Here is a 54905-nt window from a genome sequence, read left to right as displayed (position 1 = left end):
GGTGCGCCCGCCATAGATCATCCGGCTCAGCAGGTCGCGCCCGATATTGTCGGTGCCCAGCAGGTATTCGCTGCTCGACGGCTCCCACACATCACCAACGACTTCGGCCATGCCATAGGGGGCCAGCAGCGGCGCAAAGATGGCCGCGATGAAATACATTGCCGTCAGGACCAGGCCGATGGCAGCGGAAATTGGAATGTTCTTCATTTCGGATGCCTCAGTCTGGGGTTGGCCAGAATGGCAACGATATCGGCGACCATGTTCAGCCCGATATAGATCGCGGCAAAGATGACCCCGCAGGCCAGCACCACCGGCACGTCACGCTTGGTCACGTGATCGACCAGATACTGCCCCATGCCGGGATAGACGAACACCACCTCGACCACCACGACGCCCACCACCAGATAGGCAAGGTTCAGCATCACCACGTTGACGATCGGCGCGATCGCGTTGGGAAAGGCGTGGCGATAGATGATCTTGAAGTTGTTCAGTCCCTTCAGCTCGGCAGTCTCGATATAGGCCGATTGCATCACGTTCAGGATGGCGGCGCGGGTCATCCGCATCATATGCGCCAGCACCACCATGGTCAGCACGATCACCGGCAGGGCGATGGCGTTCAGCTTCTGCCCCAGGCTCATGCTGTCATTGATCATCGCCAGCGGCGAGAACATGCCCAGCTTCACCGCGATGAAATAGACCAGAACGTAACCGATCAGGAATTCGGGGATGGAAATGGTGGTCAGCGTCACCGCCGAAATCACCTTGTCGGGCCAGCGGTTGCGATAGCGCACGGCCAGCAGGCCCAGGAAGATCGCCAGCGGCACCGACACGATGGCGGCCCAGAAGGCGAGGAATAGCGTATTGCCCAGACGACCGCCGACCGATTCAGCGATGTCGAGCTTGTTGGTCAGCGACTTGCCCAGATCGCCTTGCAGAATGCCGCCCAGCCATTCGAAGTAGCGCGTCAGCGCAGGACGGTCGAGGCCCATTTCCTCGCGCAGGTTCGCCAGGGACTCGGGGGTTGCGGACTGTCCCAGGACGGCTTGCGCGGCGTCTCCGGGAAGGGCTTCGGTCAGGCCGAATATCAGGGCCGAAGCGCCAAAGAGGAGCATGAGTCCCAGCGCAAGGCGCTGGGACACAAGTTTCACGACGGGGTGCATGTTTGCGTGTCCCGGTGGCTCACGAGAACCACAGTTTGCGGGTCACCTGACCGTTCATCAGCTCGCCGTTCGGGTCGGTTTCCCAGCCCGACAGGGTGTTGCTGACCGCGTCGACGAAATCGTTGAACATCGGGCAGATCAGGCCGCCCTCATCCCGCAGCAGCATGCCCATCTTCGAGTAGATTTCCTTGCGCTTGGCCGGGTCCAGCTCGGAGCGGGCGGCCATCAGCATGGCGTCGAAATCGGCGTTCTTGAACTTGGTGTCGTTCCAGTCGGCGGTCGACAGATAGGCGGTCGCATACATCTGGTCCTGCACCGGACGGCCACCCCAATACGAGGCGCAGAAGGGCTGCACGTTCCAGACTTCGGACCAGTAGCCGTCATTGGGCTCGCGCTTGATTTCCAGCGGGATGCCGGCCTGGGCCGCCGTCTGCTGGAACAGCGCCGCCGCGTCCACGGCACCCGGGAAGGCGCCATCGGCGGTACGCAGGATGATGGGCGAGCCATCGTGACCCGACTTCTTGTAGTGCTCGGCCGCTTTTTCCAAGTCGAACTCGCGCTGCGGGATCGAGCTGTCGAACAGCGGATAGGCCGCGTTGATCGGCATGTCGTTGCCGACCGAACCATAGCCACGCAGGATTTTCTCGACCATCTCCTCGCGGTTGATGGCGTATTTCAGTGCCAGGCGCAGGTCCTTGTTGTCGAACGGCGCCTTGTCCACATGCATGATGAACACATAGTGGCCCCGGCCCGGGGTCGATTGCACGGTCAGGTTGGGCGCGCGGCTCAAGAGGCCCGCCACCTTGGGTTCGACGCGGTTGATCATGTGCACCTGGCCCGACTGCAACGCAGCGGTCCGGGCGGTGGCATCGTTGATCACCAGCACTTCGACCCCGTCGAAATGCGCATCATCGCCCCAGTAGTTGGCGAATTTCTTGTAGGCATGGCGCACGCCGGGCTCGTTCACCTCGACCTGATAGGGGCCGGTGCCGATGCCCGCGCCCGGATCGTCCATGCCGCCATCGGGCTGGATGATCAGGTGATAGTCGGCCATCAGATAGGGCAGGTCGGCGTTGGCATCGGTCAGGGTGACCGAGAAGTATTCGCCATCGGCCTTCATCGACTCGATGCCCTTCATGATGCCAAGGGCACCCGATTTCGAATCCTCGTTGGAGTGGCGCTGCATGGTCTTCAGCACGTCTTCCGAGGTCATGGTCTTGCCATTGTGGAATTCGACGCCCTGACGCAGCTTGAAGGTCCAGGTCTTGGCGTCGGCGCTGGCCTCGACGCTTTCGGCCAGACGATGCTCGATCGAGCCGTCTGCGGCCACTTCGACCAGCGTATCGCCGAACTGGCGGCCGTTGTGATAGGGCACCTGGCTGGCATAGGTCGCCGGGTCGAGCGAGTTGGTCGATTCACCGCCGACCGAGCCGATCTTGACCACGCCACCCTTTTTCGGGCCGGCGGCCTGGGCCGCCTGTGCAAAGATCGAGCTGGCCACGGCGGCCGACACGCCCAGTGCGGCGGCCTTGCCCATGAACTCGCGGCGGGTCATCTTGCCGGCGGTGACCCGTCCGGCCATATGTTCGAGTTGTTCGTTCATCTAAATCTCCCCTGTTGAGTGGTCGCGCGTTTTTACAGCGCGGTTTTTGTTGACTGACGAATCAAGGTTTGCGTATTTCGCCCCTTCGGGCAAGCGGGAATGTCTGGCGGTGGTCTCTCCGACGGTCAGAGCATGTGGCGCGGGATGCGGCTGGTCTTGACGTTTTCGTGTATCTTTATGTCGTTTTCATAGGCCTCAACCGAGGCTTTGAGGTGGAAAAACCCTGCGTCGGCCCACATTTCGCACCGTGTTTCGGTGCGCAAAGAAAGATCGCCGCGCCCGGTTTCCGCCGTCCAGTGGCAGCAGCCCCGTGCCGAAAGCGGATCGTCGGGGTGAATCACCCAGTCCTCGCGCGCGATGGTGCCAGAGCGCGCGCCATGCTCCATGTCCTCGACCAACCCGGCGTCGTCGATAATGCTCAGCCGAACATGGCCGGTGGCCTTGTCGATCTCGGTGCGTCGAATGTTCGACTCCTCGCGGAGGGTGCGGATCTTCCAGGGCAGGTCTGCATCTTCGGGCGGAAAGACCCATTCGTCCGTCTCGCTTGCCGGCCGCTGTGGCAGGTCGATGGCAGCCTCGTGCAGAGTCAGGCAGGTGCGCTCTGGCGAGGGCCAGATCATCGGCCAGTATGACGACGAGATTGCCACCCGGAGCCGGTGCCCGGCGGGAACGCGATATCCGATATGATCCAGGTCGAAGGCGATGTCATAGATCCGCCCTGGCTCCAGCGCCTGCGGTGCCGCATGGCTGTCGCGATGGGTCAGGTTCAGCACGCCCCAGGTGATCCGGGCCGAGGTGCCATCGGGCAGCACATGGTTCAGCCGCACCGCGATCTGCGCCTGCGGTTTGTCCGCGCTCAGCCGCAGCCGGAGGCGCGGGGCGCCGACGATATCCATGCGCTGGGGCAGGGGGGCGCTGTCGAAGGTCACCGACAGCGCATCGTCCAGCCGCTGGTCGCCCGGCAATTCCGGCCCGGCCCAGAACGACCCGTATTCGCCGCAATCCATGCCCGCGTGCAAGGGGGTGCTGACCTGCGCGGTCAGCGGTCCTTTGGGTCCCAGCCCGTCATCGCTCATATGCAGGGTTTCCATCGGGAGGTGGCGGGTCGAGCCCGTCTGTTCCGCGATCCAACGTCCGGGACGGAACAGGCTCTTGGTTTCGGGCGCGATGCCGTCCATCACATAGGCGCGATAATCGGGCTCATCCTCGACGCCGTTCTCTATGCCCTTCAGCCAGCGATCCCACCAGCGCAGCGCCTCTTGCAAGAACCCGATCCGGGGTCCGGGAATGGCGAAATGTGGGTATTTGTGAATCCATGGCCCGTTGATGCCCTTGACCACCGTTTGCAGGTTGTCGACCAGATGAGGCACCGTGTTCATGTAACTGTCGCCCCAGCCGCTGATGGCCAGCGTGGGCGTTTTGACCGCGCCGAAATCCTCGCAGATCGAGCCATGTTGCCAATACTCGTCGCGTGTCTGGTGCCGCAACCAGGTCTCGGGCAGGAAGGGTTGCGCCCGCAGACGCTCCAGCCACATCTCACGCCAGGCATCGCCCACCAGCGCCGGATCGGGCGGGCGGGACGAGAAACACCACATCGTGGCCCCCCAACCCAGATTTTCGTTGAGCAGGCACCCGCCCTTGAAATGGATATCGTCCGCATAGCGGTCGACGGTGGAACAGAGCGTGATGATCGCCTTGAGGGGCGCGGGCTGCATGGCGGCAACCTGGAGCGAGTTGAACCCGCCCCAGCTGATCCCCATCATCCCAACGGCGCCGCTGCACCAGGGTTGCTTGGCCAGCCAGTGGATCACCTCGACGGCATCGTCCAGTTCCTGTTGGGTGTATTCATCCTCCATCAGCCCTTGGCTGTCGCCGTTACCGCGAATGTCGACGCGTATGCAGGCATAGCCGCGCTTGGCCATCCACGGATGGGTCAGCGCGTCGCGGGCGCAGGTGCCATCGCGCTTGCGATAGGGCAGGTATTCCAGGATCGCGGGCACCGGATCGTCACCCGCATCGACCGGGCGCCAGACCCGGGCCGACAGACGGGTACCGTCGGACAGGGTGATGCCCATATCGGCCAGTTCTTCGATCTCGCGCAGGGTGTTCTTTTGCGTCATGCGCAACTCTCTCAGGCGGTCGCCCGAAGGCGGGGTTGGATTGCGACGTTTCAGGTGCGAAGCGCGACCAGAAGGTCCATTACGTTTGTGCCGGTGGGTCCGGTGACCAACAGCGCCCCGACCCGTTCCAGCCAGTTGCCGCTATCGGCTGCGGTGAGCGCCTCGGCAGCGCCCTTGCCCCAGGTCTGGCCGGTGACGATGGCGCCCGCCGCATCGGTGGGACCATCGGTGCCATCCGTGCCGCCGACCACAACCACCAGTCCGGGGTCACCCGCGATCTCTCGGGCCAGGGCCAGTGCCAGCGCCTGATTGCGACCACCCCGACCCGGATTCGGCGGCAGGACCACGGTCGGCTCTCCGCCCAGCACCAGCACACCCCGGGGCATCGCCCGCAGCCGTGCCCCGATCCGCATCGCCAGCGCCGCCAGATCGTCATGCAGGGACTCTTCGTCGCCCAGAACTTGCAACCCCAGCACGCGCGCATGATCGCAGGCCGCCGCCCGTGCTACCGAATTCGAGGCGACGATGCGTGTGCTGGCGGCAAAACCGTACGCATCAGGCAGCGCCCCGATGCCCGAGCCGATCACCATCATGTCGTCGCCCGGCACATCCGAGATCGCCAGCACATCGGCGCGCTTGCCCTTGAAACCGGCCAGCAGTCCGCCGCCCTTGATCCGGGAAATCTGCCGCCTGCGGGCGTTCATCGCGGTGATGTCCAGCCCTTCGGCCAGTATCGCGCGGTTGAGCGCCGCCAGATCGTCCAGCGTCTTACCCGCCACCAGGTCCTCGGCCAGCGAGGAGGCGCCGCCCGAGACCAGCAACAGCAGGTGACTGCCCTCGGTCATCGCCCCGACCGCCTGCCGCAGGGCGCGGCCCGCCATCAGGCTGCGGGCGTCGGGCACCGGATGCGCGGCCTCGATCAACTGGACAGAGGCGGGCAGCTCGGCGCCATGGCCGTCCTTGGTGACCACCAGACAGGGCAACGGTCCGAAGTGGTCGAGCGCCGCGCGCGCCATGCTGGCGGCGGCCTTGCCCACCGCAAGGATCCGGTCGGGGCGGGGCAGGTCGCCCAGCGCGGCGCGGGTGGCGGCATAGCCGCCAACCGCATCGACCCCGGCCTGCCATATCGCCAATGCCTGCTCGCAGGCCCGTGTCATATGTCCATCCAGATGGTGACCGGCCCGTCATTCAGCAGTTCGACCTTCATGTCGGCGCCGAACCGGCCGGTTTCGACCGGCACTCCCTGCGCCGCCAGTTGCGCGGCAAAGTATTCGTAAAGCCGCTCGCCCTCGGCAGGAGGGGCGGCGCTGGAGAAACCCGGACGGTTGCCGCTGCGGGTATCGGCGGCCAGGGTGAACTGGCTGACTACCAGCGCCCCACCGCCGATATCCAGGACCGAGCGATTCATCTTGCCCGCCGCATCCTTGAAGATGCGGAGCTTGGCGATCTTGGCGGCCAACTGGTCGGCTTGCGCCTCGCCATCGCCCGCCATGGCGCAGATCAGCACCAGCAGGCCGGGCCCGGTCTGCCCGACCACCGCACCGTCGACAGTGACCGAGGCATGAGAGACTCTCTGGATCAGGGCACGCATCGCGACACCTTATCCGCGCCAGTCGACGATTTCGTCGACTGCGGCGCGTTCGGTGCGAAAGCTGTTGGCCGGATGTTCGGTATCGGCATAGCCAAAGGAGATGGCGCAGAGGATCAGCCGATCCTCGGGGATGTCGAAGTAGCGGTGCAGGAACGGCGCATACGAGGCCACGGCGGCTTGCGGGATGGTCGCCACCCCCAGCGCTTGCGCGGCAAGGGTAAAGGCCGCGACAAAACCGCCACAATCCATCGCGCCATAGCCACCCAGCTCGGCCGGGCTGGAGATGATGGCGCAATGGGGTGCGTCAAACAGCGAGAAGTTCTTCATCATCTGTTCCGCCGACCCGGCCCGATCCCCTTTTTCGACGCCCACCGCCTCATAAAGCGCCCAGCCACAGGTGCGGCGGCGATCCTGATAGACGCCTGAATAACCGGAGGGAAAGGCAAGGTCGGGTCCGGGTGTGCCGGTCATGGCCTCGTTCATCAGCGCGGCGCGAAAGGCATCGGTCTCGGCCCCGCTGGTCAGCGTCACCTGCCAGGGCTGCGCATTGCACCAGCTGGGTACACGGCAGGCGGCAGCGACGATCCGCTCGATTTCGGCGCGCGGCACCGGATCGGCGCGAAAGGCACGGCAGGAGTGGCGCGCGCTGAGCAGCGCTTCAAGCTCGGTCAGGGTCATCGGACAGGTCTCCTCTTGCCGGCACAATGGCCGGGAGCATTGGCGGACGCAAGCTGATCGGCGGGCAATTTGCGCCGGATCAAGGAGGCGCGACGGCGGCTGTGTCAGAATCAGCTCAAACCATCAAAGGAGGACCGACAATGGTTGAAAAATCAGATCACGCTGGCCTCTGGCCGTCGCTTTACGATCCGTTCCGCAATTTCGGTGCGCGGCTGGCGGATTGGCTCAGCCCCGCGACAGAGGCCTCGGGCAATGACAATGCCTATGACATCGCCATGGAGCTGCCGGGCGTGTCCGAGGACGATATCGAACTGTCTGTGGAGAACGGGGTCGTGACCATCCGGGGCGAGAAGCGCACCCATGAAGAGAAGAAGGGCGACACCTGGTATTTCTCGGAGCGGCAATACGGCGCTTTCCGCCGCTCGTTCCGCCTTCCCGAGGATGCCGAAGGTGGCAAGGCCGAGGCAACGATGAAGGACGGGGTGCTGCATGTCCGCGTGCCCAAACGGGCCAAGGAGGCCCCGGCCGTGGCGCAGAAGATCGCGATCTCACGCGGTTGACCCTGTGGGTCCGGTCCACGCGGTGCGCGCGGGCCGGACCTTGCGGTGCCGAAGATTTTTCGACGAAAAATCTTCGGCCTCCTGCGGGAATGTTTTCGGCAAGTGGAATGAGGGGCGTTACTGGTTGAGAGCCATCACGTAGCCGACCGCCACCGCGATCAGAAGACCGAGCGTCACGGCAATGACGATCTTGATCGCCGACCAGGGGCGTTCGCCCTGAACACGCCCGGTGCGCCCGTTGACCACGAACCGATAGGTGGCGCCGCGGTACTTGTAGGCGGCGAGCCATACCGGCAGCAGGATATGCTTGAAAGTCACGTCCGACACCGTGGTGTCGATGGCATGGATGCGTTGCTGGTCGCCGCCGATATCGAAACGCACGTCGCGTTCGATGACGCGGGCCATTTGCGCGCGCGCCTCTCCATGCGCCTCGGCGAGGTCGACGGTATAGCCCTCGGCCCGGAACCCGGCCAGATATTCGGGCCGGTAGGGTTCGAGCGCGGCCAGATCCCAGGGTTCCAGCGCATCGGTGTGCGATTTCGGCAGCGAGCGCGAGGCGAGCACCAGAACGTCGTCGAAAAACCGCGCCACCCGGCCCGATTTCGGTGACCAGCGGATCTTGGGTACCTGTTCGGTCACGGTCTTGCCGTCGCGCACCATGGTGCGGGTCTCGTAATAGATGGTGCCGCGCTCGCCTCGGTAGCTGGATTTGGTGTCGGCGTCGAAGGTCCAGTAAGGCACATAAATGCCCTGCATCCGGCGCCCCTTGCGGGCATAGTCGCGCAACCCGTTCGGTGCGAACCAGAGACGGCCCAGCCAGTCGGTCATGGCTTGGTGGGCGCTGCGTTCATCCAGAGAGAAGGGCAGTACGCCGCGCGGTTTGATATGGCGATGGATGCCGGTATCGGTCACCACCGGTGTGGCGCAGAATGGGCATTCGGCGGCATGGGTGTCGGGATCGAACTCCACCTGCGCCGCGCAATTGGGGCAGGAGAGGACGCGGGTCTCCTCGATCTCGGCCTCGGGCAGGGCCTTTGCCATGGCGGCCTCGAAATCCAGCTCGCGCAGGCTGGCGCCCTTCCACGGGTTGCCACTCATGGGTTCGGTATGGCCGCAATGGTCGCAGACCAGCGTACCCGCGCCCGGATTGAACCGGTAGTCGGCGCCACATTGGGCGCAGGGAAAGCGGTGTTCCTGCACCGGTGCCGGGGCGGCACCGGGCGGTAGCGGGGGGAGATCGGTCATGCCTCAGCCCTGTGGTCTGGTGATCCGGGTCAAGCTTCCGTCCTTTTTGACATATTGATGCCAGATCGCAACCAACGCATGTGCCAGCGCCACCAGCATCAGGGCGCTTCCCACCGTCTCGTGCAGCTCACCCACGGTTTCGGAATGGGCGTTCCAGGCCACCGCGCCCAAGGCCGGCGTCAGCACCATCAGCAGATAGAGCAGGCGGTGACCCCAGGTGGCGGCCATCTCCATCAATGGCGTCGAGCCGGGCAGCGGGCCGGGGGCGCCCTGCACGCGGCGTACCACGATACGGATCAGCACGAGGACAAAGACCGTGATGCCCAGCCAGACATGCGGCGTGTTGCCCTCGAACCCGGTGGCGCCGGACTTGATCCGGCTTTCCAGGGCGCGACCCATGTTCTCATGCGTGAGCCAGGCGGCAAGGATCAGGATCGCGATGACCCAGTGCAGCGCGATCTGAAGACGGGAGTAGGCGGCGCGTGAGGTCATTTCAGAAGCTCCTCTGACAAGTCATGCCCGGATGCAACGGACCAGCCGGTGCTTTCCGTCGCTTCACGCTCCGGGCGGTGGTGGCGGCGGCGGCAGAACAGTGAAAAGCTGAGCCAGTTCGCGTACATCCTCGGCCCGTTTCCATCCGTCCTGACCCGGTGTCCAGACATAGGTTTCACGGGTCAGAGTGCCTTCGGTTGCCATTCGGCCCATCTTGGCCTTGGAAAACGGACCCGAGGTCTGCCCGTCGACCGCGATGTGCCAGACATGTTCGACAGGCGGCGGCGGGGGGGCAGCGGGCGCGGCCGTAGCGGGGGCAGCGCCCCAGGGGCCGGGCTGGGCCATCTGCTGGGCCATGGCCATGCCCATGCCGGCGCCAAGGCCGGCGGCCATCCCACCACCGGCAGGGTTGGAGGCGGCGGCCGTCATCGCCTCGGCCGCCGAATACTGGGTGAACTTGCCAAGGTCACCCGCCAGACCCATCGAGGTGCGCTTGTCCAGCGCGGCCTCGACCGCGGGTGGCAGGCTGATATTCTCGATATAGAATTCGGGCATCTCCAGCCCGTATTCAGTAAGTGGCAGCGCCACCTGCGCCGCGATCAGCTTGCCCAGATCGGCGGTGTTGGCGGCCATGTCCAGGACCGGAATGCCCGAACCCGCGATCACCCGCGAGAACTCCTGCACGATGATGTTGCGGATCTGGAAGCTGATCTCGTCCATGGTGAATTCGCCATCGGTGCCGACGATCTCGGAGAGGAAGCGCGCCGGGTCGGTGACCCGAGCCGAATAGGTGCCAAAGGCGCGAATACGGGTCGGTCCGAACTCCGGGTCGCGCAGCATGATCGGGTTCTTGGTACCCCATTTGAGGTCGTTGAACCGGGTCGTGTTGACGAAATAGATCTCGGATTTGAACGGCGATTTGAACCCGTGATCCCAATGGTTCAGCGTGGTCAGGATCGGCATGTTGTTGGTTTCGAGCATGTAGAGCCCGGGCGTGAACACATCCGCCAATTGCCCCTCGTGGACAAACACCGCCGCTTGCCCCTCGCGTACCGTCAGCTTGGCGCCGTACTTGATCTCGTGGCCCTCGCGTTCGAACCGCCAGACCATCGTGTCGCGGGTGTCATCGGTCCAGTGGATGACGTCGATGAACTGGCCGGACAGGAAATCGAATATACCCATGTCGAGTGGTCCTTTCTCAAGTGGGGGTCAGAGCGACAGCCCCAGTTTCTCTCGCGCGATGATGCGGATCACCGGGCGGGCTTCTTCGGCGCTCATGCCCGGCGTCAGGCGCGGATCATAGAGCATGGACAAGAGTTTCTCGTCCTGATCGGTGAGCAGGGCAAATTCGTCATCGTCGTTGAAGATCGACGGGCGTGCCGCCGGGCTGTCATTGGCCAGCCCCAGACCCTGGGCCATCTCCTCGTGCACGCAGCTGAGCCGCACCAGGTCGGGATGTTCGGCCCGGATCAGCGCCACCGCCCGCATATAGCCATAAGGCCGGTCGGGATCGGCGGCGGCGAAGACGAAACAATAGATATCGCGCGGCAGGTTCACGAACAGGTCAAGCTGTTGGTCGCGAATGCCTGGCACCAGATGCCGCAGACGCTCCTGCACGAAGGGGCCGTCATCCAGCCCGGCCACGAAGACGTGGAAATTAGCGCCGCGCGTCACCGCCGAGACCGGGTGCCCGGTCAGACGACCCAGCCGGGCGGCGTAGTTCTCGACCGCGCCCTTGTCCTTGGCGCGCTGGTCGAGCGGTACCGAGGGACCGAACTCGACCCCTACCTTCACCGGGCCGGGCCAGCGGCTGAGAAAGCCTTGCGACCGGCCGCCGGTAGGCAGACCGGCGCCGCTGTCATATTCGTTGAAGAAGGCGATGTTGATGAAGTTGCGCTCCAGATCCTCGGCATCATAGGGCGTGTCGGGGCCGCCCCCGTCGGTGCGCAACAGGCCGCGCGTCAGCAGGTCGTTCTGGACCGCCAAATAATAGCGGACCAGATCGGCGCTGGCGGCAGAGCGCGGCGTGACCTGATCGCCCGCCGGGGCAAGGTCCGCCGGACGCGACGGCGGCACCGGCGAGGACTTGGGCGGCATCTCGCAGCCCGCCAGCAGCGCAAGCGCCGCCCATCCGGCGGCGCAGGCTGTGGCTATGCGTCGGCCTGTCCTCACCCGATCAGCCCGGAACCGCAGTGCCGGCAGTGTCGCCGGTGCCATCGGCGCGGGCGCGGGCGGCGGCCAGCGTGTCGCGCAGCTCGGCCTCCATCTTCTTGAGCTCTTCCTCGGCGGCCGCGCGCTTGGCCTTGCCCTCGTCAGCGATCTGAAGGCTTTCCTGGATGGTTCCGATCAGGTCGGCATTGGCCTTTTTCACCGCTTCGATGTCGAAAACACCGCGCTCCATCTCTTGCCGGATCAGCTTGTTGCTTTCGCGCAGGTTGGCGGCGTTCGAGGTCAGAAGCTCGTTGGTCAGGTCGTTGGCGTCGCGCACCGCGGCAGCGGCCTCGGCGCTGCGCTGGATGGTGACCGCTTGCGCCAACTGGGTTTCCCAGAGCGGCACGGTATTGACCAGGGTCGAGTTGATCTTGGTCACCAGCGATTTGTCGTTTTCCTGCACCAGTCGGATCGAGGGCAGCGATTGCATCGTCACCTGGCGGGTCAGTTTCAGGTCATGCACCCGGCGTTCCAGATCGTCGCGGGCGGCGCGCAGGTCGCGCAGCTCCTGCGCCTTCATCACCTGTTCGCCTTCGGGGGCGGCATCGACAGCGGCGGCCAGTGCCGGGATGTCCTGGCTGTCCAATTCGGTCAGCTTTTCCTCGCCCGCCGCGATGTAAAGCGCCAGTTCGTCGTAGAACCGCAGCGTCTTTTCATAGAGCAGGTCGAGCGACTTGATATCCTTCAGCAGTGTGTGTTCGTGGCCCAGCAGGTTGTCGGTGATCTTGTCGATCTGGGCCTGGACCTCTTCGAACCGGGCAGTGAACTTGGCAAAGGGGGCGGCACGGCCGATCAGCCTTTCCCACCAGCTGCGTTCGCGGCGCACGTCCAGTTCGCTCACCGAGAAGCCGCGAATGGTGGTGACGATGCTGCGCAGGCTGTCACCTGCCGGTCCCACATCCTTGTTGCGGACATCGGCCAGCATGGCCTGGCTGATCTCCTGCAACTCGGCCTGCGCGCCGGATCCGAAACGCACGATCGAATTGGTGTCGCCCATGTCGATCTCGCCCATGCGGCGCCGGATCTCGGTTCCGACCGGTTCGTCGGCTTCGGCCAGCGGTACAACTTCGGCGCGGGGTTCGGGCAGGGTGACGGCGGTCACTTCCTCGACCAGGCCAACCGCCTCGGCCGCTTTCTTCTGAATGCTGTCGGACATCGGGGTTCCTTTCGGGTTGGTCCGGTCAGTCGAGCCGGACGCCTTCGCGCTGCAAGCGGTCGCGCAGCACGTCGATTTCAACGGTCAGATCGCTGCGGTCATCCAGCAGCATCTTGCGGGTGCGGGCGGTAAAGTTCTGCTCCAGATCGTCGAGCAGGGCCAGATAGTCGGCGCGCGCGCTGGCATCGCGGGTGCGGGCGTGGATATCGGCGAATTTCACCGTCGCATCGCGGGCACCGCGCAGGTAGACGGTGAGGTATTTGCGGGCGCCGGTCAGATCGCGTGGGTCCTCTTCGACGGTGCGAAAAAGTTCGCGCGCGGTGGCCTGAAACCTCTCGACCCGTGCGTCCAGTTGCCGATCACCGGCGCGACGGATCGCGTCGGACATCTCGCTCAGCATCCGCTCGGCCTCGCCCACGGCACGCGCGACCCGGTCCTGTTGAAAGGTGTCGACCCCCTCCATCCCCTTGTCGCGCATCGGATCGGCGCCAAAGGCCAGAAGATGCAACGCCGAGGCCGCGACCCCGAACAGCACACCTGCCAGGATCGACGCTTCGCCAGCCATCATCCCGGATTTATAGACAGCAAGCGCTGTGCCGAGACCGGTCAGCGCGGTGGCGAACAGCTTGCGAGGGATCGCCGGGCGGCGTGCGACCCGGCGCGCGTGATAGGCGGCCTCGGCCCTCAGACCTTCGCGCAAGAGCAGCGCCGCCCCGGTCCACAGACCGGCTGCGCCGAGCCCCAGAACCAGCCCGATGGCGCCATCGTTGAGCGAGGTAAAGACCAGCGGGATCGCGGGCACGAACAGCGCGTTGGCGCGGGCACCCGCCGGATCGACCCGGGCGCCGTCGAACTGGCCGCGCGGGGCCGGTTCGCTCGGTTGCTCTGCCTCGGGGCTGAATTTGCCACCGTACCGTCGTGCCATCGGGTCAGAGCCCTCCCAGCCAGCCGGTACTCACCCCGAAGAGCAGCACCAACAGCGCGGCATAGGCCAGTTTCTGCACACCGGTCTGCGACAATGGTTTCCCCTCCGAGCGGCTATCGACGCGAATCTAGGCGATGCGGCGCGGGCTTGCTAGGGGGAAGGTTACGAACTGCGGCTCAGGAACGCGGTTTGCCGCCGCCCGGGCGCCTGGGCGGTTTGCCGCCCGGTTTTGCGGCAGGCCGGGCGCCGGGGCCCGCGTTGCGCCGTCCTGTGCCGGGTTTGGCCGCCCCGGTCGCGCGCGGTTTGCCTGTCCCTTCGCCGCGGGGCTTTGGGAGGCCACTCGCGCGACCCTTTGCCGAAGAGCCTCCGCGAGAAGGCGCTTGTGTTGACGCCCCCGGCTTGCGCTGGCGTTGAGGCCGGGCGGGGCGTTCGTCGGTCGGCTTGTCCTCGGCATCCAGCCCCAACTGGTCACGCAGCACGCGACGGCGCACCTCCTCGACCTTGCCCGGTGCAAGGGTGCCCAGCTGGAACGGACCATAGGAGACCCGGATCAGCCGGTTCACCACCAGCCCGATATCCTCCATCGCGCGGCGGATCTCGCGGTTCTTGCCTTCGCGCAGGCCAACGGTCAGCCAGGCATTTGCGCCCTGCTGACGGTCGAGCGTCACGATCATCGGCTGGAACCGCTCGCCCTCAATCACCAGGCCCTGGCGCAGCGGCGCGAAATCCTCGTCCTTGGGCGTACCCTTGATCCGCACCCGGTATTTGCGCAGCCATCCGGTCGAGGGCAGTTCGAGCTGCCGCTTGATGGCGCCGTCATTGGTCAGCAGCAACAGCCCCTCGGAATTGAGGTCGAGACGGCCCACGCTCATCACCCGGGGCATCTCCTCGGGCAGGTCGTCGAAAATGGTCTTGCGCCCCTTTTCGTCGCGCGCCGTGGTCACCAGCCCTGTGGGCTTGTGATAGAGCCACAGCCGCGCCGGTTCGGCGGCGGCCAGCGGCGCGCCATCGACCGTCACGCGGTCGCGCTCGGTCACGTTCAGCGCCGGGCTGTCGATCACCTTGCCGTTGACCGCGACGCGGCCGGCCTCGATCATGCGTTCGGCCTCGCGGCGCGAGGCGACGCCCGCGCGCGACAGGATCTTGGCGATGCGTTCGCCGGGGGGAGGGGTGTTGCTCATGCTCGCGCAATAGACCATTTGCCGCGCTTGCGGAAGATGGATGATCGGGGCAGGGTCGGGCATGGTTTTCAGATCGCATATGGATCAGGCGCTGGCAGAGGCGCGCGCGGCCGCCGCGCGTGGCGAGGTGCCGGTGGGCGCGGTGATCGTGGCCCCCGACGGGCGCGTGGTGGCCGCAGCCGGCAATCGCACGCGCGAGACCTGCGATCCCACCGCGCATGCCGAGATCGTGGCCCTGCGCGCGGCCTGCGCCGCCGCCGGGTCCGAGCGGTTGGTGGGGCATGACCTTTATGTGACGCTGGAGCCGTGTGCCATGTGCGCGGCGGCGCTGGCTGCGGCGCGCATCCGGCGAGTGTATTATGGCGCGGCGGATCCGAAATCGGGCGGGGTGGCGCATGGGGCGCGGGTGTTTTCTCACAGCCAGGCCCATCACGCGCCCGAGGTCTATGACGGCATCGGCGGAGAGGAAGCGGCGGAGCTGTTGCGCGGGTTTTTCGCCGAACGGCGGGACAAGGGAGCGGAGTGAGATGGAATTCAGGTTTCGCGAGGGCGAAGAGGTAACGGAACTGCCCGAGGCCACCGACGCGGGCGTCTATTTCATCGGCCGCATCCGTACCCCCTGGACCGACCGCAAGGACTGTCCCCGGCAAGGGCGCGAGGACGGGCCGGAATGCCGGATCGAGCTGGATGCGCGCTGGGCGCCTGCTTTGCGCGGGATCGACGTGTATGAACGCCTCGACGTGCTCTACTGGCTGGACAAGAGCCGCCGCGACCTGGTCACCCAGAACCCCAAGAGCGATGGCAAGCTGTTCGGCACATTCGCCCTGCGCTCGCCGCAGCGGCCCAACCCGATCGGCCTGTCACGTGTGCGGCTGGAGCGGGTGGAGGGTACCACGCTGGTGGTGCGCGGCCTCGATTGCCTGGACGGCACGCCGCTGATCGACATCAAGCCCAACCGGTGCGAGTTCACGCCCAAGGCGCCGCCGAAAGAAACCGTACAGGGCTGAGCGCGCCGTCGTCAGCGCTCTGCGGGCATCAAAGCTTGGTGAAATCCACATCTGACGCTAATCAAGATCAGGGCATGCGAAAGGCGACACGATGCGCAGAAGAGATATCCTGCGGGCAGGGGGCGCGTTTGGGTTGATGGGGATGGCGGGACAGGCAGGTGCGGCGGGGGCCGGGTTTCATGTGCCGCCCGAAGAGGCGCGGCATGATCGGACCTTCATGCAGTGGCCGGTCAATCGCCGGGTGCATCCCGATCCGGTCTTTCTGCACATGGCGCAGCAGACCATTGCCGATATCGCCAATGCGATTGTCGCGTTCGAACCGGTCGTGATGCTGGCCGCCGCCGAGGATCACGCGGGCGCCCGCAGAAAGCTGTCGGACAAGGTCGCGCTCTGGGACATCCCGACCGAGGATCTGTGGTGCCGCGATGCCGGGCCGCTCTTTGCACTGGACGGGCGGGGCGGGCTGGCGGTCAGCCATATCCAGTTCAACGGCTGGGGCCGCAAGCAGGTGCATCGCCGCGACGCGCGCATCGCCGAGCAGGTGGCGCAACGCCTTGGTCTGCCGCTGCTGCCCGCCGGATTGCGGGGCGAGGCGGGCGGGGTCGAGCAGGACGGCCATGGCCTTCTTTTGGCGCATGAAAGCTCTTGGGTGAACGACAACCGCAATTCCGGCCTGTCGCGGGCCGAGATCGAGGCGCGGCTGTTGCGCGCCTATGGGGCGCAACGGATGATCTGGGCGCCGGGCGTCTTGGGCGAGGATATCACCGATTACCATATCGACAGCCTGGCCCGGTTCACCGGGCCGGGGCGGGTGCTGATCAACCTGCCCGACGATCCTGACATGGACGACCCGTTCCACCGGGCGGCGCTCGATACCCATGACGCGCTGGTGGCGGCAGGCCTGAAGGTCGAGGTCCTTCCCGAACCGCACCGGCGGCGGGTCAAGAGCATCGACTTTGTCGCCTCTTACGCCAACTACTACGTCTGCAACGGCGCCGTGATCGCGGCCGAGTTCGGCGATGCCGAGACCGACCGCATCGCCGCACGGGCGCTGGCGCGTCACTATCCCGGGCGCGAGGTCGTCACGCTGAACGTCGATCCGCTGGGCGAGATGGGCGGCGGCATCCATTGCGCCACCCAGCAGATGCCCGCCACATGAGTTGGTTTTCGCGACACGCGGCCTCGATCGAGGCATTGGCGGCCATGGCCACCGCCGCACTCGCGTTGGCGGCGCTGATCGGGGTCAAGATCCAGCTTGACGAGGCCGACCGCCTGCAACGCCAGCAATCCGCGCGCGAGGCGTTCCGTGCCCATCTGGCACTGGCCGCGACGCTGCCCGATTTTGCTGCGCCCGCAGACGAGTGCCGACTGCTCCATTCGGATCGGGGTGGCGCCTATTCCGCCTTTGTCGACCACCTTCTATATTCTGCCGAACAGATGCTGAGCGTCAGCGAGGGCTGGGAGACATCGTTCCTGGACCTCTTCGAACCACACCGGACCTATCTCTGCTCTGACGAGTCGCAGGGGGGCGAAACCGAGGAAACCGCCGCCCTGCTGGCGCGGTTCCGGGCCTCGACCTGCGCCGAAATACCTGCCTGCGACTGAGCCGGGTCAGCCCCTGACCACGATCCCGCGCGGGATATCGGCCAGGCATTTGCCGCCCTCGGGCGTGATGATAAAGCTTTCCGTGATCGCTACGCCCCAGTCCGGGGTCCAGAGGCCGGGCATGAGGTGAAAGGTCATGTTCTCGGCCAGCGGCGTGGTATCGCCGGGCCGCAGGCTCATGGTGCGCTCGCCCCAGTCGGGCGGATAGGAAAGGCCGATGGGATAGCCGGTGCGGTTGCCTTTGACGTATCCCGCCCGCGCAAAGCTGTCGTAGACGCAGGCCGCCACCTCCTCGCAGGTCACGCCGGGTCGGGCACGGGTCATGGTGTCGTCGATGGCGGTCAGGATCGCCTCTTCGGCACGGCGGATATCGGCGGGCACCTCGCCCAGATAGAGCGTGCGGCTGGCCGGGCAGTGATAGCGATGATAGCAGCCCGAGATCTCGAAATAGGTGGCCTCACCCCGAGCCAGAGGCCGATCGTTCCAGGTGATATGCGAGGCCGAGGCCTCCAGCCCCGAAGGGGCGATGGGGGCGATGGCGGGGTAATCTCCGGCCAGCCCATCGGGGCCTGCGACGCCCGCCGCCTGTACCTCGGCCACCAGCTCGTGTTTCGGGCGGCCCTCGCGGAACCCGTCGCGCAGGACCGAATGCATGTGCGCGGTCAGCACACCTGCCTTGCGCATCAGGTCCAGTTCGGCGGAGCTCTTGACCGCACGTTGCCAGTTGACCAGCCCGGTCGCATCCGACAGCGCATCGCGGCCAAAGGCGGCTTCGAGCACCGCGTGGGACTTGGCCGAGTAATAGTAATTGTCCATCTCGACCCCCAGCGCCCGGGTCCAGCCGCGCTCGCGCAGCAGGGTCACCAAGGCATCGACGGGATGGTGGTCGGGATGCTGGACATGTTCCTCGGGCCAGTCGAACAGGTCCTCGGGTGTCAGCCATGTGGTCTGCGCCGCCCCCGGCTTGTCCTGCGTCCGCCCCCACCAGAGAGGGTTGCCGCTGGCATGCAGGATGACCAGCTGCGGCACGTAAAAGCTCCAGCCGTCATACCCGGTAAGCCAGGCCATGTTCGACGGGTCGGCGACCAGAAGGGTCTCGACCCCAGCCGCCGCCATTGCGGCGCGGGTGCGGGACAGGCGGTCGGCGTATTCAGTGGTGGAGAAATCGCTGGCTGGCATTGGCAGGGTCCTTCCTACAGAGGTTCCGGGCGCCCGGTCAGGCGATAGAGGACATGATCGCCCTCGAGCCCCTTGAGCGGGGTAGCGATGGCATCGGAATAGTCGAAATCATGCTTCGACCCGACCATGTTGCGGGTTGCGTCAGACAACAGGATATCGCCCGCTCCGGTAAAAGAGGCGATGCGGGCGGCCTTGTTCACCACGATGCCAAAGAAATCGCCCCGGTTTTCGACCACTTCGCCGGTATGCAGGCCGATGCGCAGGGCAAGGCGCGAGCCTTGCGTCCCGGCCCGAATGGCCGAGGCCGCGCGGACTGCGCCGGTGGCGGATTGAAAGGATGACATTGTGCCGTCGCCCAGCGATTTGACCAACGTCCCGCCATGCTCGGTCACGATTGCCTCGACCCGGCGGAAATGAGCGTCGATCAGGCGCACCCATTCCGCATCGCCCATGGCTGCGGCCAGGGCGGAACTGTCGACGATATCGGTGAACATGATGGTGGCGAGCCCGCCGGTGCCGAACCGGTGCGATCCGGCCTGCGCCGCCGCGATCAGGCGTTGAAAGGCGGTGTGTTCGATCCCCAGCTTGTCGCGGTTCGAGTCGGCCTGCGAGATATGGTGCTGCACCATTTTCCAGGTGCCGCGTTCCAGCACAAAGACAAAGGTCACCCGATGCGTGCCCCGGCTGCCGGTGCTGGAAAAGGTGTAATGGCTCTGATAACTGGCCCAGCCGGTTTCACCATGCTCATAGGCCTCGATCTCGATGTCCTCTTCGATGAAATCGGGGACCTCGGCCAGATGGTCGGCGATGCCGTCGCGCACCAGCTGCCCACGCCAAAGCTCGCCAGCGGCGCTGCCGATATATACCAGCGCGTCGGATTGCGACAGGTAATGCGGCAGGTCGGCCACCTTGTGGCTGCGGATCAGGGTGGTCCAGCGGCGCACGATGGCCTCGATCTCGGGCGAGCGCTGGATCATGTCCGCCACTCCAGCCGGTGGACCCGGTGCAGGCCGTCGAAACCTTTGAGCGGGATGTCTGTCGGCGGGTGAATGACCACGCCCTCCACCGCGCCGGTCAAGTCGCGGGTATCGCCGGAAATCACGATCTCGCCCGGTGCCGCGACGGCGGCGATGCGGGCGGCCTTGTTGACCACGGTGCCAAAGAAATCCTCGCGGGTCTGGATCACCTCGCCGGTATGAATGCCGATCCGCAGGGCGATGGCGGGGCCGTCGGAGGCCTCGGTCGCGCGCAATATGGCCTGCGCGGCGCGCAATCCCTGTTCGGGTGAGGGAAAGCTCGACATGGTGCCATCGCCCAGCGATTTGACGAACTGTCCGCCCCGCGCCTCGATGATCTCGCGCAGCGTCTTGAAATGATGGGCCACCTCGGATGACCACAGCCGGTCGCCCATGGCCGAGGCGAGGCGCGAGGAATTGACGATGTCGGTGAACATGACCGAGGCGAAGCCCTCGCGCTGATCCAGCGAGAACCCCTGTTTCGCGGCGGCGACCAGATCGGCGATGGCCGTCTGTGCGGCACCGGTGAACTCCATGTTCGGGATCGGGACCGATCCATGGCGATGCACGATCTTCCACGCGCCGTCCTCGAGCGTGAAGATCAGGGTCGAACGGATCTGGAACACCCGGTCGGGCTGAGGGGCAAAAACCAGTTCATGACTCATGCAGGCCCAGCCGGTGCCGTTGTGTTCGTAAGCTTCGGCAAAGGTCTCGTCATGTCTGATCAGATCGGGAATGTCCCCGAAGAAATCTCCGATCCCCTCGCGTACCGATGGGCCGGCCCAGATCTCGTTCTCTCCGGTTCCGACAAAGCGCAGGTATTCGCGTTCGGTCAGCAGGTTGCGCAGATCGTTTGGCCGCCTGTTGGGAATCGCGTCGATCCAGCGCCGAGCAATGGCCAGCAGTTCGGGAGAGGCGACCACGCCACTCATCCGCGCCACTCCAGCCGGTGGATGACATGTTCGCCCGCGAGCCCCTTGAGCGGCGTGGTGACCGGGTCGGCAAAGCGAAATTCGCGGCCGCCGACCAGGATGCGGGTCGCGTCCGACAGCCGGATGTCGCCGGGTTGCGCGAGGCCTGCGATCCGCGCGGCCTTGTTCACCACCAAGCCGAAGAAATCGCCGCTGGCCTCGGTGACCTGTCCGCTGTGCACTCCGATACGCACGTGGAGGGGAGGTTCCGTTTCGCGCTCGGCCATCCGCTCCTGGATCGCCTGAGCCGCCATCAGCGCGGGACTGGCACCGTGAAAGGCCGACATGGTACCGTCCCCAAGTGTCTTGACGAGCTCGCCCTTATGCCGGGTTACGATTGTCTTGATCTCATGCACATGGTTCTGAACCAGATCGCTCCACGCCGCATCGCCGATGGTTTCCGTGATCACTGTGCTGTCGGCGATGTCGGTGAACATGATCGTGGCCAGCCCGGCTTGTCCGAGGTTTGGCCGGTCGCGCGCGGCGGCCTTTGCGATCTCGTCAAAGTTGCCCGGATCGTACCCCAGCGAGGTGGCGTTTGGGACCGGGTTCGAGTTGTGTAAATGAACGATTTTCCACTGGGCCTCTTCGAGGCCGAAAACGATGGTGCCCCGGAATTGGATTTTTGTGTCCGTATCCGGCGTGACCATTGTTGCGCTCCAGATCGACCAGCCCATGACATCCCGCTCGAATGCATGGATGTCGATATCCTCGTAGCGGAAGACGGCAAGCTCTTCGCGGGTTTCGGAAAAGAACCTGCGCAGCATGTCACCGGTGAACAACTCGCCTTCGGCGGATCCAAGGTAGAGCAGCGCGCTGCTTTGTGAGAATAGTCCGCTGGTAGATCCGTCGCGCCGGGCCGTGCACTGAAGAAACCGCCTGGTAATGGCGGCGAGTTCTGGCGAATTCTGGTAGCGGTCGGGCATGCAGAGCCTCCGGCCGGCGGAAAAAGGGACAACTGTTTTCTTTCTAAAGCCTCCGGCGGCTTTCCCGCAATCTCTTGAATGCGTGCTGGGCAGCCCGGGTGCCGGGTTCGGGCCGACGAGAAACATGCAAGGGGCAGGAAACATTCATGTAGTTTTCACCATCGAAGTCTTTCAGCCTGCGCAGCAGTCCTCGGGGTGAAGAAGGCAGGTTGGAAGAACTGTTCGGTTAGTCTCGCCACTCCAGCAGATGGGTCAGGTGGTCTCCCTCAAGCCCGCGCAGGGCCACGGCGGCGGGATTGGCAAAGACAAAACCGCCGCTGTCGCCGACCATCAGCCGGGTGGCATCCGAGACCCGGATTTCCCCCGGCCCGGCAAGGGCGGCGATGCGGGCAGCCTTGTTGACCACGGTGCCGAAAACGTCACTGTCGCCGGCGATCAGGTCTCCGGTATGCAGGCCGATGCGGATACGCAGCCGGGGTTCGCTCTCGGCCGCGGCCATTGCCGTTTGGGCGGCTGTGGCGGCCGACAGCGCGGCGCGGGCCGAGGGAAAGCTGGACATGGTGCCGTCGCCAAGTGACTTGATCAATGTCCCGCCCAGACCCTCGACCAGCTGCCTCATCTTGCCGATATGGGCCTTGACCGCTTTCGACCACGGCGCGTCGCCCAGGGCGACCGCGATGGCAGTGCTGTCGGCGATATCGGTGAACATGATCGTTGCCAGCCCGGTTCGGTCCGGTGTCTCGGTCCCGGACAGGGCGGCGTCCAACAGGTCGTCGAAGCGCGCAAGCTCTCGCCCCAGACCTTCGGTATTGGTTCGCGGGATCGAGTTATGGACATGCGCGATGCGCCACTGGCCCTGTTGCAGGTGAAAGATCAGGGTTGTGCGCACCTCGGCGGCGGTCCCATCGGGTGCCTCGGCCTCGTGCACCGTGATCGACCAGCCCGCCGGGCCACAGGCAAAACCGTCGATCGAAGTGAAGCGCAGGCGCATCGGGGGATGCGCCTCGACGAACCGGCCAAAGGCATGCCGGAACTCTGGCCCCCGGCCGATTTCTTCGGGGGCGGTGCCGACGTAATACAAAAGCGCGTCGTCCGTCAGCAGGTTAACCATCGTGGCGCTGTCACCGCCGGCATAGGCTTCGTGCCAGCGCCGTGCGATGGCGGCAATCTCGGGGCTGGGCTGGATCGACACGCTCACTCCCGCCACTCCAGCCTGTGGGTCACATGCCGCCCGTCCAGTCCCTTCAGGGCGACTTCGACAGGCGGCGAGAACCGGAACCTCCGGGCGCCACCGACCATGATGCGGGTGGCGTCCGACAGACAGATTTCTCCGGGTGCGGTCAGTGCGGCGACCCGTGCGGCCTTGTTGACGACGGTTCCGAACATGTCGCCGTCCTGTTCGACCAGATCGCCCGTGTGCAGGCCGACCCGGATGCGCAACTGCGGCTCGTCCTCGCTGGCGGAGATGGTCCGTTGCAGCTCTGCGGCCGCCGTCAGCGCGCCCGAGGCCGAGGCGAAGGCCGACATGGTGCCGTCACCCAGCGTCTTGACCAGTGTGCCACCATGATCTGTCACGATGACTTCGACCTGTTTCAGGTGCCTGCTGACCGCGACCGACCAGCTGGTGTCGCCCAGGGTTTCGGCCAGCACCGAACTGTCCGCGATGTCGGTGAACATGATCGTTGCAAGGCCTGTGCGCGTGAACTCGGCGGGGGTGGCAAGTGCGGCTTCGAGCAGGTCCTCGAAGCCGCGCGATTCGTATCCCAGCGCCTCCATGTTCGAGACCGGGTTCGAGTTGTGCACATGCACGATCCGCCAGACGCCCTGTTCCAGGTGCAGCACAAAGGTGGAGCGAAAGGTGATCTCCTTGCCGGTATCCAGCGACACCCTTTCACCGAACCATTCGACCCAGCCCAGTTCACCGCATTCGAAACCGCGAAACTCGTCCCGGTCCCAGGCAAAGCTGGGGATGTCCTGCATATAGCGTGCCATGCCCCGGCGCAGTGTGTCGCCGCGCCAGATCTCCCCATGGGACGAACCAATGTAACCCAGCGCCGGATCGTCCGAGAACAGGTTGGTCACGGTCACGTTGTCCCCCGACGCATAGGACCGCAGCCATCGGCGGACGATGGCACCAAGCTCGGGCGAGGGGGTGATGGCGGCCATGGTGTCAGACGTCGATGGATTGCATCACCTGTGGCTCGATTACGTCGACACCGGGCAGACCGTCGATCAGGGCTTGTGCCGACTGTTCCAGGATCGGGAAGGTGCGGTAGTGGCAGGGGATCACCGTCTTGAAGTCGAAATAGCGCTTGGCGGCATAGGCCGCGCCCTGCATGTCCATGGTGAAATGGCCCCCGGCACTGAGAATGCCGATATCGGGTTTGTAATAATCCCCCATCCAGTCCATGTCGGCCATGATGCCGGTATCGCCCGACAGATAGACCACATGCCCCTCGGCGGCGATCATGTAACCCACCTCGGACCCGCCGCTGCGCAGCCCCTCCGGCGTGGTGAAGGTCGAGCTGTGCGAGGCCGGCACCATCGACACCCGCACCCCGTTCAGGGTCACCGTGCCGCCCTTGTTGAAGCCCACGGTCTCGATCTCTTCGGCCTCGCTCCAATAGCCCATCAGGTCGTATTGACCCACCACCGGCACCTTGAGCAGACGCGCCAGCGGCAGCACATCGACCACATGGTCGAAATGGGTATGAGTCAGCAGGATATGGGTGGCGCCCATGACGGCGGCGTCATGCTGATCCTCGGGCAGGGAAGGGTTGCCATTGAGCCAGGGATCGACCAGCAGCACGGCGTCGCCGCTCTCGATCCGGAAACTGCCATGTCCCAGCCAGATGATCTTCATGTGTCTTTCTCCCTGATATGTCTTGGTTTCACCCTAGCATCCGCTAAATGAAAATCCATGGATTGGTTGCGCGAAATCGACGGCTATTGCGAAAGGCTGGGGCCGGGATACTGGGCCGAGCCGGTGAACGCTGTGACCAACCTTGCCTTTGTGCTGGCGGCCGTCCTGATGTGGTGGCGCACGCGGGGCGCGCGTGACCGGATCGAGGCGGCACTGATCGCTGTACTGGCGCTGATCGGGCTGGGTAGTTTCCTGTTCCACACTTATGCTCAGGTCTGGGCCGCACTGGCCGATACGCTGCCCATCGTGGCTTATGTGCTGATCTACATCTATGCGATCAACCGCGCCGGATGGGGCCTGCGCATGCCGCAGGCGCTGCTGCTGACGGGGGGCTTCTTTCCGTATGCCGCTGCCACGGTGCCGCTGTTCGGGTTGTTTCCGGGCCTCGGCGGGTCGGCGGCCTATGCGCCGATCCCGTTTCTGATCCTGGTCTATGCCGCCCTGTTGCACCGCCGGGCGCCCGCGCTGGCCCGCGGTCTGGCGCTGGGCGCGGGGATTCTTGTTCTTTCGATCACGTTTCGGGCGCTGGACGATCCGCTGTGTGGGGGATGGCCTCTGGGTACCCATTTCCTCTGGCATCTGTTGAACGCGCTCATGCTGGGCTGGATGGTCGAGGTCTATCATCGTCATCGGCGCGGGATCCGAGCCTGAGTTTCCGGGATTGACGGAACCGGTTTGGACCGCCGATATGGGCCGCTGAAACGGGGAGAGGCGGATATGGGCGATCTGACGGCAGATGTTCTGGTGGTCGGCGGCGGCACCGCGGGCTTTGGTGCGGCGGTGACAGCGGGACGGCTGGGGCTCGATGTGGTGCTGCTCGAGGCCGGGACCAAGGTGGGCGGGGTCATGGCGTTCTGTCCCGGCATGCCCTGGGGCGCGGCCTATCCGCAGGATGAGAGCATCGGCGGGCTGATGCAGGAATTGACCGACCGGCTGATGGCGATGGACCCGCCGATGGCCGAGAAGCGGCCCTGCACGCTGGAAAACTTCGGCCCCGAGATCCAGTACGATCACGACGCCGCCACCACGATGATGTTCGAGATGCTGGAAGAGGCGGGCGTGCGGGTGTTCCTGGGCGCGGTGGCCTTTGCCCCGGTGATGGCGGGGGATCGCATTGCCGCGGTCGAGTTCTTCGACCGGCGCGGACCACAGCGGATTGCGGCGCGGATCGTGATCGACTGTTCCGGCGATGGCGACATCTCGGCCAAGGCGGGGGTGCCCTTCACGCTGGGCGACGGGCAGGGCAACATGATGGCGGTGACCCTGTCCTTTTTCATGGAGGGCGCCGATTGGGACCGGGTATTTGCCGAGAACGATCCTTATTTCCGCCGTTACGCCGCCAAGGGGATTGCCGAGGGGCGGCTGCATCCACATCTGGCGCAGCTCTACCTGATGAAGGGGTTCCATCGCGGCACGGTCTTCTGCAACTCGGTCGCCATTCGCGGGGTGGATGGCACCAACCCCGCCGATGTGACCCGCGCGACGCAAGAGGGGCGGCGGCGTTGCCTGCAACTGGCCCAGTTCCTGCGTTCGGATGTGCCGGGCTTCGAGGCCGCGCATATGTCGCAGCTGGGTCCGACCGTGGGTGTGCGCGAAACGCGCAAGCTGGAAGGGGTGTACAAGGTCACCGGCGCCGATCTGGCGGCGGGCACCAAGTTTGCCGACGGGATCGTCGCCTGTGACAATCCGATCGACGATGTGATGCGCACCTCGGATCAGATGACCCATGACGCCATGGTCGAGCGCGGCGGCTATTACACCATCCCTTTCCGGTCGCTGTTGCCGAAAGCGGTTGCGAACCTGATGTTCGCGGGGCGCATCCTGTCGGCCGATCTGGTGGCCTTTGCTTCGGTCCGGGGGATGCCGCAATGCATGGCGATGGGACAGGCGACCGGAACGGCGGCGCATCTGGCGATCCGCGATGGCATTCCGGTTCAGCAGGTGGATCGTGCCGAGCTGGTGGCAATGCTGATCCGGCAAGGGGTTTCGCGCCTTGGGTGACTGGTTGGAACGCAATAAGCGTTCAGAAGCATTCTAAAATCTGTATTTTCCATCTTTGATTGATCAAAAAGCTTTGCCATTCGTTCAGTTGTTTGAACGATTGGTCATGGTGATTGAACGGGTGAACATTCACGCCGGGCGCGTTGTGATGCAGTTTCCTGACACACCCGCCAGTCAACTGGCCGGGCGATATCAGTCAACTGAAAGGAAACCAAACGATGCCTCGCATGATCACCTTTACCGCAGCCGCCCTGTCGGCCCTGCTCGCCTTTGGCCCGGCCATGGCCGCCGACGAAATCAACGTGGTGCCCGGCCTGACCGCCGCTGGCGCGCCGCTGGGCCTGCATGGGTCGGACCCGGTCGCGCTGCTCGACAAGGGCAAGAACCGCGAAGGCAGCGCCGCGCATACCGCCGTGCATGACGGCGTGGCCTATTATTTTGCCTCCGAGAAGAACCTCAAGGCGTTCCAGGCCAACCCCGATCACTACTCCGTGCAGAACGGCGGCTTCTGCACCTTTGGCGTCTCGGTCGGCAAGAAGTTCGATGGCGACCCGAACTATGCCGCCGTGGTCGACGGCAAGCTCTATGTCTTTCTGAACGAGGAAATCTACAAGATGTTCGAGCAGGACAAGGCTGGCACCATCGCCAAAGCGGCGGCCAACTGGACCAAGATCGAGCACAAGGCGGCCAAGGATCTCTGATCCCGCCCGCACCCCGGACCGGCCCGTGCGACCTCTCGCGCGGGCCGTTTCGTGTTCGGTCGCTTGACCTTTGCTGTGCGCGCCGGTCATCTGCGCGGACGCATTGGGAGTGAGCGATGACGGCGGCGGTTATGACCGACAAGGCGCGGCGCGCCGGGATCGCGGGCGCGATAGCCTGCACCACCATCTTTGCGCTGACCGTTGGCCTCAGCTTTCCGCTCTTGTCGCTGGTGCTGGAGGATCAGGGCACCAGCGAGGCCGCCATCGGGGTCAACGCGGCGATGACGCCGCTGGGGATCATGATCGCCTCGCCCTTTTACCCGCGCCTGATCGAGCGATTCGGAAGCTGGCAGGTGGCCGTCGGCTCGCTGCTGCTGTCGGCGCTCTTGATCGTGGCGCTGGGGCTGACCCGGTCCTTTGGAGCCTTTCTGGTGCTGCGGCTGGCGCTGGGCATGGCCGATGTGGGCATCTTCATCGTGTCGGAAACATGGATCAACCAGCTCGCCCGCCCCGAGACGCGAGGCCGGGTGGTGGGCATCTATGCCACCGCTCTGTCTGTGGGCTTTGGTGCGGGGCCGTTCACGCTGGCGCTGATCGGGTTCCAGGGGTTTGCGCCCTTTGCCGTCGGCGCGGCGTGTTGTGTCCTGGCCATCGGCGTGGTGCTGGCGGTGCGCGCCCATGCGCCGGATGTCTCGGACGAGGCGCCGGTGTCGCCGCTGGGGTTCCTGCGCCGGGCGCCGACCCTGCTGGCGGCGATTTGCGTCTATGCCTTCTGGGAGGGCGCGATGCTGTCGCTGTTTCCGGTCTTTGGACTGGCGGCGGGGCTGACGGTGGCGGTAGCAACCTCAGCCCTGTCGGTGGCGTTCCTGGGCAACACGGTGTTGCAGATCCCCATCGGATGGCTGTCGGACCGCAGCTCGCGGCGGCAGGTGATGGTTCTGTGTGCCGTTTTGACCGCGCTGGGCGCATTGCTGCTGCCCGGCCTGCCCGACCGGTTGCCGCTGTTTCTGGGCGTGCTCTTTGTCTTTGGCGCCACGGCTGGGGGCCTGTACACGATGGCGATGTCGGAACTGGGCGACCGGTTCAGTGGCAGCGACCTGGTGGCGGGAAATGCCGCCTTTGCCATCGCCTTTGGTATGGGCGGCATGATCGGCGGGCCGATTACCGGTGCTGCGATGCAACTGACCGGCAATGGCGGTTTTGCCGGGGTTCTGGCGCTGATTTTCGCGGCAATGGCGGCGCTGGCCTATCTGCGCAGGCGGCGCGGCTGACCATCGCCATTCCGTTGCCCTTGCGACCGCGCCCATGGGGCGGTAAATGCGGGCCTGACGCAGATGAGGGAAACCGATGTCGATTGACCAAAGCACCGCCGCCAAAGTGGCCAAGCTGGCCCGGATCAAGGTGGACGAAGACGCGCTGCCGGCGCTCGCCGCCGAATTCAACACCATCCTCGGTTTCATCGAGCAACTGAACGAGGTGGATGTCGAAGGCGTCGAGCCGATGGTCTCGGTCACGCCGATGCGGCTGAAGCGCCGTGCCGACGGGGTGACCGATGGCAATCAGCAGGCCAAGGTCCTGTCCAACGCGCCCGACGCGCGCGAGGGGTTTTTCGCGGTTCCCAAGGTGGTGGAGTAAGACATGAGCGATCTGAACACGCTGACGCTGGCCCAGGCGCGCGATGCGCTGCGCAAGGGCGAGACCACCTCGGTCGCGCTGACCGAAGCCTGCCTTGCCGCCATCGAGGGGGCAGGGGCGCTGAACGCCTTTGTCCATAAGACCCCCGAGATCGCGCTGGAGCGGGCAAAGGCCGCTGACGTGCGGTTGCAATCGGGCGATGCGCCCAAGATGTGCGGCCTGCCGATCGGCATCAAGGACCTGTTCTGCACCAAGGGCGTGCCGTCTCAGGCGGCCAGCCGTATCCTTGAAGGGTTCAAGCCGGAATACGAATCCACCGTCAGCCAGCAACTGGCCGACGCCGGTGCCGTCATGCTGGGCAAGCTCAACATGGACGAATTCGCCATGGGCTCGTCCAACGAGACCTCGTGCTATGGCAATGCGGTCAACCCCTGGCGGCGCGGCAATGACGACGCGGCGCTGACGCCGGGCGGTTCCTCGGGTGGCTCCGCCGCCGCCGTGGCCGCCGATCTGTGCCTGGCGGCGACCGGCACCGATACCGGCGGCTCGATCCGCCAGCCTGCCGCCTTTGTCGGCATTACCGGCATCAAGCCGACCTATGGCCGCTGCTCACGCTGGGGCATCGTGGCCTTTGCCAGCTCGCTGGATCAGGCCGGGCCGATGACCAAGGACGTGCGCGACGCCGCCATCATGCTTGAGGCGATGTGCGGCCACGACCCCAAGGATTCGACCAGCGCCGATCTGGCGGTGCCCGATTTCGAGGCGATGCTGACGGGCGATATCCGCGGCAAGGTGATCGGCATCCCGCGCGAATACCGCATGGACGGCATGCCCGAAGAGATCGAGGCGCTGTGGCAGCAAGGCACCGAGATGCTGCGCGCCGCCGGGGCCGAGATCCGCGACATCTCGCTGCCGCATACCAAATACGCGCTGCCCACCTATTACGTGATCGCGCCCGCCGAGGCGTCGTCGAACCTCGCCCGCTATGACGGGGTGCGCTATGGCCACCGCGCCAAGCTGGCACAGGGTGACGGCATCACCGAGATGTATGAAAAAACCCGCGCCGAAGGGTTCGGACACGAGGTGCAGCGCCGGGTCATGGTCGGCACCTATGTGCTGTCGGCGGGTTTCTACGACGCCTATTACAACCGCGCCCGCAAGGTGCGCAGCCTGATCAAGAAGGACTTCGAGGATGTGTTCGCTGCCGGGGTCGATGCGATCCTGACACCCGCCACCCCCTCGGCGGCCTTTGGTCTGGGCGAGATGGCGGATGCCGATCCGGTGCAGATGTATCTCAACGACGTGTTCACCGTCACCGTGAACCTCGCTGGCCTGCCCGGCGTGTCGGTACCTGCCGGGCTTGACAAGCAGGGGCTGCCCTTGGGCCTGCAACTGATCGGCCGTCCGTGGGAGGAAGGCGATTTGCTGAATACGGCCTATGCCCTGGAACAGGCGGCGGGCTTTGTGGCCAAGCCCGGAAAATGGTGGTAAACCTGTCACCAAAGCAAAAGAGCAGGACGGCAACAATGCGCGTATTCTATCTTGTCCCCGTGATCGGGGTGCTTGCGGCCTGTGATCCGGCGGTGCCGGATTCGGCGGCCGGGGTCGGTTTCAACACACCCGAATACCAGGCCCAGCGCGACGCGGTGCTTCAGGGCCAGACGGTGACCGGTGATCCGCTGATCCCGCCCTCGGCGGTGTCCAGCGAAGGTTTGCCGCCCGCCGGATCAGCAACGGTCGACCCAGCCACCGCGGTCCCGGTTCAGACCACCGCCCAGACCGCAGCCTATGTACCGCAATCTGGTGACACAGCGGACGATATCGCCCGTGAAACTGCGGCGGCGCTGGCCGCCGCCAATGGCAATTCCGGCGTCGCCCCGGTCGAGGCCAGCCCCTCGAACCCGGCGCCCGCACTGGTCAGCAATCCCGGTATCTCCGACGAGCAGGATTTCCAGGCCGTTGCCAGCCGCGAGTCGATTCAAAGCGATGCCGAACGCATCGCCCAGAATCGCGCCTCGTATCAGGTGGTCGCTCCCACGGCGCTGCCTCAGCGCGACGCGGATGGCACCCCAAATGTGGTGCAATACGCGCTGTCGACCAGCCACCCCAAAGGCACCCAGGTCTATAGCCGCGCCGGGTTCAACCTCGCCGCCAAGGCCGAGCGCAATTGCGCCGCCTTCCCCTCACCTGACCAGGCCCAGATCGAGTTCCTGTCCAACGGTGGCCCGCAGCGCGACCGCAAGGGGCTGGACCCGGATGGCGATGGTTATGCCTGTGGTTGGGATCCGGCGCCGTTCCGCCGCGCGGTACAGAACTAGGGCGGCGTGACTCCGCACTGGCACCCCTCTCCCAATTTCGGACCCCGCCGCGACGCGCTGACCCCGTCGCTGGTGGTGCTGCATTATACCGCCATGGACAGCGCCGAGGCGGCGCTTGAGCGGCTCTGCGACCCGGTGGCCGAGGTTTCGGCCCATTACCTGATCGGTGCCGATGGAAGGCTCTGGCAGATGGTGAACGAGGCCGACCGCGCCTGGCATGCAGGCGTAGGGGAATGGCAGGGGCTGGATGACATCAATTCACGCTCCATCGGGATCGAGCTCGACAACCGCGGCGATCACCCGTTCTCGGCGCCACAGATGGCCACGCTGGATGGCCTGCTGACGGATATCTTGCGCCGCTGGGCTATCCCACCCACAGGCGTGATCGGTCACTCGGACATGGCGCCCGGGCGCAAATGCGATCCCGGCCCGCGATTCGACTGGGCCCGCCTCGCCCGGCTTGGTCTCGCCGAGAGGTCGGGAAGCGAGACATGCTCAGACGACCCCACACCCGAGCAGCTGCGCGTCGCTGCCTGTGCGGTAGGTTTCACCGCGCCTGCCGATGACGAGACGTTGCTGGCGGCCCTGCGCTTGCGCTACCGCCCCTGGGGCCGTGGCCCGCTCTGCGCCGCGGATCTGGCCGCCTTGCCCCTTCATTCCGCTGAAAATACTCCGGGGTGAATTGGCCGCAGGCCAAGAGGGGCAGCGCCCCTTTTCCGCCCGCCTCTTGACCTCTCCTCCGCCAGCGCCTAACTGCGGAACCGCGCGGAGGGCCGGATGGCCGCGTGGGGGGGCGACCCCCGCGAGGAAAGTCCGGACTCCATGAAGCAGCGGTGCCGGGTAACGCCCGGGCGGGGAAACCCGACGGAAAGCGCCACAGAGAACAGTCCGCCGCGCAGGTCGCGGCAAGGGTGAAACGGTGGGGTAAGAGCCCACCGCGCCCCTGGCAACAGGGGCGGCACGGCAAGCCCCACCGGGAGCAATGCCAAATAGGACCCCCGCGCGGGACGCGTCGGTTTCGGCCGATACCTCCGCTAGGCCGCTTCAGCCGAGAGGGGTCGGGTTGGCAGCTAGAGGCGCCTGGCAACAGGCGCACCAGAGGAATGGTCATCGAAGGGGGCAACCCCGGAACAGAATCCGGCTTACAGGCCCTCCGCGCGCATTTTCCCGGGCTCGCCCTATTGACTCGGCCCACACGCCGGGTAAAAGCGCAGCCTCAGGACAGAATTCAACCGAAAGGCCCCTGCCTTTTCGGACGCAGGAGATAACCATGGCGAAGCCGACGACCATCAAGATCCGTCTGAACTCGACCGCGGGCACGGGCCACTTCTACGTGACCAAGAAGAACGCGCGTACGATGACCGAAAAAATGACCGTGCGTAAGTACGATCCGGTTGTGCGCAAGCATGTCGAGTACAAGGAAGGCAAGATCAAGTAAACTTGAGCCTTCGAAAAGCCGATGAGGGCCACTCTTTTAGGGTGGCCTTTTTCGTTTTGGCCGAATGGGGGGCTCTGGCCGCTTGCTTTTGCGACCCCGGCAAGGCTAGGCTTGCCGTGTCTGCCACCAAGCTCATGACGGTTATGAAGAAAATCCTGCTGCCCGCCCTTGCTCTGATGTCTCTGTCCGCCTGTGCCAGCCTGTGGCACCGCGAAGGGGTGGGGTTCACCGGTATCGACGGTGAGCCCAAGACCATTACCGAGAAGAGGGGGAGCGCCGATTACGTGGCGCGCCGTCTGAGCGTGCCGGCGGAACTTGCGGGCAAGCCTGTCCAGCGCCTGCAAAGCGAGAAAGGCGATATCGCCAGCCTGGCCGGGGTCGCCATCGGTGCTGGTGGCCGCAACCCGCAGACTGCGGTCGAGGTAGGGAGCGGTACCCTCGATTTGTATCTGAGCACGGTCGAAGTGAACGGAGTTCTTTTTGCGGTGCTGCGTACACCTGAGGACGGGATCGACCGGCTGGCAGAGGATGCAGGCGCCTCTTTTGCCCAATCGGTGCCACGCCTGACCGGCTGTTTGACCGGTGGCCAGGTATTTCGTTCCGGGCAGTCGAAGCGGTCCACCGGACTTGCGGTTCCCCTCGACTGTCGCTGAAGGCGACAGCGGGGCGCAACGGAACAGCGGGGCGCAACGGAAAAGGGCGGGGAATTCCCCGCCCTTCATTCGTTCTGTCAGTTGCTGACTTATTCGCGGTTGCCGAGGAATTGCAGCAGGAACATGAACAGGTTGATGAAGTCCAGATAGAGGCTCAGCGCACCCATGATGGCAGCCTTACCCAGCCATTCCTGATCGCCGGAATGGGCCATTTGCAGATAGGTGTTCTTGATGTTCTGGGTATCATAGGCGGTCAGGCCGGCGAAAATCAGAACGCCGATCGCCGAGATCGCAAAGGCCATGGCCGAAGACGCCAAGAAGATGTTGACTACCGAGGCGACGATCAGGCCGATCAGACCCATCACCAGGAAGGTGCCCATGGCGCTCAGGTCCTTCTTGGTCGTGTAGCCGTAAAGCGACAGACCGGCAAAGGCGATGGCGGTGATCAGGAACACCTGAATGATCGACTGGCCGGTAAAGACCAGGAAGATCGAGCTGATCGACAGACCCATCACAAAGGCGAAGGTGTAGAAGATCAGCTGTGCGGCGGCGGCCGACAGGCGGTTGATGGCGGCGCTGAACCCAAAGACAAAGGCCAGCGGCGCGAACATGATCACCCATTTCAGCGGCGAGGCGTAAAGCGAATAGCCGATCTGGGTCAGGTATTTGTCGGCGCTCAGCTGGGCCACGGCCGCGCTAGGATCGGTGGTCACCGCCAGACCCGAGATCGCCCAGGCCGCGGCAAAGGTGATCAGCATGCCCACGGACATGGTGCCGTAGACTTTGTTCATATGGGCGCGCAGGCCCTCGTCGATCTGGGCAGCGCGCGAACCGGCAGTAGTGGACCGGATCGTGTCGAATTGAGCCATTTGAGTCTCCCTGAAATCAAACTCGGGCCGCAAGGGCTACCCTGCGGCATTCCCGTCAAATATCGGAGAGCGAACCCGTGAATTCAAGTATTTCCGAGTCGGATTTAGGCTCAATCCACCCGAAAAAATGGCCCGCGCGGGGCGGGCCAAGGCAGGGGAAGAGCTGAAGCTGCTGTTCCGGCTTATTTCAGCCAGTGATGCGGGGCATCCCAGAACGGCCTCGCGGCCTCGGTCCGGGCCTCGGCGCGGGTGATCCCCATGTCTTCGAGCGCCCGGTCGTCGAGGTGCCGCAACTCCTGACGTTGGCGGCGCAGCGCCAGAAGGTCGTAGAATACGGCAAGCCGGGATCGGGGTGCGGGTCGGCAGGGGTGCGAGGCGGTGACAAAGGCCATGACGTGTCCTTTCTGATTTCGTGATGTGAGTTCGGGTGACAATCAATTTCCTTGATAGATATGGTGGGATGTGCTTCATTATGGAAACGAATGTTTTTGAACTCGTCCATCAAGGTTTGGAATGATACGCAATCTCGACATCACAACCCTGCGCAGTTTCGTGGCCGTGGCCGACAGTGGCGGTGTCACCCGGGCCGCAGGGTTCCTGCACCTGACCCAATCGGCGGTTTCCATGCAGATAAAGCGGCTGGAGGAACTCTTGGATCTGCAACTGCTGGACCGCAGCGGGCGCGGCATTGCGCTGACCGCCTCGGGTGAGCAACTGCTGGCCTATGCCCGCCGTATGGTGGCGATGAATGACGAGGTGATCGCACGGCTGACCGATCAGGCATTCGAGGGCGAGGTGGTGCTGGGCGTGCCGCACGATATCGTCTATCCGGCGATCCCGCGCGTGCTCCAGCAGTTCAACGCCGCTTATCCGCGGGTGCGGGTGCAACTCTTGTCCTGCTATACCTCCTGGCTGAAAGAGCAGTACGAACGTGGCGAATGCGACGTGATCCTGACCACCGAACCGGGGGGTGGCGATCATTGCGAGACGATTGCGGAACTGCCCCTGCGCTGGATCGGCGCGATGGGGGGCTCGGCCTGGCGGCAACGGCCGCTGAAACTGGCGCTGGGACGGCGCTGTCTGTTCCGTGCCAGCGTGATCGCGGCGCTGGATGCGGCGAATATCCCCTGGGAGCTCTCGGTCGAGACCGAGAACGACCGCACCATCGAGGCGACCGTGTCGGCCGATCTCGCGGTGCATGCGATGCTGGAAGGCACTGCCGCGCCGCATCTGGCGCAGATCGAGTCCGATGCGCTGCCGGTGCTGCCCTCGCACAAGATCAATCTTTACGGCGGCAAGGACGGCAAGGGACAGATCGTCGATGCCCTGGTGGACCTGGTTCGCCAGAACTTTGCCAAGATGGGTAACGGCCATCTGCGCGCGGTGAGCTGAGCGAGCGCTGGCAAGCGGTGCGCCTGCGGCGCAAGACGATATCTCGTCGTCGTGCCTCCTCCTCGGCGCGTGTCGCACCGCGACATGCCACCGCCAAGACAGTGAATGTGGCGGCGGTAGACGCCTCCGGCGGGAGTATTTGCGACCAGAAAGAAGCGGCTGTCAGGGGGTGATGACGACCTTGCCGGTGGCGGTTCGGCTGCGCAGAAGCTCCAGCCCTTCGGCGGCGCGTTCGAGGGGCAGGAGATGGCTGACATGCGGGTGCAGGCGCCCCTGCTGGTACCAGTCGAGCAGGGTCTGGAAACTGTCGCGGATCACCTCGGGGCGGAACTTCAGATAACCGCCGATGTAGAACCCGATCACGGTGAGATTCTTGACCAGCAGGTGATTGGCGGGGATTTGCGGCACCTCGCCGCCGGCAAAGCCGATGGGCAGCAGCCGCGCCTCGGGATTGGCGGCGCGGAAAGCGGCCTTGAAAACATCTCCCCCGATTGCGTCATAGACGACATCGACGCCGCCCAGGTCCAGCAGGCGGGCGCGCAGATCCTCATCGGCGTCGATCAGGATATCGGCTCCGGACTGGCGGGCGATCTCGAGCTTGTCTGCGCCACGGGCCTGCGCGATCACCCGCGCACCCATGAGTTTGCCGATCTCGACCGCAGTCAGGCCAACGCCGCCGGCGGCACCGGTGACCAGCAGCGTCTCGCCCGGTTGCAGGCGGGCGCGGTGATCGAGCGCCATATGGCTGGTGCCATAGGCAATCTGGAAGGCGGCGGCGTGTTCGAAACTCATGGCGTCAGGCAGGGGCAGGGCACGGTCCGCGTCGAAGACACCCTGTTCGGCAAGCCCACCCTGACCGGTGTAAAGGGCGATTCGGTCTCCGATTTTCAAATGCGAAACACCGGCGCCGAGGGCGTTGACTGTGCCTGCAACCTCCATCCCAAGTGTGAAAGGCGCGGTCGGTGTGTCCTGGTAAGTGCCCTTCTGCATCAGCAGGTCCGCGAAGTTCAGGCCACAAGCACGAATGTCGATCCGAACCTGGCCTGGGCCTGGTTCGGCTACCTGCTGATTGATCAGTTGCGCTGGGCTGCCGGCTCTTAGCACGGAGAATGAGCGCATCGGTTTTTCCTCTTGATTTACCGCCATAAAGACCGAGCTGGTGTGCTGAGTCAAACTGTGGCTCGGACGGCGAACATTGACTGCGTCACAGCGGCTCCTCTTTTGTCCTTGCAGTACCTTTCTGGGGTTGTATCGGTGGATTTCCGCCGCAACTTATGGTGCAGTTGAACTGCACAGGATTCAACCAACTTGAATTCAATTGCGATTTTCGGCATATTCATAGGCGGTGCGGTTCGGGTCGCTCAACGATATTAGGGAATACTTAATTGGCCGTGTCAGATGGTTGGGGCAGGCCGCGCCCTTTATGCCGATGCCCGGGCGGTTGTCAGTGTAACAGAGGAGAATTCGCATGACCCATCCTGTAGACGTTCACGTGGGGAAGCGTGTACGGCACCGTCGCTGGCTGATTGGTATGACTCAGCAACAGCTGGCCGAACAGGTCGGTATTAAGTTTCAGCAGATCCAGAAATACGAAACTGGAGCAAATCGCGTGAGCGCGTCCCGCCTTTGGGATATCGCAGAGGCACTCGACGTTCCCGTGAGCTTTTTCTTCGAAGGACTTGAAGAATCGGAGAAGGTTGCTGCCGAGAAATCGAGCGTACCCGCAGACCTGATGGGGGACAAGGAAGCGCTGGATCTGGTGCGGTCCTACTATGCCATTCCCGAAAATCAGCGTCGCCGCCTGTTCGAATTGGCACGCGTGCTGAGCGACGTGGCCTGATCCGAGCCTGCATATTGCAAAATGGTCTGACGGGTGGCAATGCATCGGCATGAAACCTGCTGACTATACCGATCTAGAGATCGCCGAAAAACTGGCCGATGCCGCCCGCGCGGCGATTCTTCCTTATTTCAGACGGCTGGATCTTGGGGCCGAAAACAAGCTCGACAGCGGCTTTGACCCGGTGACCGAGGCCGACCGAGCCGCTGAAATGGCAATGCGCGAAATCCTCGCTGAGCTGCGTCCCCAGGACGGTATTCATGGCGAGGAGTTTGATGAGGTTGAGGGGCGTTCTGGTCGCGTTTGGGTATTGGATCCAATCGATGGCACCCGGGGCTTTATCTCGGGCACACCGACATGGGGTGTGTTGATTGCCTTGTCGGATACCCATGGCCCTTTCCTTGGCGTGGTGGACCAGCCTTACATCGGCGAGCGCTTTGTCGGTACATCCGAGGGCGCATATGTGACTGGACCGCTTGGGCTGCAGGTACTGGCAACGCGGAAGGATACTGATCTGTCCGATGCGGTCCTCTTTACCACCTTCCCAGAACTTGGCAGTGCTGAGGAAGAGGCGGCATTCCGTGCCGTGTCGAGCCGGGTCAAACTGACCCGCTATGGAATGGATTGCTATGCCTACGCCCTGCTGGCGGCGGGGCTGGTCGATCTGGTGATCGAAGCTGGGTTGAAGGCAGTCGACATCCAGGCGCCCATCGCGTTGATCGAAGCGGCGGGCGGCATCGTTACAGATTGGACAGGTGGCCCCGCGCATGGGGGTGGGCGCGCCTTGGCGGCAGCCAATCCGCAAATACACAGCGCGGCGCTGGAACTCCTTCGTGGGGTGTGACCGCCTTGCAACCTGCCTCGGCTGGGCGTAACCTCTATTCAGCCGGTTCTTGAGCCCGTTTTCCGCCGGCCTGACACACTTCCTATGAAGCGGGCCCGACAGGGGAAGTGTGCACCATGACTGAACATCTGATTCGAAATGCCGATACCATTCTGACCATGGATGCGGACCGCAGTGAGCTGGTCGGCGCTGATATCCTGATCCGTGACGGGATCGTGGTCGCGATTGGCCCGAACCTCGCAACGATGGGCGAGGTGCATGAGGCGCGCGGCTGCGTGGTCACGCCGGGCCTCGTGAATACCCACCACCATCTGTATCAGAGCCTCACACGCGCCGTGCCGGGCGGGCAGGATGCGCTGTTGTTTGGCTGGCTCAAGACGCTCTATCCGATCTGGGCGCGCTTCGGCCCCGAGGAAATGTTCGTTTCGGCCCAGATCGGGCTGGCCGAGCTGGCGCTGTCAGGCTGCACGCTCAGTTCCGATCACCTCTACCTTTACCCCAATGGTGCGCGGCTGGACGATACCATCGCCGCCGCGGCCGAGCTGGGCCTGCGCTTTCACCCCACAAGGGGCGCCATGAGCATCGGCGAGAGCGCCGGTGGCCTGCCGCCCGATAGGCTGGTCGAGGGCGAGGCCGCGATCCTGGACGACATGATCCGGGTGGTCGATGCCTTTCACGACGCGGGCGAGGGCAGCATGTGCCGCGTGGGCCTTGCCCCCTGTTCGCCCTTTTCGGTCAGCCGCGACCTGATGCGCGACGCCGCCCTGCTGGCGCGGGACAAGGGCGTGATGCTGCACACCCATCTGGCCGAAAATGACGAGGACATCGCCTATAGCCTGGCGCAATTCGGTTGCCGCCCCGGCCAATATGCCGAGGATCTGGGCTGGGCCGGTCCTGATGTCTGGCACGCTCATTGCGTCAAGCTCGACGGGGCCGAGATCGATCTTTTCGCCCGTTCGCGCACCGGCGTCGCTCATTGCCCCTGTTCCAACTGTCGGCTGGGCAGCGGCATCGCCCCGGTCCGTGCGATGCGCGACGCGGGCGTGCCGGTGGGGCTGGGCGTCGATGGTTCGGCCAGCAATGACAGCGGCAACCTGATGGCAGAGGCGCGCCAGGCGATGCTGCTGCAACGGGTGGCGCGGGGCGCCGATGCCATGTCGGCCCGCGAGGCGCTCGAGATCGCCACCCGCGGCGGCGCCGATGTGCTGGGCCGCCCCGACTGCGGCCGACTGGAGCCTGGCAAGCGCGCCGATATCGCGGTCTGGGATGTCTCGGGCATCGACAGCGCCGGCAGCTGGGACCCTGCCGCGCTGCTGCTGGCCGGACCGACCCGGGTCAGGCACCTGTTTGTCGAAGGCCGCCAGATCGTGCGCGACGGCCAGATCACCACCATCGATCTGCCGCGCATGATCGAACGGCAAAACAGGCTGGCCCGGGCCCTGATGGGCTGAGCCTGTTCATCTTTTCGAAAATACTCCCGCCGGAGGCAAAGATTTTTCGGCGAAAAATCTTTCCCCGATCCAGAGGTGGTTCAGACCCGCCTGCCGCCGATCCAGACCTCGGCGATGGCACGGTCGTCTCCCATCATGATGGTCGGGAACAGCGCTTCCCACAGGTCGTCCGCCACCGCGCTGCGCTGGGCGATGGCGGGGGTCGAGGCGAGGTCTAGCACCACCAGATCGGCCTCCATCCCCGCCGCGACATTGCCGATCTGGTGATCCATCCGCAGCGCCCGGGCCGAGCCCTGGGTGGCCAACCACAAGAGCTGTGCCGCGTGCAGCGGCACGCCGCGCAGCTGGCCGATCTCATAGGCCGCCGCCATGGTGCGCAGCATGGAAAAGCTGGACCCGCCGCCGGTATCGGTGGCCAGCCCGATCCGCTGCCCCTCAGCCATCAGCCCGGCCATGTCAAAGAGGCCCGAGCCGATGAAGGTGTTGGAGGTCGGGCAATGGATCAGCCCAGCGCCATGTTCGCGCAGCCGGTCACGCTCGCGCTGCTCCAGGTGGATGGCATGGCCATAGAGCCCGCGCCCGCCCAGGAGCCCGTGCTGCTCGTACGTGTCCAGATAGTCCCGCGCCTCGGGGTAGAGCCCCTTGACCCATTCGATCTCGTCGGTCTGCTCGCTCAGATGGGTCTGCATCAGGCAATCGGGATGCTCGGCCCAGAGCGCACCCATCGCGTCGAGCTGTTCCGGTGTGGAAGTCGGCGAAAACCGGGGCGTGATTGCGTAGGAGATCCGATCGACCCCGTGCCACTTCTGCAAAAGCGCCCTGGACTGGTCATAGGCGCTCTGCGCCGTGTCGCGCAGGAATTCGGGGGCGTTGCGGTCCATGCAGGTCTTGCCCGCGATCACCCTTTGCCCGCGCGCCTGCGCCTCGGTAAAGAAGGCCTCCACGCTCTCGGGGTGGATGGTGCAGAAGCTGCACATGGTGGTGGTGCCATGCGCCGCCGTCAGGTCGAGATAGCGCGCGGCGATCTCGGAGGCATAGGCCGGATCGGCGAACTTGCGCTCCTCGGGAAAGGTATAGGTGTTGAGCCAGTCGATCAGGCGCTTGCCCCAACTCGCGATCATCACGGTCTGGGGATAATGCACATGCGCATCCACGAATCCGGCCAGGACGACACGCGACCCGTGGTCGATCTCACGCGCCCCCGGTGCCGCTCTGCGCATCGCCTCCAGCGTGCCGACGGACGCGATATGCGAGCCGTCGATCAGAACCGCCTCGTCAACCCGCACCGCATCCGCGGGCGTGTCTTCGAACGGGGAGCGGGCAAAGGACAGGACTTGTCCCCTGAGGATCGTCTTGCCGGTCATGGTCCGCATCTCCTTCGCTCGGTACAAAACGGACGCTACCCTAGAACATTCGCGCCGCGGCGGTAAATTGTGGCATTGTCATTGTTTTCTGATAGCTGCTTCTTCAAATTTGCTGCCAATTGGCATAGGGCGTAGCCATGACACCAGGTATCGACACACCCGATCTTGAAAAGCCCCGTGAAGAGGATGCTTATGAGATCGACCTCGATCTCGTGGCCGAGATTCTCGATGCGGTCGAAGAAGAAAATCGAGATCGCCTGATCGAGTTGATGGAGCCGCTGCATGCGGCCGACATCGCCGATCTGCTCGAGCAGATCAATAGCTTCGACCGGGCTCAGCTGATCCGGCTTTACGACCGCGAGTTCGATGGCGAGATCCTGTCGGAACTCGACGAGGGCATCCGCGAAGAAGTGGTTCGCCTGCTCAACCCCGACGTTCTGGCCGAGGCGGTGCGTGAGCTTGACAGCGACGATGTGGTCGACCTGCTCGAAGACCTCGAAGAAAGCGACCATGAAACCATCCTCGACGCGCTCGAGGATGCCGACCGGGTCGCGGTTGAACAGGCGCTGGCTTATCCCGAGGGCTCTGCCGGGCGTCTGATGCAGCGCGAGGTGGTGATGGCCCCCGAACATTGGTCGGTGGGCGAGGTCATCGACTTCATGCGGGGTTCGGACGACTTGCCAGACCAGTTCTATCACGTGGTCCTGGTCGACCCGCGCCTGCACCCGGTGGGCAATGTGACGCTGGGCCGGATCATGTCGGCCCGGCGCGAGGTGCCGCTGAGCACGTTGGCCGAAGAGACCTTCCAGATCATCCCCGCCGATCAGGACGAAGAGGATGTGGCCTATGCGTTCAACCAGTATCACCTGATTTCGGCCCCGGTGGTGGATGCCGAGGGGCGGCTGGTGGGGGTGATTACCATCGATGACGCCATGATCGTGCTGGACGAAGAGCACGAAGAGGACATCCTGCGCCTGGCCGGTGTCGGCGAAAGCAGCCTGTCGGATACCGTGCTGGAAACCACCAGACAGCGCCTGCCCTGGCTGGCGGTGAACCTGGCGACAGCCATCCTGGCCTCGCTGGTGATTTCGATCTTCGAAAGCACGATCGCCAACGTGGTGGCGCTGGCCGTGCTGATGCCGATCGTCGCCTCGATGGGTGGCAATGCCGGCACCCAGAGCCTGACGGTGGCGGTGCGCGCGCTGGCCACCCGTGACCTGACCGGGTCCAACCTGGGCCGGGTGCTGCGGCGCGAGGTTTTGGTGGGGCTGGTCAATGGCGCGGTCTTTGCGGTGGTAATGGGGATCGTGGGCCATGTCTGGTTCGGCCTGCCACTGCTGGGCCCGGTGATCGCTGCCGCAATGGTGGTCAATCTGGTCGTGGCCGGGCTTGCCGGGGCCGGTATTCCGGTGCTTCTTGAAAAGGTCGGGATCGACCCGGCGCTGGCCTCGGGCACATTCGTGACCACGGTGACGGATGTTGTCGGGTTTTTTGCCTTTCTGGGGCTGGCTTCCGTCTTTCTGCTCTAGGAGGGGTCATGGACGACCTGACCGCGATCAAGGCTGCCGCGCGCAAGGCCGCCTTTGCCCGCCGCAAGGTGGCATTCGATACCCGTCCGGCGGGGGCGGCCGGACGCCTGTCCGAGGTTCTGGCCGGTTATCGCGGCGTGCCTCTGTCGGGCTATATGCCGATCCGGACCGAGATCGACCCGCTGCCCGCCATGGCCGAGGCGGCGGCCCACGGTCCCGTGGGCGTTCCTGTCATTCAGGGCGCGGGTCTGCCCCTGCGCTTCTCCCGCTGGGATCCGGACGGTCTGCTGCGCGAGGGCCCGTTTGGCGCCATGGTGCCCGAAACGGATGACTGGATGGAGCCCGAAATCCTGATCGTGCCACTGGTCGCCTTTGACGCTCGGGGCGGGCGGCTGGGTTACGGCGGCGGCTTTTATGACCGTACGCTTGAGGGGCTGCGCGCCAAACGCGCCACGCTCGCCATCGGTTTCGCCTTCGACGCGCAAGAGGCCGAGGCGCTGCCGCTGGAACCCACAGACCAGCCGCTCGACATGGTGGTTACCGAAAGCCGCGTGCTGAGCTTCTGATCTTTTGCGAGGCTCTGCCTCGCGCTCCGGAGTATTTCGGACCAGAAAGAAGCCCGGTCCGCGCCGCTCTTCATTTCGCTGCAAATACTCCGGGGGAGACGCCGCAGGCGTCGGGGGCAGCGCCGCCTGCATTTTCCGGCTTGCCCTGAACCGCACCGCCTCATAGGACCGGGGACATGAAGATACTTTTTCTTGGCGATGTGATGGGCCGCGCGGGGCGCAAGGCCGTGTGCGAACACCTGCCGCGATTGCGGGCAGAGTGGAAGCTGGATTTCGTGGTGGTCAATGGCGAGAACGCCTCGAATGGCATGGGCTTGTCGGGCGAGCATGCCAAGGCGCTGCTGGATGCGGGCGCCGATTGCCTGACGCTGGGCGATCATGCCTTCGACCAGAAGGACATGCTGCAATATATCGAGACCGAACCGCGCATCATCCGGCCGATCAACTATGCCAAGGGCGCGCCGGGGCGCGGTCATCGGCTGTTCACCGCGCCGGGCGGGCGCAAGGTGCTGGTGGCGCAGGTGCTGGGCCAGGTGTTCATGAAACGCCCCTATGACGATCCGTTCTCGGCCATCGAGCCGGTGCTGAAATCGCATCCGCGCGGCGGTCTGGCCGATGCGGTTATCGTCGACATGCATTGCGAGGCGACCTCGGAAAAGATGGCGATGGGCCATTACTGCGACGGGCGCGCCAGCCTGGTGGTGGGCACCCACACCCATGTGCCGACGGCCGATGCGATGGTGATGCCCGGTGGCACCGCCTATCTGAGCGATGCGGGCATGTGCGGCGACTATCATTCGGTGATCGGCATGGACAAGGCCGAACCTATGCGCCGGTTCATCACCGGTATGGCGAAGTCTCGGTTCACCCCGGCGCTGGGCGAGGCGACGGTCTCGGGCGTCTATGTCGAGACCGCACCGCAAGGGGGCGCCGCCACCCGCATCGCCATGGTCCGCGTCGGCGGGCAGTTGCAGCAATCGAGCCCGTGATCGTCCATCCACGGGGGTGTACGCGCGGGCTTGCCCAAGGCTTGCCGATACGGGAAGATGCCAGCCGGCACTGTCGCCAGGCGCATTCGGGCAAGACTGACAAGAGATGCAATTCCTCCACCTGACCGATACCGCCGGCGCGCTGGTCACGCTGGCCATCGTGCTGACGATGTTCCTGCTGTTCCTGCGCGAGAGCTATCCGACCGAGGTCGTGGCCATTCTGGGGGTCTCGGCGATGCTGGTCACCGGCGTTTTGCCCTATGACGCGGCGCTGCCGGTGCTGGCCAACCCGGCCCCATGGACCATCGCGGCCATGTTCATCATCATGGGCGCGCTGGTCAGGACCGGCGCGTTGGATGCCTTTACCTCGATCGCACAGCGGCAGGCACAGACCAATGCGCGCTTTGCCATCGGCATGTTGATGGCATTCGTGGTGATCGCCTCGGCCTTCGTGTCGAACACGCCGGTTGTGGTGGTGATGATCCCGGTCTTCGTGCAGATCGCGCGCACCCTGAATGTGGCGGCCTCGAAACTGCTCATTCCGCTCAGCTATGCGGCGATCCTGGGGGGCACGCTGACGCTGATCGGAACCTCGACCAACCTGCTGGTCGACGGGGTCGCGCGCGCCCAGGGCATGGCGGCGTTCAGCATCTTCGAAGTGACGCCGCTGGGCATCGCGGTGGTGGCCTGGGGCATGATCTATCTGCGTTTCGTCGCCCCCCGCCTGCTGCCCGAACGTGACAGCATGGCGACCCTGCTCAGCGACCGGTCGAAGATGAAGTTCTTTACCGAGGCGGTGATTCCGCCCGAAAGCAACCTGATCGGGCGCGAGGTGACCGGAGTGCAGCTGTTCAAGCGGCCCGGCGTGCGGCTCATTGACGTGATCCGGGGCGACCTGTCGCTGCGCCGCAACCTCAAGGGGGTCGAGTTGCAGGTGGGCGACCGGGTGGTGCTGCGCACCCAGATGACCGAACTTCTGAGCCTGCAACGCAACAAGGAGCTGAAGCGGGTCGATCAGGTTTCGGCGGTCGAGACATCAACGGTCGAGGTGCTGATCACCCCCGGCTGCCGCATGGTCGGCCGTTCACTGGGCGATCTGCGCTTGCGGCGGCGCTACGGGGTCTATGTGCTTGCCGTACATCGGCGCAACCAGAATATCGGCCGCCAATTGGATCAGCTGGTGGTGAAGGTGGGCGATACGCTGCTTTTGGAGGGGGCACCCGCCGATATTCAACGGCTGGCCGCCGATATGGAGATGGTCGATGTCTCGCACCCGTCGGTGCGGGCCTATCGGCGCGGCCATGCGCCCATCGCCGTTGCGGCGCTGGTGGGGATCGTGGCACTGGCCGGTTTCGGGGTGGCACCGATTCTCATGTTGTCGGTGCTGGCCGTGGCTCTGGTGCTGGGCAGTCGTTGCATCGATGCGGATGAGGCGTTCTCTTTTGTCGATGGGCGGCTCTTGGCGCTGATCTTTGCCATGCTGGCCATTGGTGCCGCCTTGGAAAGCTCGGGCGCGGTGCGGCTGATTGTCGAGGCGATTGCGCCTGGGTTGAGCAGCCTGCCGCCGTTCCTGGTGATCTGGGCGATCTATCTGTTGACCTCGGTGCTGACAGAGCTGGTGTCGAACAATGCGGTGGCGGTGGTGGTGACCCCGATCGCCATCGGTCTTGCCCAGGCGATGGGGATCGACCCGCGTCCTTTGGTGGTGGCGGTTATGATCGCGGCCTCGGCCTCGTTTGCGACGCCCATTGGCTATCAGACCAACATGCTGGTCTATGGGCCGGGGGGCTACCGGTTCACCGATTTCATGCGGGTGGGCATTCCGCTGAACCTGAGCATGGGGATCCTGGTATCGGCGTTGATCCCGTTGATCTGGCCATTGTGAGGGCCGCGGTGGCGGACCGGGGCGCTGCCCCGGACCCCGAGGTATTTTCAAACAGAAGAAGCAGCGGGTTGACAGTGGCCTTTGTGGACTGTTGCCTTGGTGGAAACGTATCTTTCTTCCGGAGAAGGGGGCAGTCATGAGGATTTTACCGGGAATTGCGGCACTTTGTCTGGCCTGGGCCGCCGAGGCGGGCACCGTTTCGGGCAGCGCCGCATATCGGGAGCGGATCGCGCTGCCGCCAGATGCGGTGTTGCAGGTGGAACTGCGCGATATTTCGCGCCAGGACGTGGCGGCGCCGCTCTTGTCGGCGCGGCGCTATGCGATGACCCGGGTGCCGATGGATTTCAGCCTTGAGTATGACGATGCATTGATCGATCCGGCGCGGCGCTATGCGGTAACGGCGCGGATATTGCAGGATGAGAGGCTGCTCTTTATCACCGATACGGTGGCGCCGGTCCTTACCGGTGAGGCGGGAAACACGGTTGACCTGATGATGGTTCGGGTCTCTGATGCAGCTTCGGTGCTGGTGGGCCGCGACTGGGCGTTGCGCGAGATCGAAGGCGTTGGGACCGAGGGGCCGGGCGCGCCATCGATCGCGTTTGAACACGGCGGGCGGTTCTCGGGCCGGGGCGGGTGCAACAGGTTCCAGGGCCAGGCAGAGATCGGGGCCACGAACATGCGCTTTCCCGACAATATCGGCATGACCATGATGGCCTGTTCCCAAGAGGCCGAGGCGCTGGACCGGAGCTATCTGGCGGCATTGGCCAAAGTCGTCGCCTATGCGGTCGAGGGTGATGCACTGACCTTGGCCGGTGTGGATGGGCGCGTCGTGTTGCGCTTTGTTGCCGCGCGGTGACCGTTTGGCCGTGGTCTGGTGCTGCGGGTCAGGTGGCGCCATAAGGGAGGCCGCATGACAAGGCAGGATATTCGTGTCGCGCTGACGATCGTCGCGCTGGTGCTTGGGCTTGGCTGGGCGATCGGGTACGGGGTCGGCCTGATGACGCGCCCGGCCTCGGTGGTGCCCGAAAATCCGCCCTCCGAGGCCCTCAAGTCCCCGGCGCGCAAGGCGCCGCGTGCCGCGAGCACGGAGGGGAACATCCGGTATCCCGACTACGAGGATGTCTATGTCAACGACTATGCCGACCTGCTGGACCCCGCCGCCGAGGAGCGGGTGCGCGACAGGCTGATCGCGCTTTATGACCACAGCGGCGTCGAGATGACGGTGCTGACCATCGACAATATGGGCATGTACGGTCACGGCGGCCCCATCGAACCGTTTGCCACCGGCCTGTTCAACAGCTGGGGCATCGGTAACGCCGAGCGCAACGATGGCGTCCTGGTGCTGGTCTCGCGTTATGACCGCAAGATGCGGATCGAGATCGGTGCGGGCTATGACCGCTCCTGGGATAGCCGGATGCAACGGGTGATCGACGTTGGTTTTCTGCCCTATTTCCGCCGCGACGAGTATCAGCTGGGGATCGAGGCCGGAGTGGATGAGACCATTCGCGAGTTGACCGGCGCCTATCCCGGTGACTGGGACATGGGCACCGCGCAACGCGGCTGGAGCTGGCTGGCCCGCGCGGTGGACCGGGTGGGAGAATGGGTATTGTCGCTCTTGCTGGTGCCGCTGGGCGGCGTCGCGCTGTGGGTCAGGCGTTATCTGCGCAACCGGGACAGGCCCTGCGTCCAATGCCGCACGCCGATGCTGCGGGCGGGCGAAGAGGCGGATGACGAACATCTCGATGGCGGTCAGCGGCTGGAGGAATACCTGAAATCGGTCGATTACGATGTCTGGCACTGCCCGGATTGCGGCCATATCGACATCCACCGCTACAAGAGCTGGTTTTCCGGCTATGGTGCCTGCCCGCAATGCAACTATCGCACCTTGTCCACCACCTCGACCGTGCTGAGTGCTGCGACCAAGAGTCGGTCCGGTCGCAAGCGCGTCGACTATGATTGTGCCCATTGCGGCCATCACGACAGCGAGATCCGCACCATTCCCAAGATCAGCGACAGCAATAGCAGCGGCTCGGGGCGGTCATCCTTTGGCGGGGGCTCGTCCTCGGGCGGGGGCGCCTCGGGCAGCTGGTAGGCGCTCTGGTCTCACCCCGGTGGCTCTGCTAACAGGGGCAGGAGTTTCAGCGTTGCAAAGGGCAGGACCATGGGTATCACACGCATTCATACCGGTGAGCGGATGAGCAAGATCGTCAAGCATAACGGCGTCGCCTATCTGTGCGGCCAGGTCGGCAGCGGCGACAGCGTGGCCGAGCAGACCCGCGATTGTCTGGCGCGCGTCGACGCGCTGCTGGCCGAGGCCGGGTCGGACAACACCCGCATCCTTCAGGCCATCGTCTGGCTCGCCGACATGGCCGATTTCGCCGAGATGAACGCGGTCTGGGATGCCTGGGTTCCCGCGGGTCACGCGCCTGCGCGCGCCTGCGGCGAGGCGCGTCTGGCGCGCGATACGCTCAAGGTCGAGATCATCGTGACCGCCGCCTGCGACTGAGGCGCTCAGATCAGATAGCGCTGTTTGCGGGTCTGGCTGGGCCCTTCGCCGAACCGGGCGGCATATTGGGCCGAGAACCGGCCCAGATGGCTGAACCCGGCCGCCCCCGCGATCGAGGCGATGGTGACCTGCGGCGGGCTTTCACACAGCAGATAGCGGGCATAGTTCAGCCGCAGCACCCTCAGATAGGCCAGCGGCGTCATCTCGAGCAACTGGTTGAACCCCAGTTGCAGGTTGCGCGGCGAGGTGCCGGCGGCGGTGGCGATCTGGCTCAGGGTCAGCGGCTCGGCCAGATGTGCCTGCATGAAGTCGCGTGCCCGGCGCACATGGGGTGACAGCGGCCCGGTTTCGGGCCGCTCTAGCAGCGGCGCGATGGACGAGGGCTGCGCCCTGAGGAACCCCGCGATCAATTCGTCCTCGACCAGGGCGCGGCTGAGCGCCTGTTCGGGATCGAGCAGCGCGCCATGATCCACCGCCGACACCGCCCGCCGGAACAGCGCAAGCCAGCGCTGCATCTCGGGGCGGGCGCGGTCGATCTGCGGGTCGAAACGGACCGGGGATTGCAGGGCGGTGCCGGTCAGGGTCTCGGCCACGGCGGTCAGCCTGTTGCGGTCGATCTGTAGCAGCACCTGTTCGCAGCCGCCCAGCCAGCGCATCCGCGTATGGCGGTCGGGGTTCAGAACCGAGGCGGCGGCGCTGCCGGTCTCGACCTCGGTCCTGCCGTTACGGATCAGGGCCTGCCCCCGGATCGGCACCTGGATCAGGTAAAAGGACCCCAGCTCTCCGGGTTCGATTTCCACATCGGCGCCATAGCGGATGTAGTTGTAGAAGAGCCCGTTGCCGCCCGCCCGATGCTGGCAGGCGTCAAAGGCATCCTCGCGCGCCTGCCGCTCCAGCCGGTGACCGCAGAAATTGCGTGCGACCAGCGCCCGTGCCTCGTCCAGATCCGGTGTTCGGAACTGGCGGAACCGCGACAGGGGGGGGATATCGGGCTTGTTCTGCATGGGGTCAGCATGCGGCCCCGCGCCCTGATCACAAAGCAATTCCTGCATCCGGACCGCAAAGATGAGGCGAAAATTTCGCTTTTCGGATATTCGCGCCGCACGCGCCTTCCTAGGCTTGCGGGATAATTACCCAACAGGAGGAGGAACGAAATGCAGATGGACGCGGGAATCACCGCCACCGATGCCGGTCTCGAGGGGCTGGCCTGGAACGTGGTCGGGCAGGTCTATACCCCGAAACTGCACAGCGACAACGTGTTCATGTGGCATGCCGAAGTGCCTGCCGACACCTTTGTGCCGCCGCATGTGCACCCGACCCAGGATGAATGGATCCTGGTGCTGAGTGGCAATCTCGAGGTGGATTTCGGGTTCGAGACCGGTAACGTGACCGCCAACAAGGCGGAGCCAGGCGATGTGGTCCGGATGCCCAAGGGGGTGGCGCATGCGGTGTTCAACCGCTCGGGCGCGGGTGCGACCTGTGTCTTTGGGGTGGCGCCCTCGCGCAAGCTCTTCGATCTGTTCAAGGCGCTTGATGGCGTGACCGACCCGGCCGAGCTGGTGCGTATCTCGGCCCTGCACGAGGTCGATTTCCTGCCGCCGCCCGACGCCCAGTAAGGCGAGGGACATATCATGGTAAAACGCAAGAACGTCGCCGTCATCGGCGGCGGGGTGTCGGGTCTTGCCGCGGCAAAGGCCTTTGACGAGCGCGGGCACCGGGTCACCGGGTTCGAACGCAGCCACGATTTCGGCGGCGTGTGGGAGTTGTCGCGCTCGTACCCCGACGTACAGACGCAAAGCCCCAAGGATCTGTATTGCTATACTGATCTGCCGATGCCCGATGATTACCCCGAATGGCCCAAGGGGCCGCAGGTGCATGCCTATCTGCATTCCTATGCCGACAAGCACAATCTGCCGCGGCTGTTTCAGCTCAACACAAATATCCTGTCGATGGATCGGCGCGCCGACGGGCAACCCGGCTGGACCCTGACGATCGAGGCGGCAGGCCGCGTGCGCAAGGAAGATTTCGATTTCGTGGCCATCTGCACCGGCCAGTTTTCCGACAAGAACATCCTGACCCATCCCGGGCAGGAGGCCTTTGTTGCCGGCGGCGGCGAGGTGATCCACTCGTCGGAATATACCGACAGCGCAATGGCGCGCGGCAAACATGTGGTGGTGCTGGGCGGTTCGAAATCGGCCACCGACATCGTGGTGAACGCGGCCCGCAACGGCGCGAAATCGGTCACCATGGTCTATCGCGAGAATGTCTGGCGGGTGCCTTATTTCGTGGGCGGCATCAACTTCAAGCGGCTGCTCTACATGCGCGCTCAGGAACAGCAGTTCAACCAATGGGGCAAATCCCCGTTGCAACGGGTGATCGCCGCGCTGCTGAAACCGCTGGTCTGGGCCAATTTCCGGGGGCTCGAAACCCTGCTCAAGGCGCAACTGGGCCTGAAGAAATGGAACATGGTGCCCGACACCCCGATCGAGAAGGAGGCCTCGTGCTCTCTGCCGATCGTGACGCCGGGCCTGTTCGAAAGCTTCCGGGACGGAACCGTCAAGCCCATCCAGGGCACCTATGACCGTTACGAGGATGGCCATGTGGTGCTGACCACCGGCGACCGGGTGCCTTGCGACCTGTCGGTGCTGGCGGTGGGCTGGAAACTGGGCATTCCCTATCTGGCGCAGGACTACCGCGACAAGCTGATCGAGGCGGATGGCCAGTACAGGGTGTACCGCCTGGCGGTGAATCCGGACCTGCCCGATATGGGCTTTGTCGGTTTCAACTCGTCCTTCTGCACCATCCTGTCGGCCGAGATGATCGCCAACTGGCTGGTCCGCTTTGCCGATGGGCAATTGGCCCACCAGCCGAGCGCGCAGGAAATGAACGCCAATATCGAGATGATGCTGAACTGGAGACGCAAGGAACGCCCCGCCGCCCAGGTCTATGGCGGGCTGTGCTCTGCGCCGTTCCACTTCAAGCATTTCGACGAATTGCTGGCCGATATGGGGGCAGGGGTGCGCAAGCGCGCCAACCCGCTGGCCGAGCAATTCTCTTATCCCGATGCGCGGGCCTATGGTCGCTTCCTGGCCTCGACCCCGCAGTATCAGGCGGGCTGAAAGCCTTGCGCGGGCGGTGAGAGGCCGCCCGCGGAAAATCGTGTCTTACACTTTCCGAAACACGCATGTTAGCCTGCGCGAAACGAAACAGGAGACACGCAAGATGGTTTTGACGGTCAAGGACATGATGGCGGCGGCAAATGCGGCGGTGCCGCGTATCGACGGCGCCCGCGCCCAGCAACTGGTGGCCGAGGGCGCGCTGCTGCTCGACCTGCGCGACACGCCCGAGCTGGAACGCGCCGGCCGTGCCAGCGGGGCCCATCACATCCCGCGCGGCATGCTGGAATTCCGCGCTGATCCGGACACGCCGTTTCACGACCCGGAACTGCGCAAGGATCGGGTGATCGTGTTGCATTGCGCCTCGGGCGGGCGCGCGGCGCTGGCGGGTAAACTGCTCAAGGACATGGGTTATGACGAGGTCTACAATCTCGGCGGTCTTGCGGACTGGACCGGCGAGCGGATCGAACCGGTCGATCCCGGCATGTGATCCAGGTCAAAGTCAAACACATTCCGATAATTTTATATCATGGTTGGACGCGCAGCCATATCAGGAGGTCCGGCCATGATGCGCCTTGCTTCGATTCTTTACAGTCTGATCTCGACCGCGCTGGCAGGCACTGCGGTGATTGCGGTGCTCACGGCGGGCTTGGTTTCACTCAAGGCAATTCTGGCGGCGGCGGTGACAGGTTTTATCGTCGCGGCGCCAGTCAGTTGGATTTTGGCGCGGCGGCTCTACGAAGAAGAAGCCTAGAGTCCTGCCGGTCGGCCGGGGGCCAGCCCCCGGCCGACCGGAGTATTTTCGGCGAAATGAAGAAGATCGGGGCTTCTTTCTGGTCTGAAATACTCCCGCCGGAGGCGTCCCGGACGCACGGCAGGTGCAGAGTCAGAGGCTCAGGCATTCAGAAAGACACGCACCGCCGCTTCGAATTCGCGGGGTTTGTCGGCGTGTAACCAATGACCCGCGCCCGGTATCTTGGCAAAACGGGCGGCGGGGAACAGATCTCGGATCAGCGGGCGATGCTCGGCGCGCACATAATCCGATATGCTGCCGGTCAGGAACAGAGTCGGTCCGTCCCAATGTGCTGATATGTCGGGGAAGGACATGATCGCGGGCATGTTCGCTGCCAATCCGTCGAGATTCAACCGCCACCGCTTGCCGGGCAGATCAAGCGACTGGGTAAAGAAGCTTTGCAACGCTTTCTCGACCCCTTGCGCCGCCAGCATTTCTTCGGCATCCGAGCGGCGCTCGACCCGGCTCAGGTCGACGCCGCGCATCGCTGCGATGAAGGGCATTTGGCTGTGGGTATAAGTCACCGGGGCGATATCCGCGACCACCAGGCGGCGCAGCAGGTGCCCGTGGGTGAGCGCCAGCATCATCGCCGCCTTGCCCCCCATCGAATGGCCCAGCAAGTCGGCACGACCGCCATGGGCCTCGATCACCTCGGCCAGATCGGCGGCCATCGCGGGATAGTCGTGTGTCTCGGCCCAGGGGCTGTGACCGTGATTGCGCATGTCGACGGCGATCACCTGCCGTTCATCGGCAAGTCGCCGGGCGATCACCCCCCAGTTGCGGCCAGAGCCATAGAGCCCATGGGCGATGACAAGGGGTGGGGTGTCGGTCGGGGTGCCATGCAGGATCGTGGTCAGCATGCCGCCCTGATAACCTGACGCGATCGCCCCCGCCAGCCCCATTGAGCCTGCCCGGACCGCGCGATATGGTGCCCGCCGGGGGTATGACAGCCATGACCGATAGCGACCGGATCGAAGACCAGATTGCCGTGACCGTCGCGTTGCTGCGGACGCGGCTTGGGGTGCATGGAAAATCGCTCCGCCTCGCGCTCAGACGGGCCAAGCACCGACTGCCGCGTCGTATCTATCGCCGTGCGATGGAACTGGCCCGGGTCGAGCCGATGATGGCGCATCCGCGATTGCGGATGACGTTGAACGCCCCTTCGTTGAGTGCCGCCGCACGCGAGGTGCAGGCGCATCTGCGCGGCATCGACCTGGCCGACCGGCGCAAGGGCTGGTGGCTGGGTATGCTGGGGGCGCTGGTCTTCAACCTGCTGGTATTTGCCGCGTTGTTGCTGGCCTTCCTGGCCTGGCGCCGGCTGATCTGACGAGACAGCGCCGTGCGGAACGCACGGCGCCCGGCCCAACGCATCTTTGCGCCGCATCTTCGATGCGGTCACATGGGGCGGGAACGACCCTTGGCCGGAGCCTCCTCCAGCGCGTCGCGCATCACCAGCGTGACCGTGACGAAGCTGACATAGAGCAACAGATACCAGGATCCCATCTTGGCCAGCCGCACCATCTCTCCGGCGATCTGCCCGGAATAAAGCCAGGTGCGCGTGGCGGTGCCCACATTCTCGGCCAGCCACAGGAAGAACGAGCTGAAGAAGGCCGCCAGCGGCAGCGGCATCCAGTAGCGGTGATCGCCGATGCGAAAGGTGATCCGCGTCCGGGCATAGAGCGCGACCGTTGCGGCAAACAGGGCCAGCCGTAGGTCGAACAGGAAATGGTGAGCAAAGAAATTCACATAGATCGCAACCGCCAGCAGGACCGACAACCAGAAGGGCGGGTAGGGCGCAAACCGCATGTCGAACAGCCGGATGGCGCGCGCCATGTAGGACCCCACAGAGGCATACATGAAGCCCGAGAACAGCGGCACGTCCCAAAGCTTGATCAGGCCTGGGCCGGGATAGGTCCAACTGCCGGCCTGGACCTTGAAGATCTCCATCACGGTTCCGGTTAGGTGAAACAGCAGGATAACCCGGACCTCGCGCCAGCTTTCCAGTCCCAATGCCAGAAACAGCACCTGCAAGCCCAACGCATAGATCAAGAGCGCGTCATAGCGGGCGAGCGCCCAGTCCTGTTGCCAGATGCGGTCGCTGACCATCAGGCCGATCAGCAGCGATGCGCCGAACAGGGCGGCCCAGCCCTGTTTGAGAACGAACATGACGAATTCCGCCAGCACATGGGGCAGGAGGGCGCGCATCCAGTCGCCAAGCCGCCGTTCCAACTGGCGCGTCCGGTTGCCCCGTATCCTGGTCAAATGGTCTGCCCGAAAATGAAAACTGCCACCGGGATGACCGGTGGCAGTGATGATGTCAATCCGAAACGTTATTATTCATCAAAGGTTTGGATAGATCGGAAATCTGGCGCAGAGGTCTGCGACCTGGGCTTTGACCTTGTCCTCGACGGCGCCGTTGGCGTCTTCGCCATTGGCGGCCAGGCCATCGACCACCTCGATGATCCAGTC

At 64.5% G+C, this 54905-nt stretch carries 60 protein-coding genes and 1 other RNA gene (1 of these 61 running past the window's edge); 33 read left to right on the top strand and 28 right to left on the bottom strand.

Annotated features, from left to right (window positions below):
* From MB818_RS10995 to MB818_RS10965, 7 genes are all read right to left on the bottom strand, one after another.
* On the bottom strand, nucleotides 1–207 hold the 5' portion of the coding sequence (locus tag MB818_RS10995) for an ABC transporter permease (RefSeq protein WP_234171365.1). It extends 609 nt beyond the left edge of the window; the window shows 207 of its 816 coding nt (coding positions 1–207); it begins with the start codon at nucleotides 205–207; its stop codon lies beyond the left edge, outside the window.
* Nucleotides 204–1160 carry an ABC transporter permease gene (locus MB818_RS10990; RefSeq protein ID WP_238905095.1) on the bottom strand — a complete coding sequence of 319 codons (957 nt, stop codon included), beginning with the start codon at nucleotides 1158–1160 and terminating at the stop codon, nucleotides 204–206. Before MB818_RS10990 ends, MB818_RS10995 begins: the two co-directional genes overlap by 4 nt.
* 19 nt (nucleotides 1161–1179) lie before the next feature.
* Nucleotides 1180–2763, bottom strand: a complete 1584-nt coding sequence (locus tag MB818_RS10985) for an ABC transporter substrate-binding protein (RefSeq protein WP_234139689.1) — start codon at nucleotides 2761–2763, stop codon at nucleotides 1180–1182.
* Nucleotides 2764–2888: 125 nt separating this feature from the next.
* On the bottom strand, nucleotides 2889–4883 hold the full coding sequence (locus MB818_RS10980) for a CocE/NonD family hydrolase (protein WP_238905093.1): 1995 nt from the start codon (nucleotides 4881–4883) through the stop codon (nucleotides 2889–2891).
* Nucleotides 4884–4933: 50 nt separating this feature from the next.
* Nucleotides 4934–6040, bottom strand: a complete 1107-nt coding sequence (locus MB818_RS10975; protein ID WP_238905091.1) for a glycerate kinase type-2 family protein — start codon at nucleotides 6038–6040, stop codon at nucleotides 4934–4936.
* Nucleotides 6037–6474, bottom strand: coding sequence for a D-aminoacyl-tRNA deacylase (gene dtd / locus MB818_RS10970; RefSeq protein ID WP_238905089.1), 438 nt, complete (start codon nucleotides 6472–6474; stop codon nucleotides 6037–6039). Before dtd ends, MB818_RS10975 begins: the two co-directional genes overlap by 4 nt.
* 9 nt (nucleotides 6475–6483) lie before the next feature.
* Nucleotides 6484–7152, bottom strand: a complete 669-nt coding sequence (locus tag MB818_RS10965) for a nitroreductase (protein WP_234144740.1) — start codon at nucleotides 7150–7152, stop codon at nucleotides 6484–6486.
* Between the two features lie 140 nt (nucleotides 7153–7292).
* On the opposite strand from MB818_RS10965, the gene MB818_RS10960 reads away from it, so the two are divergent.
* Entirely contained in the window at nucleotides 7293–7712 is a 420-nt protein-coding gene (locus MB818_RS10960) for an Hsp20/alpha crystallin family protein (RefSeq protein WP_234139694.1), read from the top strand.
* Nucleotides 7713–7829: 117 nt separating this feature from the next.
* Here MB818_RS10960 and MB818_RS10955 read toward each other — a convergent pair whose 3' ends face one another.
* The 7 genes from MB818_RS10955 to MB818_RS10925 all read right to left on the bottom strand — a co-directional run bounded on the left by MB818_RS10955 (nucleotide 7830) and on the right by MB818_RS10925 (nucleotide 14922).
* Nucleotides 7830–8957 carry a TFIIB-type zinc finger domain-containing protein gene (locus tag MB818_RS10955; protein WP_234144741.1) on the bottom strand — a complete coding sequence of 376 codons (1128 nt, stop codon included), beginning with the start codon at nucleotides 8955–8957 and terminating at the stop codon, nucleotides 7830–7832.
* A 3-nt stretch (nucleotides 8958–8960) separates the two neighbouring features.
* Entirely contained in the window at nucleotides 8961–9449 is a 489-nt protein-coding gene (locus MB818_RS10950) for a cytochrome b (protein ID WP_234144742.1), read from the bottom strand.
* A gap of 63 nt (nucleotides 9450–9512) precedes the next feature.
* Complete coding sequence (locus tag MB818_RS10945) at nucleotides 9513–10631, bottom strand: SPFH domain-containing protein (RefSeq protein WP_234144743.1); 1119 nt, start codon at nucleotides 10629–10631, stop codon at nucleotides 9513–9515.
* A 27-nt stretch (nucleotides 10632–10658) separates the two neighbouring features.
* Nucleotides 10659–11666, bottom strand: coding sequence for a DUF2927 domain-containing protein (locus tag MB818_RS10940; RefSeq protein ID WP_234139698.1), 1008 nt, complete (start codon nucleotides 11664–11666; stop codon nucleotides 10659–10661).
* The gene (locus MB818_RS10935) at nucleotides 11626–12816 is read right to left on the bottom strand and encodes a toxic anion resistance protein (RefSeq protein ID WP_234163426.1); all 1191 of its coding nucleotides are present in this window, start codon (nucleotides 12814–12816) and stop codon (nucleotides 11626–11628) included. Before MB818_RS10935 ends, MB818_RS10940 begins: the two co-directional genes overlap by 41 nt.
* Before the next feature lie 25 nt (nucleotides 12817–12841).
* The gene (locus tag MB818_RS10930; RefSeq protein ID WP_238905087.1) at nucleotides 12842–13741 is read right to left on the bottom strand and encodes a 5-bromo-4-chloroindolyl phosphate hydrolysis family protein; all 900 of its coding nucleotides are present in this window, start codon (nucleotides 13739–13741) and stop codon (nucleotides 12842–12844) included.
* A 176-nt stretch (nucleotides 13742–13917) separates the two neighbouring features.
* On the bottom strand, nucleotides 13918–14922 hold the full coding sequence (locus MB818_RS10925) for a pseudouridine synthase (RefSeq protein ID WP_238905086.1): 1005 nt from the start codon (nucleotides 14920–14922) through the stop codon (nucleotides 13918–13920).
* Nucleotides 14923–14983: 61 nt separating this feature from the next.
* Between MB818_RS10925 and MB818_RS10920 the strand changes: the two genes are divergently transcribed.
* The 4 genes from MB818_RS10920 to MB818_RS10905 all read left to right on the top strand — a co-directional run bounded on the left by MB818_RS10920 (nucleotide 14984) and on the right by MB818_RS10905 (nucleotide 17534).
* Nucleotides 14984–15448, top strand: coding sequence for a nucleoside deaminase (locus MB818_RS10920; RefSeq protein WP_234139702.1), 465 nt, complete (start codon nucleotides 14984–14986; stop codon nucleotides 15446–15448).
* Between the two features lies 1 nt (nucleotide 15449).
* Nucleotides 15450–15929, top strand: coding sequence for a tRNA (N6-threonylcarbamoyladenosine(37)-N6)-methyltransferase TrmO (gene tsaA / locus MB818_RS10915; RefSeq protein WP_234139703.1), 480 nt, complete (start codon nucleotides 15450–15452; stop codon nucleotides 15927–15929).
* Between the two features lie 91 nt (nucleotides 15930–16020).
* Nucleotides 16021–17088, top strand: coding sequence for an agmatine deiminase family protein (locus tag MB818_RS10910; protein WP_238905084.1), 1068 nt, complete (start codon nucleotides 16021–16023; stop codon nucleotides 17086–17088).
* Entirely contained in the window at nucleotides 17085–17534 is a 450-nt protein-coding gene (locus MB818_RS10905; RefSeq protein WP_238905083.1) for a hypothetical protein, read from the top strand. Before MB818_RS10910 ends, MB818_RS10905 begins: the two co-directional genes overlap by 4 nt.
* A 6-nt stretch (nucleotides 17535–17540) precedes the next feature.
* Here the strand turns inward: MB818_RS10905 and MB818_RS10900 are convergent, their stop codons facing one another.
* The 7 genes from MB818_RS10900 to MB818_RS10870 form a co-directional block, all read right to left on the bottom strand.
* Nucleotides 17541–18713 (bottom strand): M24 family metallopeptidase, encoded by a 1173-nt coding sequence (locus tag MB818_RS10900; RefSeq protein ID WP_238905081.1) that lies wholly within the window; start codon nucleotides 18711–18713, stop codon nucleotides 17541–17543.
* 14 nt (nucleotides 18714–18727) lie between these two features.
* A complete protein-coding gene (locus MB818_RS10895) occupies nucleotides 18728–19690 on the bottom strand; it encodes a nuclear transport factor 2 family protein (RefSeq protein ID WP_238905079.1) in 963 nt (320 codons plus the stop codon).
* Nucleotides 19687–20661, bottom strand: a complete 975-nt coding sequence (locus tag MB818_RS10890; protein ID WP_234139708.1) for an adenylate/guanylate cyclase domain-containing protein — start codon at nucleotides 20659–20661, stop codon at nucleotides 19687–19689. Before MB818_RS10890 ends, MB818_RS10895 begins: the two co-directional genes overlap by 4 nt.
* Nucleotides 20658–21626, bottom strand: coding sequence for an adenylate/guanylate cyclase domain-containing protein (locus MB818_RS10885; protein ID WP_238905077.1), 969 nt, complete (start codon nucleotides 21624–21626; stop codon nucleotides 20658–20660). Before MB818_RS10885 ends, MB818_RS10890 begins: the two co-directional genes overlap by 4 nt.
* A gap of 226 nt (nucleotides 21627–21852) precedes the next feature.
* Nucleotides 21853–22824, bottom strand: a complete 972-nt coding sequence (locus MB818_RS22060) for an adenylate/guanylate cyclase domain-containing protein (RefSeq protein ID WP_234139710.1) — start codon at nucleotides 22822–22824, stop codon at nucleotides 21853–21855.
* Nucleotides 22821–23792, bottom strand: coding sequence for a nuclear transport factor 2 family protein (locus tag MB818_RS10875; protein ID WP_234139711.1), 972 nt, complete (start codon nucleotides 23790–23792; stop codon nucleotides 22821–22823). Before MB818_RS10875 ends, MB818_RS22060 begins: the two co-directional genes overlap by 4 nt.
* A gap of 4 nt (nucleotides 23793–23796) precedes the next feature.
* Nucleotides 23797–24489: a metal-dependent hydrolase gene (locus MB818_RS10870; protein ID WP_234139712.1), complete on the bottom strand. Its 693-nt coding sequence runs from the start codon at nucleotides 24487–24489 to the stop codon at nucleotides 23797–23799.
* 57 nt (nucleotides 24490–24546) lie between these two features.
* On the opposite strand from MB818_RS10870, the gene MB818_RS10865 reads away from it, so the two are divergent.
* From MB818_RS10865 to MB818_RS10815, 11 genes are all read left to right on the top strand, one after another.
* Entirely contained in the window at nucleotides 24547–25200 is a 654-nt protein-coding gene (locus tag MB818_RS10865) for a ceramidase domain-containing protein (protein ID WP_234139713.1), read from the top strand.
* A 66-nt stretch (nucleotides 25201–25266) separates the two neighbouring features.
* Nucleotides 25267–26550, top strand: coding sequence for an FAD-dependent oxidoreductase (locus MB818_RS10860; protein ID WP_234139714.1), 1284 nt, complete (start codon nucleotides 25267–25269; stop codon nucleotides 26548–26550).
* Nucleotides 26551–26768: 218 nt separating this feature from the next.
* Nucleotides 26769–27251, top strand: a complete 483-nt coding sequence (locus tag MB818_RS10855; protein ID WP_234139715.1) for a YHS domain-containing (seleno)protein — start codon at nucleotides 26769–26771, stop codon at nucleotides 27249–27251.
* Between the two features lie 116 nt (nucleotides 27252–27367).
* Nucleotides 27368–28522 (top strand): MFS transporter, encoded by a 1155-nt coding sequence (locus tag MB818_RS10850; RefSeq protein WP_234139716.1) that lies wholly within the window; start codon nucleotides 27368–27370, stop codon nucleotides 28520–28522.
* 76 nt (nucleotides 28523–28598) lie between these two features.
* A complete protein-coding gene (gatC, locus tag MB818_RS10845) occupies nucleotides 28599–28886 on the top strand; it encodes an Asp-tRNA(Asn)/Glu-tRNA(Gln) amidotransferase subunit GatC (RefSeq protein WP_234139717.1) in 288 nt (95 codons plus the stop codon).
* A gap of 3 nt (nucleotides 28887–28889) precedes the next feature.
* Entirely contained in the window at nucleotides 28890–30377 is a 1488-nt protein-coding gene (gene gatA, locus MB818_RS10840) for an Asp-tRNA(Asn)/Glu-tRNA(Gln) amidotransferase subunit GatA (protein WP_234139718.1), read from the top strand.
* A 35-nt stretch (nucleotides 30378–30412) separates the two neighbouring features.
* On the top strand, nucleotides 30413–31204 hold the full coding sequence (locus MB818_RS10835; protein WP_234139719.1) for a hypothetical protein: 792 nt from the start codon (nucleotides 30413–30415) through the stop codon (nucleotides 31202–31204).
* A gap of 6 nt (nucleotides 31205–31210) precedes the next feature.
* On the top strand, nucleotides 31211–31885 hold the full coding sequence (locus tag MB818_RS10830) for an N-acetylmuramoyl-L-alanine amidase (protein ID WP_238905075.1): 675 nt from the start codon (nucleotides 31211–31213) through the stop codon (nucleotides 31883–31885).
* 84 nt (nucleotides 31886–31969) lie between these two features.
* Nucleotides 31970–32365: RNase P RNA component class A (gene rnpB, locus MB818_RS10825), an RNA gene on the top strand.
* A gap of 109 nt (nucleotides 32366–32474) precedes the next feature.
* Nucleotides 32475–32642, top strand: a complete 168-nt coding sequence (rpmG, locus tag MB818_RS10820; RefSeq protein WP_007799108.1) for a 50S ribosomal protein L33 — start codon at nucleotides 32475–32477, stop codon at nucleotides 32640–32642.
* Nucleotides 32643–32785: 143 nt separating this feature from the next.
* Nucleotides 32786–33295: a hypothetical protein gene (locus MB818_RS10815; RefSeq protein ID WP_234139721.1), complete on the top strand. Its 510-nt coding sequence runs from the start codon at nucleotides 32786–32788 to the stop codon at nucleotides 33293–33295.
* A gap of 89 nt (nucleotides 33296–33384) precedes the next feature.
* Here the strand turns inward: MB818_RS10815 and MB818_RS10810 are convergent, their stop codons facing one another.
* Both MB818_RS10810 and MB818_RS10805 read right to left on the bottom strand, forming a co-directional pair.
* Nucleotides 33385–34164, bottom strand: coding sequence for a Bax inhibitor-1/YccA family protein (locus MB818_RS10810; RefSeq protein WP_234177748.1), 780 nt, complete (start codon nucleotides 34162–34164; stop codon nucleotides 33385–33387).
* 182 nt (nucleotides 34165–34346) lie between these two features.
* Entirely contained in the window at nucleotides 34347–34556 is a 210-nt protein-coding gene (locus tag MB818_RS10805) for a DUF1127 domain-containing protein (protein WP_234139723.1), read from the bottom strand.
* Between the two features lie 121 nt (nucleotides 34557–34677).
* Here MB818_RS10805 and MB818_RS10800 point away from each other — a divergent pair, with 121 nt between their 5' ends.
* Nucleotides 34678–35556: a LysR family transcriptional regulator gene (locus tag MB818_RS10800; RefSeq protein WP_234177747.1), complete on the top strand. Its 879-nt coding sequence runs from the start codon at nucleotides 34678–34680 to the stop codon at nucleotides 35554–35556.
* A gap of 162 nt (nucleotides 35557–35718) precedes the next feature.
* Here MB818_RS10800 and MB818_RS10795 read toward each other — a convergent pair whose 3' ends face one another.
* Complete coding sequence (locus tag MB818_RS10795) at nucleotides 35719–36675, bottom strand: NADPH:quinone oxidoreductase family protein (protein ID WP_238905073.1); 957 nt, start codon at nucleotides 36673–36675, stop codon at nucleotides 35719–35721.
* A 349-nt stretch (nucleotides 36676–37024) separates the two neighbouring features.
* On the opposite strand from MB818_RS10795, the gene MB818_RS10790 reads away from it, so the two are divergent.
* From MB818_RS10790 to MB818_RS10780, 3 genes are all read left to right on the top strand, one after another.
* Entirely contained in the window at nucleotides 37025–37396 is a 372-nt protein-coding gene (locus tag MB818_RS10790) for a helix-turn-helix domain-containing protein (RefSeq protein WP_234139726.1), read from the top strand.
* Between the two features lie 49 nt (nucleotides 37397–37445).
* Entirely contained in the window at nucleotides 37446–38237 is a 792-nt protein-coding gene (gene hisN, locus MB818_RS10785) for a histidinol-phosphatase (RefSeq protein WP_234139727.1), read from the top strand.
* Between the two features lie 116 nt (nucleotides 38238–38353).
* A complete protein-coding gene (locus tag MB818_RS10780) occupies nucleotides 38354–39688 on the top strand; it encodes an 8-oxoguanine deaminase (RefSeq protein ID WP_238905068.1) in 1335 nt (444 codons plus the stop codon).
* A gap of 80 nt (nucleotides 39689–39768) precedes the next feature.
* Here MB818_RS10780 and guaD read toward each other — a convergent pair whose 3' ends face one another.
* Nucleotides 39769–41052 (bottom strand): guanine deaminase, encoded by a 1284-nt coding sequence (guaD, locus tag MB818_RS10775; protein ID WP_238905066.1) that lies wholly within the window; start codon nucleotides 41050–41052, stop codon nucleotides 39769–39771.
* Nucleotides 41053–41189: 137 nt separating this feature from the next.
* Here guaD and mgtE point away from each other — a divergent pair, with 137 nt between their 5' ends.
* The 7 genes from mgtE (at nucleotide 41190) to MB818_RS10740 (ending at nucleotide 48527) form a co-directional block, all read left to right on the top strand.
* Nucleotides 41190–42581, top strand: coding sequence for a magnesium transporter (gene mgtE / locus MB818_RS10770; protein WP_234139730.1), 1392 nt, complete (start codon nucleotides 41190–41192; stop codon nucleotides 42579–42581).
* 8 nt (nucleotides 42582–42589) lie between these two features.
* Nucleotides 42590–43147, top strand: coding sequence for a 5-formyltetrahydrofolate cyclo-ligase (locus MB818_RS10765; protein WP_234177744.1), 558 nt, complete (start codon nucleotides 42590–42592; stop codon nucleotides 43145–43147).
* A 176-nt stretch (nucleotides 43148–43323) separates the two neighbouring features.
* Nucleotides 43324–44136, top strand: coding sequence for a TIGR00282 family metallophosphoesterase (locus MB818_RS10760; RefSeq protein WP_234139732.1), 813 nt, complete (start codon nucleotides 43324–43326; stop codon nucleotides 44134–44136).
* 106 nt (nucleotides 44137–44242) lie between these two features.
* The gene (locus MB818_RS10755; protein ID WP_234184166.1) at nucleotides 44243–46021 is read left to right on the top strand and encodes an SLC13 family permease; all 1779 of its coding nucleotides are present in this window, start codon (nucleotides 44243–44245) and stop codon (nucleotides 46019–46021) included.
* A 136-nt stretch (nucleotides 46022–46157) separates the two neighbouring features.
* The gene (locus tag MB818_RS10750; protein ID WP_234216787.1) at nucleotides 46158–46877 is read left to right on the top strand and encodes a YbaY family lipoprotein; all 720 of its coding nucleotides are present in this window, start codon (nucleotides 46158–46160) and stop codon (nucleotides 46875–46877) included.
* 54 nt (nucleotides 46878–46931) lie between these two features.
* Nucleotides 46932–48113 (top strand): TPM domain-containing protein, encoded by a 1182-nt coding sequence (locus tag MB818_RS10745; protein WP_238905064.1) that lies wholly within the window; start codon nucleotides 46932–46934, stop codon nucleotides 48111–48113.
* 69 nt (nucleotides 48114–48182) lie between these two features.
* Complete coding sequence (locus MB818_RS10740; protein ID WP_234139736.1) at nucleotides 48183–48527, top strand: RidA family protein; 345 nt, start codon at nucleotides 48183–48185, stop codon at nucleotides 48525–48527.
* Between the two features lie 5 nt (nucleotides 48528–48532).
* On the opposite strand, the gene MB818_RS10735 is transcribed toward MB818_RS10740, so the two are convergent.
* A complete protein-coding gene (locus tag MB818_RS10735) occupies nucleotides 48533–49531 on the bottom strand; it encodes an AraC-like ligand-binding domain-containing protein (RefSeq protein WP_238905062.1) in 999 nt (332 codons plus the stop codon).
* Between the two features lie 150 nt (nucleotides 49532–49681).
* Here MB818_RS10735 and MB818_RS10730 point away from each other — a divergent pair, with 150 nt between their 5' ends.
* From MB818_RS10730 to MB818_RS10715, 4 genes are all read left to right on the top strand, one after another.
* Nucleotides 49682–50143, top strand: coding sequence for a cupin domain-containing protein (locus MB818_RS10730; RefSeq protein ID WP_238905060.1), 462 nt, complete (start codon nucleotides 49682–49684; stop codon nucleotides 50141–50143).
* 15 nt (nucleotides 50144–50158) lie between these two features.
* A complete protein-coding gene (locus tag MB818_RS10725) occupies nucleotides 50159–51646 on the top strand; it encodes a flavin-containing monooxygenase (RefSeq protein WP_234144772.1) in 1488 nt (495 codons plus the stop codon).
* Nucleotides 51647–51749: 103 nt separating this feature from the next.
* On the top strand, nucleotides 51750–52133 hold the full coding sequence (locus tag MB818_RS10720; RefSeq protein WP_234139740.1) for a rhodanese-like domain-containing protein: 384 nt from the start codon (nucleotides 51750–51752) through the stop codon (nucleotides 52131–52133).
* A 75-nt stretch (nucleotides 52134–52208) separates the two neighbouring features.
* On the top strand, nucleotides 52209–52397 hold the full coding sequence (locus MB818_RS10715; RefSeq protein WP_234139741.1) for a hypothetical protein: 189 nt from the start codon (nucleotides 52209–52211) through the stop codon (nucleotides 52395–52397).
* 140 nt (nucleotides 52398–52537) lie between these two features.
* Here MB818_RS10715 and MB818_RS10710 read toward each other — a convergent pair whose 3' ends face one another.
* The gene (locus MB818_RS10710; protein WP_234139742.1) at nucleotides 52538–53296 is read right to left on the bottom strand and encodes an alpha/beta fold hydrolase; all 759 of its coding nucleotides are present in this window, start codon (nucleotides 53294–53296) and stop codon (nucleotides 52538–52540) included.
* 83 nt (nucleotides 53297–53379) lie between these two features.
* On the opposite strand from MB818_RS10710, the gene MB818_RS10705 reads away from it, so the two are divergent.
* On the top strand, nucleotides 53380–53763 hold the full coding sequence (locus MB818_RS10705; RefSeq protein ID WP_234139743.1) for a hypothetical protein: 384 nt from the start codon (nucleotides 53380–53382) through the stop codon (nucleotides 53761–53763).
* 68 nt (nucleotides 53764–53831) lie between these two features.
* Here the strand turns inward: MB818_RS10705 and MB818_RS10700 are convergent, their stop codons facing one another.
* Nucleotides 53832–54641 carry a DUF817 domain-containing protein gene (locus tag MB818_RS10700; protein WP_234139747.1) on the bottom strand — a complete coding sequence of 270 codons (810 nt, stop codon included), beginning with the start codon at nucleotides 54639–54641 and terminating at the stop codon, nucleotides 53832–53834.
* Between the two features lie 72 nt (nucleotides 54642–54713).
* On the opposite strand from MB818_RS10700, the gene MB818_RS10695 reads away from it, so the two are divergent.
* The coding region (locus MB818_RS10695) for a hypothetical protein (protein ID WP_238905157.1) at nucleotides 54714–54905 on the top strand (192 nt) is incomplete at its 3' end.

Source organism: Ruegeria alba (genome assembly GCF_022321465.1).
Taxonomy (GTDB): Bacteria; Pseudomonadota; Alphaproteobacteria; order Rhodobacterales; family Rhodobacteraceae; genus Ruegeria_B; species Ruegeria_B alba.
Note: the sequence above shows the minus strand (reverse complement) of the source record. Positions and strands in the feature narration are given on the sequence as shown.

Bases quoted from the DNA above. Each gene is read 5' to 3' on its own strand.
- MB818_RS10720 (WP_234139740.1), top strand. From the start codon at position 51,750: ATGGTTTTGACGGTCAAGGACATGATGGCGGCGGCAAATGCGGCGGTG.
- mgtE (WP_234139730.1), top strand. From the start codon at position 41,190: ATGACACCAGGTATCGACACACCCGATCTTGAAAAGCCCCGTGAAGAG.
- MB818_RS10745 (WP_238905064.1), top strand. From the start codon at position 46,932: ATGACAAGGCAGGATATTCGTGTCGCGCTGACGATCGTCGCGCTGGTG.
- MB818_RS10740 (WP_234139736.1), top strand. From the start codon at position 48,183: ATGGGTATCACACGCATTCATACCGGTGAGCGGATGAGCAAGATCGTC.
- MB818_RS10710 (WP_234139742.1), bottom strand. From the start codon at position 53,296: ATGCTGACCACGATCCTGCATGGCACCCCGACCGACACCCCACCCCTT.
- MB818_RS10885 (WP_238905077.1), bottom strand. From the start codon at position 21,626: ATGCCCGACCGCTACCAGAATTCGCCAGAACTCGCCGCCATTACCAGG.
- MB818_RS10925 (WP_238905086.1), bottom strand. From the start codon at position 14,922: ATGAGCAACACCCCTCCCCCCGGCGAACGCATCGCCAAGATCCTGTCG.
- MB818_RS10895 (WP_238905079.1), bottom strand. From the start codon at position 19,690: ATGATCCAGCGCTCGCCCGAGATCGAGGCCATCGTGCGCCGCTGGACC.
- MB818_RS10800 (WP_234177747.1), top strand. From the start codon at position 34,678: ATGATACGCAATCTCGACATCACAACCCTGCGCAGTTTCGTGGCCGTG.
- MB818_RS10790 (WP_234139726.1), top strand. From the start codon at position 37,025: ATGACCCATCCTGTAGACGTTCACGTGGGGAAGCGTGTACGGCACCGT.
- MB818_RS10760 (WP_234139732.1), top strand. From the start codon at position 43,324: ATGAAGATACTTTTTCTTGGCGATGTGATGGGCCGCGCGGGGCGCAAG.
- dtd (WP_238905089.1), bottom strand. From the start codon at position 6,474: ATGCGTGCCCTGATCCAGAGAGTCTCTCATGCCTCGGTCACTGTCGAC.
- rpmG (WP_007799108.1), top strand. From the start codon at position 32,475: ATGGCGAAGCCGACGACCATCAAGATCCGTCTGAACTCGACCGCGGGC.
- MB818_RS10930 (WP_238905087.1), bottom strand. From the start codon at position 13,741: ATGGCACGACGGTACGGTGGCAAATTCAGCCCCGAGGCAGAGCAACCG.
- gatC (WP_234139717.1), top strand. From the start codon at position 28,599: ATGTCGATTGACCAAAGCACCGCCGCCAAAGTGGCCAAGCTGGCCCGG.
- MB818_RS10850 (WP_234139716.1), top strand. From the start codon at position 27,368: ATGACGGCGGCGGTTATGACCGACAAGGCGCGGCGCGCCGGGATCGCG.
- MB818_RS10975 (WP_238905091.1), bottom strand. From the start codon at position 6,040: ATGACACGGGCCTGCGAGCAGGCATTGGCGATATGGCAGGCCGGGGTC.
- MB818_RS10815 (WP_234139721.1), top strand. From the start codon at position 32,786: ATGAAGAAAATCCTGCTGCCCGCCCTTGCTCTGATGTCTCTGTCCGCC.
- MB818_RS10835 (WP_234139719.1), top strand. From the start codon at position 30,413: ATGCGCGTATTCTATCTTGTCCCCGTGATCGGGGTGCTTGCGGCCTGT.
- MB818_RS10705 (WP_234139743.1), top strand. From the start codon at position 53,380: ATGACAGCCATGACCGATAGCGACCGGATCGAAGACCAGATTGCCGTG.
- MB818_RS10725 (WP_234144772.1), top strand. From the start codon at position 50,159: ATGGTAAAACGCAAGAACGTCGCCGTCATCGGCGGCGGGGTGTCGGGT.
- MB818_RS10765 (WP_234177744.1), top strand. From the start codon at position 42,590: ATGGACGACCTGACCGCGATCAAGGCTGCCGCGCGCAAGGCCGCCTTT.
- MB818_RS10905 (WP_238905083.1), top strand. From the start codon at position 17,085: ATGAGTTGGTTTTCGCGACACGCGGCCTCGATCGAGGCATTGGCGGCC.
- MB818_RS10755 (WP_234184166.1), top strand. From the start codon at position 44,243: ATGCAATTCCTCCACCTGACCGATACCGCCGGCGCGCTGGTCACGCTG.
- MB818_RS10865 (WP_234139713.1), top strand. From the start codon at position 24,547: ATGGATTGGTTGCGCGAAATCGACGGCTATTGCGAAAGGCTGGGGCCG.
- MB818_RS10805 (WP_234139723.1), bottom strand. From the start codon at position 34,556: ATGGCCTTTGTCACCGCCTCGCACCCCTGCCGACCCGCACCCCGATCC.
- MB818_RS10855 (WP_234139715.1), top strand. From the start codon at position 26,769: ATGCCTCGCATGATCACCTTTACCGCAGCCGCCCTGTCGGCCCTGCTC.
- MB818_RS10900 (WP_238905081.1), bottom strand. From the start codon at position 18,713: ATGCCAGCCAGCGATTTCTCCACCACTGAATACGCCGACCGCCTGTCC.
- MB818_RS10965 (WP_234144740.1), bottom strand. From the start codon at position 7,152: ATGACCCTGACCGAGCTTGAAGCGCTGCTCAGCGCGCGCCACTCCTGC.
- guaD (WP_238905066.1), bottom strand. From the start codon at position 41,052: ATGACCGGCAAGACGATCCTCAGGGGACAAGTCCTGTCCTTTGCCCGC.
- MB818_RS10940 (WP_234139698.1), bottom strand. From the start codon at position 11,666: ATGGCACCGGCGACACTGCCGGCACTGCGGTTCCGGGCTGATCGGGTG.
- MB818_RS10810 (WP_234177748.1), bottom strand. From the start codon at position 34,164: ATGGCTCAATTCGACACGATCCGGTCCACTACTGCCGGTTCGCGCGCT.
- MB818_RS10890 (WP_234139708.1), bottom strand. From the start codon at position 20,661: ATGAGTGGCGTGGTCGCCTCTCCCGAACTGCTGGCCATTGCTCGGCGC.
- MB818_RS10875 (WP_234139711.1), bottom strand. From the start codon at position 23,792: ATGGCCGCCATCACCCCCTCGCCCGAGCTTGGTGCCATCGTCCGCCGA.
- MB818_RS10985 (WP_234139689.1), bottom strand. From the start codon at position 2,763: ATGAACGAACAACTCGAACATATGGCCGGACGGGTCACCGCCGGCAAG.
- MB818_RS10735 (WP_238905062.1), bottom strand. From the start codon at position 49,531: ATGCAGAACAAGCCCGATATCCCCCCCCTGTCGCGGTTCCGCCAGTTC.
- MB818_RS10750 (WP_234216787.1), top strand. From the start codon at position 46,158: ATGAGGATTTTACCGGGAATTGCGGCACTTTGTCTGGCCTGGGCCGCC.
- MB818_RS10980 (WP_238905093.1), bottom strand. From the start codon at position 4,883: ATGACGCAAAAGAACACCCTGCGCGAGATCGAAGAACTGGCCGATATG.
- MB818_RS10935 (WP_234163426.1), bottom strand. From the start codon at position 12,816: ATGTCCGACAGCATTCAGAAGAAAGCGGCCGAGGCGGTTGGCCTGGTC.
- MB818_RS10960 (WP_234139694.1), top strand. From the start codon at position 7,293: ATGGTTGAAAAATCAGATCACGCTGGCCTCTGGCCGTCGCTTTACGAT.
- MB818_RS10700 (WP_234139747.1), bottom strand. From the start codon at position 54,641: ATGCGCGCCCTCCTGCCCCATGTGCTGGCGGAATTCGTCATGTTCGTT.
- MB818_RS10730 (WP_238905060.1), top strand. From the start codon at position 49,682: ATGCAGATGGACGCGGGAATCACCGCCACCGATGCCGGTCTCGAGGGG.
- MB818_RS10870 (WP_234139712.1), bottom strand. From the start codon at position 24,489: ATGAAGATCATCTGGCTGGGACATGGCAGTTTCCGGATCGAGAGCGGC.
- MB818_RS10955 (WP_234144741.1), bottom strand. From the start codon at position 8,957: ATGACCGATCTCCCCCCGCTACCGCCCGGTGCCGCCCCGGCACCGGTG.
- MB818_RS10715 (WP_234139741.1), top strand. From the start codon at position 52,209: ATGATGCGCCTTGCTTCGATTCTTTACAGTCTGATCTCGACCGCGCTG.
- MB818_RS10860 (WP_234139714.1), top strand. From the start codon at position 25,267: ATGGGCGATCTGACGGCAGATGTTCTGGTGGTCGGCGGCGGCACCGCG.
- MB818_RS10795 (WP_238905073.1), bottom strand. From the start codon at position 36,675: ATGCGCTCATTCTCCGTGCTAAGAGCCGGCAGCCCAGCGCAACTGATC.
- hisN (WP_234139727.1), top strand. From the start codon at position 37,446: ATGAAACCTGCTGACTATACCGATCTAGAGATCGCCGAAAAACTGGCC.
- MB818_RS10780 (WP_238905068.1), top strand. From the start codon at position 38,354: ATGACTGAACATCTGATTCGAAATGCCGATACCATTCTGACCATGGAT.
- MB818_RS10920 (WP_234139702.1), top strand. From the start codon at position 14,984: ATGGTTTTCAGATCGCATATGGATCAGGCGCTGGCAGAGGCGCGCGCG.
- MB818_RS10910 (WP_238905084.1), top strand. From the start codon at position 16,021: ATGCGCAGAAGAGATATCCTGCGGGCAGGGGGCGCGTTTGGGTTGATG.
- MB818_RS10950 (WP_234144742.1), bottom strand. From the start codon at position 9,449: ATGACCTCACGCGCCGCCTACTCCCGTCTTCAGATCGCGCTGCACTGG.
- tsaA (WP_234139703.1), top strand. From the start codon at position 15,450: ATGGAATTCAGGTTTCGCGAGGGCGAAGAGGTAACGGAACTGCCCGAG.
- MB818_RS10990 (WP_238905095.1), bottom strand. From the start codon at position 1,160: ATGCACCCCGTCGTGAAACTTGTGTCCCAGCGCCTTGCGCTGGGACTC.
- gatA (WP_234139718.1), top strand. From the start codon at position 28,890: ATGAGCGATCTGAACACGCTGACGCTGGCCCAGGCGCGCGATGCGCTG.
- MB818_RS10945 (WP_234144743.1), bottom strand. From the start codon at position 10,631: ATGGGTATATTCGATTTCCTGTCCGGCCAGTTCATCGACGTCATCCAC.